The organism is Amycolatopsis sp. NPDC058986, from assembly GCF_042741125.1.
Classification (GTDB): Bacteria; Actinomycetota; Actinomycetes; order Mycobacteriales; family Pseudonocardiaceae; genus Amycolatopsis.
Genome location: NZ_JBHYJW010000031.1, coordinates 1 through 55,534, shown reverse-complemented (window position 1 = coordinate 55,534; position 55,534 = coordinate 1). Strand labels below are relative to the sequence as shown.

Below are 55,534 nucleotides of genomic sequence, written 5' to 3'. Positions count from 1 at the left end.
GGCCTCGGCCGAGGTCTCCACCCCGATCGCGCTCAGGCAGGCGTCGGCCATCCCGCGCAGGGCCTTGCCGCCGATGATCGGGGAGACCCCGACGACCCCGGCGGACGTCTTGCGCAGTGCCTCGCGCACGCCGGGTACGCCCAGCACCGTGCCGACCGACACCACCGGGTTGGACGGCGCGAAGAGCACCGCGTCGGCCCCGGCGATCGCGTCGAGCACGCCGGGCGCCGGTTTCGCCTCGTCGGCGCCGACCGCGACGATCGAATGCGCGGGCGGCTCGGCCCGGTAGCGGACCCACCACTCCTGGAAGTGCACGGCCTTGCGCTGGTCGGGCTGCTCAGGGTCGTCGATCACGACGTGCGTCTCGACCCGGTCGTCGGACATCGGCAGCAGCCGCACGCCCGGCTTCCACCGGTCGCACAGGGCCTCGGTGACCTGCGACAGCGGGTATCCCGCACGCAACATCCGGCTGCGGATCAGGTGGGTCGCGATGTCCTTGTCGCCGAGCCCGAACCAGGTCGGCTCGGCGCCGTACGCGGCGAGCTCCTCCTTGACCGTCCAGGTCTCGCCCGCATGCCCCCAGCCGCGTTCGGTGTCGATCCCGCCGCCCAGGGTGTACATGCAGGTGTCCAGGTCGGGGCAGATGCGCAGGCCGTGCATCCACACGTCGTCCCCGGTGTTCACCAGCGCGGTGATCTCGTGCGGTGACTCCGATTCGGCTGCTCCGGTCGCCGGCAGCCCCAGCGCGTGCTTGACGCCCAGCAGGAAGCGGGCCCCGCCCACTCCGCCGACCAATACGACGATCCTCACGACTTCGAATCCTTTCACGTGCGTCTCGCCGGTTCCCGGCGCCCAGCCGTGGGCGACGTCACATCCGCCACGGGCGAAAATGCGGACCTGGGCGCTCGTGCGGGTTCGACTGGAGCTTTTCGTCGGTGAACGCGGTTAGATTGGGGCGTAGGAAGCGGCGGGGCGGAATTCCAGGAGTACCGATGAGCATCGCGCGCAAGGACGACCGGCACAACGAGGACCTGGTCAGCGAGATCGCCGACAGCTTCAACCGCGCGGTCGGCGAGAAGAAGGCCGAGGACGAAACCGCCGAGGCGAAGCCGAAGTTCGTCATCACCGGGGACAGCCGCGCCACGCCGCCCCCGCGCAGGCGGGAGCGCTGAGGCACCCGCCCTAAGGGTTGCCTCACCAACGGACGGGGTGCGGGACGCGCGTAATGTCCGCATCGATTGGGTAAGTGAGAGAAAAGCAGGAGTGCGCAGTGACCTACGTGATCGCCGAGCCCTGCGTCGACGTGCTCGACAAGGCGTGTATCGACGAGTGCCCCGTGGACTGCATCTACGAGGGTGACCGGATGCTGTACATCCACCCGGACGAGTGTGTCGACTGCGGCGCCTGCGAACCGGTCTGCCCGGTCGAAGCGATCTACTACGAGGACGACGTGCCGGACGACTGGTCCGACTACACCAAGGCGAACGTCGACTTCTTCGACGAGCTGGGCTCGCCGGGCGGCGCCTCCAAGGTGGGCAAGACCAGCCACGACCCCGCCTTCATCAAGGCGCTGCCCCCGCAGGGCGAATGAGCCGGATTTCGCTGCCCGATTTCCCGTGGGACTCGCTGGCCGGCGCCAAGACGCTGGCCGGTGCGCACCCGGACGGGATCGTCGACCTTTCGGTCGGCACCCCGGTGGACCCGGTGCCCGAGGGGGTCCGTGCCGCGCTCGCTTCGGTTTCGGACATTCCGGGCTATCCGACCACCCACGGCACGCCCGCGCTGCGTGAGGCGGCGGTCGCCGCGCTCGCGCGGCGGCACGGCGTCGAGGGCATCGAACCCGACGCCATCCTGCCGACGATCGGCTCGAAGGAGGCCGTCGCCTGGCTGCCCCGGTTGCTGGGCTTCGGCCCCGGTGACCTCGTCGTCATCCCCGAGCTGGCGTATCCGACCTACGAGGTCGGTGTGCTGCTCGCGGGCGCTTCGCTGGCCCGCGCGGACGGGCTCACCCAGCTCGGCCCGCAGCGCCCGGCGATGCTCTGGCTGAACTCGCCGTCCAACCCGACCGGCCGCGTGCTCGGCGTCGACCATCTGCGCAAGGTGGTCGAGTGGGCCCGTGAACGCGACGTCGTCGTGGTGTCCGACGAGTGCTATCTGGCGCTGGGCTGGGAATCCGAGCCGGTGTCCATCCTGCATCCGTCCGTCCACGGTGGACGGACCGACGGCCTGCTCGCGCTGCATTCGCTGTCGAAGTCGGCGAACCTCGCCAGCTACCGCGCGGGATTCGTCACCGGTGACCCGAAGCTGGTCGCCGGCCTGCTCGAGGTCCGCAAGCACGCGGGCATGATCGTCCCGCGTCCCGTCCAGGAGGCGATGACCGCCGCGCTGGCCGACGACGAGGCGCTCGCCGTGCAGCGCGACCGTTACGCGCGCCGCCGTCTCGTCCTGCGGAAAGCCTTGCAGGACAACGGTTTCGAGATCGAGCACTCCGAGGCGGGGCTCTACCTGTGGGCGACCCGCGGCGAGTCCGCCATGGACACCGTGTCCTGGCTGGCGGGACGCGGCATCCTGGTCGCGCCCGGCACGTTCTACGGCCCGGCGGGCCGCGACCACGTCCGGATCGGGCTGACCGCGGCCGACGAGCGCGTCGAGGCGGCCGCAGAGCGCCTTGCTCAGTAGTCCTTGCCGGTGAGCCCGCGGTAGACGAACCGGGTCAGCCCTTCGACCGCTTCCTCGTCGGTCGGCGGTGTCCATCCCTCGGGCGCCGGGCCGAGCAACCACATCTGCGCGAAGCTGTCGACCAGCTGGTACAGCATCACGATGCTCAGCTCGGGCCGGGCGGGCAGCCGCCAGCCCGCGGCCGGGATGTGCGCGAGGTGGCCGGTCAGATCGCTTTGCTGCTCCGCTCCGAAGCGGGCCAGCGTGCGCGCGAACTCGTCGCTGACCATCGCGGCCTGGCGCAGTGCCTGCATGGTCGACGCGTTTTCCCGGTAGAACCGCCAGTACACCGACACGTGCCAGCGCACCGCGTCCGGGTCGGTGAAGTCGCTCTTGTGCCCGTCGGCTTCGGCCGACTCGTCGCTGTACGCGGCCAGGTCGGCCAGTAGTGCTTCGAGCAGTTCTTCCTTGCCCGCGAAGTGGTTGTAGAACGACCCCGCGGCGCGGCCCGCCTCGGCGGTGATGTCGGTGATCTTGGTGTTCAGGTAGCCCTTCCTGGCGAACACCCGCTTGGCCGCCGCCTTCAGCGCGGCCTCGGTCTCCGCGGCCTTCTCCTTGCGGCTCGTCGCCGTCATCACGCACCTCCCTTGACAGCGAAACCTAGCAGCGGTCATTCTGAATATAGATTCACTGAATCAAAATTCACTCACTGGGAGGGGTCATGGACATCGAGGTGCTGATCGCGGGGGCGGGCCCGACCGGGCTCACGCTGGCCATCGAGCTGGCGCGGCGCGATGTCGGCGTGCGGGTCGTCGAGAAGGTGGAGAGCCACTTCGCCGGGTCGCGCGGGGACGGGCTGCAGCCCCGCACGCTGGAGGTTTTCGAGGATCTGGGCGTGCTCGACGCCGTGCTGGCGGCCGGGGCGCCGCCGTTCGCGACGAAGATCTACGTCGGCGGGCAGCTCGTCGGCGAGCGGAGGATGGCCGAACCCGTCGAGCCGACGCCGTCGGTGCCGTACCCGAACGCCTGGGTTCTCGGCCAGTCGCAGACCGAGGGCATCCTGCGTGACCGGCTCGCCGAACTCGGCGTGCGTGTCGAGCTGGGCGCCGGGCTCGTCGGCTTCGAGCAGGACGACGAGGGGGTGACGGCGACGCTGGCCACCGGCGAGGTCGTCCGCGCGGAATACCTCGTCGGCGCGGACGGTGGGAAGAGCCTCGTGCGCAAGTCGCTCGGCGTCGCGTTCGAGGGCACCACCGACGAGTCGATCCGGATGCTCCTCGGCGACGTCCAGGTCGAGGGGCTGGACCGGACGTACGGCCATTGGTTCGGCGCGGCGGAGAACCCGATGCACGGGGTCGTGTTCACGCCGTTGCCGGGTATGCCGCACTTCCAGTTCGGCGCGCCGCTCGGCGATGGGGAGATCGACGTCGAAACGGCGCTGCCCGCGTTGCAGGCGAGGGTCGACGAGTTCTCCGGCGAGCAGCGCGTCCGGCTGCACGATCTGATCTGGTCGACGGTGTGGCGGCCGAACGTCCGGCTCGCCGCGCGGTTCCGCGAAGGCCGCGTGTTCCTCGCGGGCGACGCGGCGCATGTGCACCCGCCGACTGGTGGCCAGGGGCTCAACACCGGGGTCCAGGACGCGTACAACCTGGGCTGGAAGCTCGCCGACGGCTCACCGGGACTGCTGGACAGTTACGAGGCCGAGCGGCGCGCGGTGGCGGCTCGTGTGCTGGGCGTCAGCTCGGAACTGCTGCAGAAGTACGCGGACGGCGACGAGGACGCGCACAAGCGTGGCGAGGAGACGCAGCAGCTCGACATCACCTACCGGGGCGGGCCGCTGGCGCCCGCGGCTCTTGGTGCGTTGCGGCCGGGTGACCGCGCGCCGGACGCCCCGCTGGCGGACGCGAACGGCAAGCGCGTACGGCTGTTCGAGCTGTTCGCGGGTCCACACGCGACGCTGCTCGTCTTCGGCGACGGACCGCTCGACGTGCCGGTGGGCGCGGTCGCCTACCGCGTCCTGCCCGCGGGATCGACGGCCTCGGGCGACGAGCTGGTCGACGTCGACGGGCACGCTTTCGCCGCGTACTCGGCGTCCCGGGTGCTGGTGCGTCCGGACGGCTACGTCTGGACGATCACCGCGGGATGACGGCGCGGGCGGCGGTGTCGACGGCGGCCCAACGGTCCCGCCATGCCGCCCGCGCCTCGGCCTTGCGCTGGAGCTCCCGCTCGGCGATGCGGCCAGCGACGAACCCGACGTGGCCGTCGACGGCCTCCAGCACCGCGCGCATCCGCTCGGCCGCGACCACCGCGTCCTGATGATCGCCGAGGACGGTCTGGAACTTCTTGGTCGCGGAGATGAGTTCCTTGAGCCGCGCGGCCTGCTTCTTCTTCGCCGAGGTCTGGGCCAGTTCGGCGGCGTAGCGGAGTTTCTTGCCGTGGATGCGCAGCGCGTGCAGGTCGTCGTCGGGCGGGTCGGCCGGGAGCTCCCCGACGGCCTTGGCGAGCTTGCGATGCGGTTTGCGCAGCCCGGCGACGAGGTCGTGCTTTTGCTCCACTGTGGACTCTTCGGCGGACTCTTCGGCGGGTTCACTCCTGGTCAGCTCGCTGACGTTTTCGAGCATCGTGGTGTAGCGCTCGCTGGAGAGCGCGCGATTGAGACGGCGGCGGGCGACGCCGCGCTCGGTCACGAACTTCGACACGAGCCGACGGCCGGCGGCCTGGTCACGGACCTCGAAATCGGCGATGACCTCGCGCAGATGCTCGATGAGGACGTCGTAGTCGCGGACCTCGCCCAGCGACTGCCCGAGCCACCCCAGCTCGGCCCGGACCGCCTCGGCGCCGGGCCCGACGAGGGCGCCGGACAGCTTCAGCACGCTGCGCATCCGGCGCAGCGCGACCCGCATCTGGTGCAGGTCCTCGGGATCAGTGCCGGAACGCGTGCCTTCCTCGCGTTCGAGCAGTGCCCGGATCTCCCGGTCGAGCTTGGCGCGGACGTGGGTGGCCGCCGGATCGCCGGGACCGGCTTTCGCCGGTTTCTCGCCGAGGCCGAGCTCGGCGGGCGTGATCGTCGGGCGTCGGATGTGGGCGGCGCGAGACAACGATTCGGTGGTCACACCGTGAATGGTAGGTGAACACTCCGCTTGTGCCAGCCCCTGACCAGGGTAGTTGCCGAGCGGGAGCAAAGGTCCCTCGCTCCCGCTCCGGGGCGGTGCCCGGGCGAGGCGCGGCGGATGCTCGGGCGAGGCGCGGCGGATGCTCGGAGTGGTGGCGATGCCGCGAACGACGCGTTGCGGACGTTGATCGTCCCGAACGACGCGCTCGGGACATGCACACACCGGGCGGGCCACAGCGCGACGCCGTGAAGGACCCCTTCACGGCGCTCAGTGCCGGTAAGGGGTCCTTCACGGCGCTGCTGACTGTGGGTGGGCGTGTTGTCCACACCCGGCCTCGCATGTGGACAACTCCCGCTCGCCGACCACTCGGAGCGCGGTTTCTGTCGTACCCCGCCGGTAGCGTTGTTATTGGGGCCGCCTCCCTGGGAGGGCGGGGGGCTGCTCCCAGGTAGGAGAACGCAGGGGTCAGTCGTTGGCGTGCAGGGCGGCGTTCAGTTCGATGCCGGCGCCGGTGCGGGCCACGACCTCGACGGCGCCGGTGGCGGAGTTGCGCCGGAAGACCGCGCCGGAGATCCCGGAGAGTTCCCGCGCCTTGACGGTCTTGCCCTCGAAGACGACCTTGGTACCCGCGGTGACGTAGAGGCCCGCCTCGACCACCGAGTCGTCGCCCAGCGAGATCCCGACACCGCCGTTCGCGCCGATCAGGCAGCGCTCGCCGATCGAGATGACTTCCTTGCCACCGCCCGAAAGCGTGCCCATGATCGACGCGCCGCCGCCGACGTCGCTGCCGTCGCCGACCACGACCCCGGCCGAGATGCGGCCCTCGACCATGGACGCGCCGAGCGTCCCGGCGTTGAAGTTGATGAAGCCCTCGTGCATGACCGTCGTGCCGCTCGCCAGGTGCGCGCCGAGCCGCGCGCGGTCGGCGTCGGCGATACGGACGCCCGTCGGCAGCACGTAGTCGACCATGCGCGGGAACTTGTCGACGCCGTACACGGTGACCGGGCCCCGCGAGCGCAGCCGCAGCCGGGTCGCCTCGAAGTTCTCCACCGGGCACGGGCCGTGGTTGGTCCACACGACGTTCGCGAGCAGCCCGAACATTCCGTCCAGGTTCTGCCCGTGCGGCCGGACCAGCCGGTGCGAGAGCAGGTGCAGGCGGAGATACAGGTCGTGGGTGTCGGAGGGCGCGTCGGCCAGCTTGCCGATCGTGACGCGCACGGCGACCACCTCGACGCCGCGGGCGGTGTCCTGGCCGAGCAGCGCTGTCGCGTCCTCGCCGAGCAGCTCGGCCGCCTCGCCGTCGGACAGCCGCTCGGTGCCCGGCGTACCGGGCGCGGTCAGCTTCGGATGCGGGTACCAGGTGTCCAGCACCGTGCCGTCGTCGGCGATGGTGGCCAGCCCGACGCCGACGGCGCCGGTCGTTTCCGGGTTCGTGCTCTGCTCACTCACGCCCAGAACGGTAGCCGAAACACGCCGGTCAGCCAGTCGTGGCCTGCTGCGCCACCAGATCCTTGAGCTTCGTCACGGTCGCGGCGATGTCGGTGAGCGCCGCGGTGCACGCACCGCCCGGCGTGGCCACGGTCGTGCAGCCCGCCGACCGGAACGCGGTGACCTCGCGGGCCAGCGCGTCCGCCTGGGCGACCAGCTGCTGGTCGGTGCCCGCCTGCTGGTGGGCGACCCGGCCGGTGCCGTCGATCTGGGTGACGTACTTCTCACAGCCGCTCGGCACCTGCGTGGCCGGGTTGAGGTAGCACTGGTCGGCGCTGAGCGCGTCGAGCTTGACCGGGAGCGCCTCGATGCCCGCCTGCTGTCCGCCCCGCTTGGGCGCGGGACCCGCCTCACGGGAACAACCGCCGAGCACGAGCAGCAGCGCGGCGGCCGCCACGACCAAGATCTTTCGCTTGCGCACGCCTCCACGGTAGCCCTCGGCCGGACAGCCCCCACCGGCACCGCACGCACGCCCGGTAGCGTGCCTGACATGACGTCGCTTGACCTGCAGCAGGACCCGGTCGCGCTCACGGCCGCACTGGTCGACATCTTCAGCGTTTCCGGCGAGGAGGCCGTCATCGCGGACGCGGTCCAGGCCGCGCTGGAAAAGCAGGCGCCGCACCTGGAGGTGGTCCGCAACGGCGACGCCGTACTGGCGCGGACGCACCTCGGGCGTGGTTCGCGGGTCGTGCTCGCCGGTCACCTCGACACCGTGCCGGTCAACGACAACCTGCCTTCGCGCCGGGAAGGCGGCGGGGACACCGAAATCCTGCACGGGCTGGGCTCGGTCGACATGAAGGGCGGCGACGCCGTCTTCCTGCACCTGGCCGCGACGCTGCCGGAGCCGAAGCACGACGTCACGTTCGTCTTCTACGACAACGAAGAGGTCGAGGCCGTGCGCAACGGGCTCGGCCGCATCGAACGGGAGCTGCCGGAGTGGCTGGCCGGGGACCTCGCCATCGTCGGCGAGCCGTCCAACGCCGTCATCGAGGCGGGCTGCCAGGGCACCATGCGCGTCGAACTGCGTTGCACGGGCGCCCGCGCGCACACCGCGCGGGCGTGGATGGGGGAGAACGCGATCCACAAGGTCGGCGAGCCGCTGCGGAGGCTCGCCGCGTACGAGCCGAGGATCGTCGACATCGACGGCCTGACCTACCGCGAAGGCCTGCAGGCGACCAAGATCACCGGCGGGGTGGCGGGCAACGTCGTCCCCGACGAGGCCGTGCTCACGGTCAACCACCGCTTCGCCCCCGACCGCACGCCCGAACAGGCCGAGAAGCACCTGCGCGAGGTCTTCGACGGTTACGAACTGTCCGTTGTGGACCTTTCGCCCGGTGCGCTGCCAGGGCTGGGCGCACCGGCGGCGGCCGAACTGGTCGCCGCCGCCGGTGGCAGGGCCTCCGCGAAGCTGGGCTGGACCGATGTCGCCCGCTTCGCCGCGCTCGGCATGCCCGCGGTCAACTTCGGCCCCGGCGACCCGACGCTGGCGCACACGCGTCAGGAGCACGTGCACACCGCCGAGATCCGCCGGGTCGCCGAGGTACTGCGGAACTTCCTGTCCTGAGGCGGTTACCTCAGACGGTGATCGACCAGCTGGACAGCTTGCCGGTGTCGTAGTAGTACGCGTCGTAGATCACGAGCGTCCACGTCCCATTGGCGTTCTCCGAGGTGACCGGGACCGAGAAGTCCTTGGTACCGAACGAAGTGCAGCTGCCCGAGCTTTCGGACTTCAGCGGATAGCTGCGGCCGCCGGGGCCGGTCAGGCTGATCCGGAGGTCTTCCGAGCAGGTGTGCGTGGCGGTGATCGACACCTTCACCGGGGTCACGGCCGCGCCGCTCGCGGTCGAGCTGATCGGGCTCGACACGGTCGCGAGGTCGTTGATCGGGTATTCGGTGTTGTTGGTGAACGTCCGCAGGGTGGGCGTGCCGACGGTGAGCGTGTACTGCGCCGTGTGGTCGGCGTCGGGACCGTCGCCGACCACCGTGACCTGGTAGGTGCCGTTCGGCGTGTTCGCCCCGGCGGCGATGGTCAGCGTCGACGTCCCTCCTGATTGGACGGTGGAGGGGCTGAACGTCGCGGTGGCGCCGGTGGGCAGCCCCGACGCGCTGAGCGCGACCTGCTGTGCCGAGCCGGACGTGATCGCCGTGCTCACGGTGACCTGAGTGGACTGTCCCGCTTGGACGGTCCCGGACGTCGGGTTCAGGCTGAGCGAGTAGTCGTTCTTCTGCGTGGCGGCGACGGCGAGCTTCCAGACCGCGTACCCGATGGCGTCGCTGTTCTTCTCCAGCGGCGTGTCCGGGATGTTCGACGTCGTGTCGCACGCGCGGTGGTAGCAGTTGTCGAACGGCTGACCCGCTGTGCCGCCCCACTTCTGTGCCTGCGCGGAACTCTTGATGTCGCCTGCGCCGGTGGCGAGCCCGCCGACCGGGATGCCCGCGCTCTTGAACGACGCGTGGTCGGACCGGCCGTCCCCTTCGCTGTCGCCCTCGGTCTGGATACCGATCGAGGCGAAGTACTCGTCGAAGATGGCCTTGATCGAGGCGACGTCGTCGTACACGAAGTAGCCCCAGTTCTTCGACCCGATCATGTCGAAGTTCAGGTAGGTCTTGATCTTCGACCGCTCGGCCGCCGGGAGGTTGCTGACGTAGAACCGCGAGCCGCGCAGCCCGGACTCCTCGTCGGCCCACCAGGCGAACCGGACGCGCTTGGTCATCTCCGGGTTCGTCTTGGCCAGCGTCAGCGCGGTCTCCAGGATCGACGCGCTGCCCGAGCCGTTGTCGTTGATGCCGGGGCCCGCGGTGACGCTGTCGAGGTGCGCGCCCAGCATGAGCACCTGGTTCGCGTCGCCCTTCGGCCATTCCGCGATCAGGTTCTGCGACTGCCCGGCACAGCTCGTGCAGGTCTGCCGGGTCGTGGTGAACCCGGCGGCCTTCAGCTTTCCTTCCACATAGGACACCGAGGCGTTGTACCCGCCGCCCGCCGCGCGGTTCCCGCCGTTCTGCTGCGCGATCGTCTGCAGCTGGTTCAGGTGTGTCTTGATGTTGGCGAGCGAAATGTCCGGTGGCGCCAACGCCGTGGCGGCCGCTGTGGCTGCCTGTGCCGGAACCGCGGCGATCCCCAGCGCGAGCGTCAGCCCGGCGAACGCCGCCCCCGCTCTCCGCTTCCAGTTCATACTCTGCTCCTTCGGGGAGGGACGGTCCGTGGGGGCCTCCCCGAAGGACTTGTGGTCCCTCAAGGAGGCCCCCACGGACCTCTACGGAGCTAGACCGTGATGGTCCAGCTGGTGAGCTTGCCGGTGTCGTAGTAGTAGGCGTCGTAGATCACGAGCGTCCACGTGCCGCTGGCGTTCTCCGAGGTGACCGGGACCGAGAAGTCCTTGGTACCGAACGGAGTGCAGCTGCCCGAGCTCTCGCTCTTCAGGGAGTAGCTGCGCCCGCTCGGGCCGGTCAGGCTGATCCGGAGGTCCTCCGAGCAGGTGTGCGCCGCGGTGATCGACACCTTCACTGGGGACGCGGCCGCGTCGGTCGCGGTCGAGGTGATCGGGCTCGAAACCGTGGCGTAGTCGTTGATCGGGTACTCGGTCGTGTTGCTGAACGTCCGGACGCTGGACGTGCCGACGGTCAACGTGTACTGCGCGCTGTGATCGGCGTTCGCCCCCTTGGCGGCGACGGTGATCTGGCTGGTGCCGTTGGGGGTGTTCGCCGCGGTGGTGATCGTCAGCGTCGACGAGCCGCCCGACTGGAGCGAAGCCGGGTTGAACGTCGCGGTGGCGCCAGCCGGAAGGCCGGACGCGCTCAACGTGATGGCCTGCGCCGAACCCGTGGTGATGGCGGTGTTCACCTTCACGGTCGCCGACTGTCCCGCTTGGACGGTGCCGGACGACGGGCTCAGCGTGAGCGAGTAGTCGTTCTGCCCGGGATTGCCGGTGCAGGACGGCTCACCGGAAACCGCGCCGACGCTGACGGCGTTCCACGCGGCCTTGACCGTGTCGTACTCGGCGCAGCTGCCGGGGTACAGCGCGACCGCGGCTTCCAGCGTCGCCTTGCGGGCGGCCTTGTGGTTCCACGACGAGGTCTTCTTCAACAGGCCGTTGTAGAAGATCTTGGCCGCCTTCTGGATGCCGATGCCGGTGACCGAGCTGCTGTTGCAGGTCGGGCTGGACGGCTTGCCACCGCCGGGGTTGCTGCCCTCGGCGAGCAGGTAGAACCAGTGGTTCTGCGGCCCGGCCGCGGCGTGCACCTCGGTGTTCGGGATCGAGGAGGAGTAGCAGTTCGGGTCGCCGACCTTCGACGGGTCGTACATGTAGCGGATCGGGCCCTGCCCGACCAGGTTCACGCCCTCGCCGACCTCGTAGTCCGGGGTGTCCTTGGCGTTGTTGGCGTAATGCTCGGTGATTGCGCCGAAGATGTCACCGGTGGACTCGTTGAGCCCGCCGTTCTCGTTGCCGGAACCCGCGCCGCCGGGGGTGAACTGGAAGATGCCGTGACCGAACTCGTGGCCGACGACGTCCATCGAGGTGGCCTGGCGCCGGTTGTCCTGCGAGTGCCCGAAGTGGGTCGACGAGCCGTTCCAGTAGGCGTTGACCTGGTTGAGGCCGACCGACGCCGGGAAGCCGCGCCCGTTGCCGTCGATACCGTTGCGGCCCAGCCAATCGCGCAGCATGTTCCACTCCTGCTGCACGGAGTAGAGCGTGTCGACGCACCCGGTCTCCAGGTCGGTGCCCGACCCGTTGCCCCAGTTGTCGCTCGACTTGGTGAAGACGGAACCACCCTCGCGACCGCAGCTGATCCCGTTGCGGTTGGGGTCGCGCATGGAGTAGCTGCCGCCGGAGCCCGTCGTGTCGATGGTGACGTTGCCGACGTAGTAGCTGTTCCCCGCGCCCAGCTGCGTCGCGGGCTGCTGCGGCGCGGCCGCGCGCGGCGCGACGGGTGCGTCGGCCTTGACGTCGTCGCGCTGGTCCAGCACGGCGCCGGTCGCGGCGTCCACGAACACGTGCAGGTTGCTCGGCGCCGTCGCGGTCTTGCCCGCGACCACCACTTCGTAGGCGAGCTTCGGGGCGTTTCCGGCCAGTACCACGAGGTTGGGAGCGCTTACACTGTCCACAGTGGGCAATTGAGCGCTGGCGATCGACGCGGCTTTCGCGGAGTCGAGCGACGCCTTCGTGCCGACGGTGATCGGCGCGCTCTCCGCGGCGCTGGTGCCGCGGACCCGGCCGTTGCCGTCGGCGACCACTACCGCGTCCCCGCCGACGACCCGCAGGCCGCGGTAGGTCCGCTCGTAGGCGCTGTAGAACAGCCCGGACGCACCGGAAGTCACGCCGACCCGCTGGAACGCCTCGTCGGCGCCCTTGCGCAGCTGGTCGACGCCACTCGCGGCGGCGCGGTCGGCCGCGCTCACCGCGGCGGCTTCCGGGCTCGACGGCTGCGCGGCGGGAGCCGCGGTGGCCGGGAGGACCGGGAGCGCGAACGTCAGGGCTAGACCGGCCGCGGCCGCCAACCCTGTTCTGAGCCCTCGCTGAACTGTCATGGACAACCCTTTCTCCTTCATGGAGATCTCGCCCGGACGGCTTGGGAGCGCAGGAATCATCGACCGGGCAACGGATTCACGGGGGTGGATGGAGAGGTGCCCGAGTGCGCCACCGGGTAACGTGCTCGGACACCCCGAGTAAAGAATTCGTCACCTGCACCGTCAATGCGCCGGATGGGCTAGCGACCTGCGGGAACGCGAACCATCAACGTATGCAAACCCTTGAATTCCAAGGGTTTTGCCGTTCTTCGAGGTCAAACCCGACTTTCGTAGGATTTTCCGGCAAACAAGCCGATCGTCTCGACCATCGGCGCGGTGAACCGGACATATTGACGCCGTCCCGGGTGGACGGTAACTTGCGCGCCCCGGCTTCCCGCCGGGTTGTCCATTGTGGACGCAGAGGACGTGTCCGGCGGATTAATCGCGTTCAGCGCCCGGTCACGAGCCGGTCATCGGGTCTGGCCGCCGTGGTGCCGCTCGCGTTCTCACTGGACGTGACGCCGTAGTCTTGTCGGGGTGAGCGAACAGTCTGAATTCCCGGACGGCCAGTACCCCGAACGGCCGCCGGAGCGGCACAAGGGCCCGGTGGTCCTGCGCCGCGAACGCCGTGAACAGCCCGGTGGCACCACCGACCAGCGGTTGCTCGACGCGCGTGGGCCGAGCGACTGGGTGCACACCGACCCCTGGCGGGTGCTGCGCATCCAGGCCGAGTTCGTCGAGGGCTTCGGCGCGCTGGCCGAGGTCCCGCGCGCGGTGACCGTGTTCGGCTCGGCGCGCACGAAACGCGACCACCCCGAGTACGAGCTGGGCCGCAAGATCGGCGGGGCGCTGGCCGACGCCGGGTTCGCGGTGATCACCGGCGGCGGGCCGGGCGCGATGGAGGCGGTCAACCGCGGCGCCGCCGAGGCCGGCGGGTTCTCGGTCGGGCTGGGCATCGAGCTGCCGTTCGAGCAGGGCCTGAACCCGTGGGTCGATCTGGGCGTCAATTTCCGCTACTTCTTCGCCCGCAAGACGATGTTCATCAAGTATTCGCAGGCCTTCATCTGCCTGCCCGGCGGGTTCGGCACGCTCGACGAGCTGTTCGAGGCGCTGACGCTGGTGCAGACCAAGAAGGTCACCAAGTTCCCGGTGGTGCTCTTCGGCAGCGACTACTGGGGCGGGCTGTACGACTGGATCGCCAAGACCGTGCTCGCCGAGGGCAAGATCGGCGAGAAGGACCTCGAGCTGCTGCACGTCACCGACGACATCGACGACGCCGTGCGGGTCGTGCAGGAGTCTTACCAGGCATGGGAGGACACCCACTGATGGCCGGGCTGCGTCGGGTGTGCGTGTTCTGCGGTTCCGCGATGGGTGGCTCCCCGGTGTACGCGGAGGCCGCCGCCGCGCTCGGGAAGCTGCTCGCCCAGCGGGGCATCGGGCTGGTCTACGGCGGCGCGAGCGTCGGCACGATGGGTGTCGTCGCGGACGCGGCGATGGCCGCGGGCGGCGAGGTGATCGGCGTCATCCCGCAGGCGCTGCGCAAGGTCGAGATCACCCACGAGGGGCTCACCGAGCTGCACGTCGTCGCGGACATGCACGAGCGCAAGGCGAAGATGGCCGAGCTGTCCGACGGTTTCCTCGCGCTGCCGGGCGGTGCCGGCACGCTGGAGGAGCTGTTCGAGGTCTGGACGTGGGCGCAGCTGGGCCTGCACGGGAAGCCGATCGGGCTGGTGGACGTCGCGGGCTACTACGCGCCGCTGATCGGCTTCGCCGACCACATGGTCACCGAGGGCTTCCTGCGCGAGGGCTTCCGGGACCTGCTCGCCATCGACGCCGATCCGGCCGTGCTCCTCGACCGCTTCGCCGCCTACGAACCGCCCCCGAAACCCAAGTGGGCCGAGTAGCTGAAGGACGCCATCAGTGCGTTGGGCGCGCTGAAGGACGCTTTCAGTGCAGTGAGTGCACTGAAAGCGTCCTTCAGCTCACGCGGCGTCCTGGTCGGGGCGTTTGTGGTACTTGTCGACGTACTCCTGGCCCGACAGCTCGAGAATCGTGTACATGATCTCGTCGGTGACCGAGCGCCGGATCGCCGACGAGGAGTCCTGGCCCTCGTAGCGCGAGAAGTCCAGCGGTTCGCCGAAGGTGACGCTGATCTTCGTCAGGCGCGGAATGCGCTTCCCCTTCGGCTGGAGGTTTTCGGTGCCGCTGAGCGCGACCGGGACGACCTTCGCGCCGGTGGCCAGCGCCAGCGCGGCGACGCCGGTGTGCCCGCGGTGCAGCTTGCCGTCGAGCGAACGGGTGCCTTCGGGGTAGATGGCGAACACGCCGTCGGCGTCGAGCACCTTGCGGGCGGCGCCGAGCGCGGCGAGGCCGGCCTGCGCGTTGCCGCGTTCGACCGGGACGTAGCCGAGGCCGCCGAGGAACCCGGCCATCAGCCTGCCCTTGAGGCCCTTGCCGGTGAAGTACTCCGCCTTGCCGAGGAACTTGACCTGCCGCGGCGAGGCGAACGTGATCACCCCGGTGTCGAGCGCGGCCCGGTGGTTGGCGGCCAGGATCACCGGCCCCGTCGCCGGGATGTTGCCCGCCCCGCGGATCTCGGGACGGTAGATCGCGCGGACCAGCGGGCCCAGCACGAAACGGACGAGCAGCGGCAGCAAGGTTCCTCCACAGGACTGGTGATGCCTCCAGCATGGCACGATAGTTACTCGTGAGTTGGTTCGAGCGTCGTACCTGGCAGAACCCGGCCTGGACGCCTGAGGACATCCTGGCCGCGAAGCGTGACCGGACGGTTTCGGTCGTGCTACCGGCGCTGGACGAGGAACAGACCGTCGGCGCCGTCGTCGACTCCGTCCGCCCGCTGCTCGGGACGGTCGTGGACGAGCTGATCGTCGTCGACTCGGGCTCGTCGGACGCCACCGCCGACGTCGCCGCCGCGGCGGGCGCGCGAGTCGTGCACCGCGAAGACGTCCTGCCCGAGCTGCTGCCGCGGCCGGGCAAGGGCGAGGTGCTGTGGCGCTCGCTGGCCGCGACGAGCGGAGACTTCGTCGTGTTCCTCGATTCGGACCTGGTCGATCCGGACCCCGGATTCGTGCCCGCGCTGCTCGGTCCGCTGCTCGTCGAAACCGGCGTCCACCTGGTGAAAGGCTTCTACCGGCGACCGCTGCGGCTGGAGAGCACCGGCGGCGGCCGGGTCACCGAACTGCTGGCGCGGCCGGTGCTCTCGGCGCTGCGCCCGGCGTTGTCCGGCCTGATCCAGCCGCTCGGCGGCGAGTACGCGGGCTCACGGGAGTTCCTCGCGTCCGTGCCCTTCGCCGCGGGATACGGCGTCGAGATCGGGCTTCTGCTCGACGCCGAGGCGCGGTACGGAATGGACGGGCTCGCCCAGGTCAACCTCGGTGTCCGCAAGCACCGGAACCGGTCGTTGCTGCAACTCGGCGTGATGGCGCGGCAGATCCTCGGGACGGCCCTCGACCGCTGCGGGATCTCGCCGGGCGAGGCGGAGTTCACGCAGTTCGTGCAGGTCGCCGACGAGTGGCTCCCCGACGTCACCGAGGTCGCGCTCACCGACCGCCCACCGATGCGGGACGTCCTGGCTCGCCGCTGACCTTGCCCTGACGGCATCTCGGCGCACCACGCGGCCGGAGTCGAGGTGCAGGACCTCGTCGAAGCCCGCGACGTGTTCGGGGCGGTGGGTGACGAGGACGACGGTGCCCGGAGCGGCGGCCAGCACGCGTGAGAGGACTTCGTCGCCGTGCGCGGTGTCGAGGCCTTCGACCGGTTCGTCCAGCACGAGTACCGGCGGCGCCGCCAGCACGGCGCGCGCCAGCACCAGCCGCTGACGTTGCCCGCCCGACAACGCGTCGCCGTCGGCGCCCACCAAGCGGTCCAGTTCGAGGTCGAACCCGGCGACGTCGCACGCCGCGCGCAGTTCGTCGTCCAAGGCGTCAGGCCTGGCCAGGAGCAGATTCTCCCGCACGGTCGCGTGGAACACGTGCGCGTCGGCGAGCGCCCCCGAGACGACCGACGGCAGCCGCACGGGGTCGTACCCGTCCAGCGCGCGGCCGTCCATGGTGACCCGCCCCGAGGTCGGCTCGACGGCGCCGAGCAGCAGCCGCAGCAGCGTCGTCTTCCCCGACCCGCTCGGCCCCAGGACGCCGACCCGCTTGCCGGGCGGCAGGTCGAGGTCGATCCCGGACACCGCGGGCGCCCGGCCCGGATACCGCACCCCGGCGCCGGAAAGCCGGAAATGCCCGGCGCCCGGCGGCATGGTGCCCGGCAGGGGCGCCGGTTCGGTGAGCACCGCGCGCACCCGCGCCGAAGACGCCCGTACTTCCGGCCGGCGCCGTGCGGCGTCGATCAACGGCAGGACCACCTCGAACGTCGTCAGCGTGCCCAAGGTCAGCGCGGCGGTGAACGGCAGCGAAACCCCGTCACACAGAACGAGTACGGCCGACGTCGTCAGCAACTGGACGAGGACACCGAGCGCGGTCAGCAGCCCGAGTCGCGCCGAGGTGCTCCGGTCCCGCCTGGCGAGTGCGCCGATCACGGCGTGCGCGGTGTCCACTGTGGATCGATACGCTCCGCTCGCGATCAGTTCACGACGTCCGGTGACCACCTCGACGGCGCGCTCGGCCAGTTCCGCCCGCGCCGGTGCGGCCGACTCCGCGGCCCGCGCGGTGACCCGGATCGTCAGCCACGGCAGCAGAATCCCGGCCACAGCCAGCCCGGCGGCCAGCGCGAGGGCCGCGCCGATGCTCGCGGTCGCGACCACCACCGTGGTGGTCAGGCCGGCGAACGCCGCGACCGACGCGGGCAGCACGCAGCGCAGCAGCCCGTCCTGCAAAGCGTCCACATCGGACACCAGCCGGGTCACCATGTCCCCGCCGGAGAACCGCGCGCTCCGATGCGGCAGCAGCGCCCGGTACACGCGGGCGCGTACGTCCGCCAGGTAGCGCAGGACGACCTCGTGCCCGGTCAGGCGTTCGGCGTAGCGCAGCCCGCCGCGCGCCAGTGCCAGCACGCGGACGGTGACGATCGCGACGGTCAGTGCTTCCAGCGGCGGCCGCTCGGCGGCTCGCAGGAGCAGCCACGCCGCGGTTGCCATCAGTCCCAGTCCCGCGAGTTCGGCGCCGGCCGCGACGAGTCCGGCGCGCGCGAGCCGCAGTTTGTCCTTTATGGACATCGTGAAGACGTTCACGCCAGCTCCCTTGCGCGCAGCCTGCCCGCGCGCACCTCGACAACGCGCGTCGCGAGTTCTGCCATGGCGGGCCGATGGGCGACCAGTACGGCGGTCCGGCCGTCGAGCATCCGGCGGGTCGCGCTCAGCACCGCGGCCTCGGTCCGGTGGTCGAGCCGGGCGGTGGGCTCGTCGAGCAGCAGCAGTCCGGTCTCGGTCCGTGCCAGCGCGCGGGCGAGCCCGATGCGCTGTCGCTGCCCGGACGACAGCCCTTCGCCCAGCTCGCCGATCCGGGTTCGGTAGCCCTCGGGCAACCCCGCGACGACCTGGTCCAGCGCCGCCGCCTTGGCCGCCGCGGCGACATCGGCCGGGCGGCCGAGCGCGATGTTCTCTTCGACGCTGCCCCGGAACAACGTCGGCCGCTGCGGGACCCAGGCGACGTCGGCCAGCCAGTCCTCCTGGTCCAGCTCCCGCAGATCGACGCCGTCGATCAGGACCCGCCCGCTCGTCGGGGTGACGAACCCGAGCAGCACCGCCAGCAGCGTGCTCTTCCCCGCACCGCTCGGTCCGAGCACCGCGACGTGTTCGCCCGCAGGTACCGAGAGATCCACTTCGGACAGTGCGCGGTGCTCTCCATAGTGGACACTGACGCGCTCGAGGACGATCTCCGGCGCACCGCGCCGTCGCGTCCGCGCTCCGGCCCGAGGCGTGCGCAGTGGCACCGCGAGCGTGTCGCGCAGCGCGGCCAGTCCTTCCGCGGCGGCGTGGAACTTCGCCCCGGCCGCCCGCAGCGGCAGATACGCCTCGGGCGCGAGGACAAGCACCAGCATGGCCGTATGCGCGGTCATTCCGCCTTCCAGCAACCGGAATCCGATCGGCACTGCCACCAGGGCGACCGACAGCGTCGCGACGAGTTCGAGCACGAGCGCGGACAGGAACGCCACCCGCAGCGTCCGCAGGGTCGCGTCGGTGTGCGCGACGGCCATCTCCCGGACGGTCCGTTCCTGCGCGCCGGCCCTGCCGAACACCTTCAGCGTCCCGAGGCCGCGGACGACGTCGAGGAAATGCCCGCCCAGCCGGGAAAGCAGGTCCCACTGCCGCTCGGTGCGGGATTTCGTGTGCAGGCCGATCAGCGCGGCGAACACCGGGACGAGCGGCACGGTCACGGTCACGATCAGCGCCGAGGCGAGGTCGGTCGTGAACAGCCGGACGAGCACCGCGAGCGGCACGAGCACCGATGTCACCAGCGCCGGGAGGTATCCGGTCAGATACGACTCGGTGGCGTCGACACCCTTGGTGATCCGTGTCGCGACCGCGCCGGCCTGCTCGGCGTCCGAGCCGAGCAGACGACGGCGCAGCCCGGCCTTGACCGACGCGGTGAACCGGCCGGTGAACATGCCCTGCCCGCCGACGAGCAGCACCCGCGCGGCGATCGCGACGACGAGCGGGACGCCGATGCCGCCGCCGGTGAGCAGCGTCGCCAGGCCCTCGGCCTGGACGAGGACCACGGCCGCCGTCAGCGAACCGAGGCAGGTCAAGGAGATCAGGTACCGGCGCAGGCCGGGCAGCGGTGGCATGTCGTCTCCTAGAAGTGCAGCAGCGAACGGTCGTCGACCGGGTCGCGGTGGGCTCGCCAGGTCAGCCACTGCACGACGAGCAGCACGACGACCGCCGCCGGCCCGGCGTAGCTGAGCACCGTGAACGTCTCCGGTGCCGTGGCCGCGGCCTCGACGGAGAGCGCGTATCCCTTGTCCACAGAGGACACCAGCGCGGCCGGGAGCCGGATCGTGCCAACGGCGATCGCGGGCGCCGCGGACAGTGCCATCGCGCCGAGCAACGCCAGGCGATGGCGCTTGAATCGCAGTGCCACGGCCGTGACCGCGAACGCCACGAGCGCGATCAGCGGCGCGATGAACGCGAAGCGCGAGGTGCCGTCGATCGCGAAGGCGCCCCAGGCGATCGCGACGACGAGGAACGCCAGCACGGGCGCGAGGAACGCCGTCGCGAGCCGCCGTGCGCGTCCGGTCAGCTCGGCCGGGCCGCGCACGGTCAGGAACACCGCGCCCTGCAGGCAGAACAGCGCGACGAAACCGAGGCCCCACACCAGCGCGTACGGGTGGAACAGGGCGAGCAGGTCACCGGTCGGCCTGCCCTCGGCGTCCAGCGGCAGCCCACGGACGAGGTTGCCGAGGAACAGGCCCCAGGACACCGCGGTCAGCGCCGCGCCGGCGACGATCCCGAACGTCCACGTCCCGCGCCGCGCGTCCGGGCGCCGCGAGCGGAGCTGGACCGACGCGGTGAACGTGACCAGTCCTAAGAGGAGCGTCACGACGAGGACGTACGCGCCGGAGAACAGCCGCTCCTCCAGATGCGGGAAGGCGCCGAACAGGACGCCGACGGCGGCGATCAGCCACACCTCGTTGGCCAGGAAGAACGGTCCGAGCGCGCCCAGTACCCGGCGTCGTCGCGGCTCGTCGCCGCCGAACGCGGGCAGCAGCATGCCGACGCCGTAGTCGTAGCCGGCCAGCGCGAAGTAGCCGCAGGTCAGCAGGCCGAACAGACACCACCAGAAGGTCACCACGACTCACACTCCACTGAGGACGGCCGGCAGCGAGGCCGCCGGGGTTTCTTCTTCACGCTCCGGACCGCGGCGCGCGACGCGGGACATCAGTACCCAGTCGGCGATCGCGAGCACGGCGAACAGGAGCGTGAAAGCGATGAAGGAGAACAGGATCTGGCCTGCGGGGATCCCGGCGACGGCGTCCGCGGTGCGGAGTTTCCCGTACACCAGCCACGGCTGGCGGCCGATCTCCCGGACCAGCCAGCCGAGGATCGCGGCGACGAACGGAAGCATGATGCCGTGCGTCATCAGGCGCAGCACGATCCGCGACTTCGCGAACCAGTCGCGGTACAGCAGCACGAGGCCGAGGCTCGAGCAGAGGAACGCGATGAACCCGAGATCGATCATGAAGCCGAGCGGCACGTCCACCGCCGCGTTGCCACTGGTCAGCTTGTCCGGCTGGTAGCTCTTCAGCCCGGGGAACTGGCCGAATCCGGCGCCGATGGTGAGCAGGCTGCCAAGGAACGAGGCCACCATGCCGATCCGCATCGACCGGCGGAAGAACTCGATTTCGGTGGTGCGCTTGCGGAAGTGATAGGCGCTGACGCCGACGACGAAGAAGCCGCCGGTCAGCAAAGCCGCCGAGAGCACGTGCGGCAGCGACGCGGTGAGTGCCGGGTTCGTCAGCAGCGCGCCGAAGTCCGCCAAGCGCAGCACGCCGTTCTCCGCCCGGGTGCCGACGGGGTTCTGCAGGAACGAGTTGGCCACCATGATGAACAACGCCGAGGCGTACGCGGTCAGCGTGACCAGCCAGATCAGCGTCAGGTGCAGCCACTTCGGCAGCCGTCCCCAGCCGAAGATCCAGAGCCCGAGGAACGTCGATTCGGCGAAGAACGCGACCAGCGTTTCGATCGCGAGCGGCGCGCCGAAGACGTCTCCCGCGATCCGGGAAAGCCCGGTCCAGGTCAGTCCGAACTGGAATTCCATCACGATCCCGGTGGCGATACCGAGTGCGTAGTTGATCACGTAGAGCTTTCCCCAGAACCGGGTCATGCGCAGCAGCCCGGGTTTGCCGCTGATGCTCGCCCAGGTCTGCATCAGTGCGACCAGGGTCACCAGGCCCAAGGTGAGCAGCACGAACAGGAAGTGGAAGGAGGTCGTCGTCGCGAACTGGAGTCTCGCGATCGGGAGTGCGTCCATGCCGCCGGACTATATACGTAGTGCGGCTACATGTAGCGGGCAAATGCATGATCCAGGGTCGATATGGGGGATTTTCCCTGGTGTCCCGGGGAAGTCCGGCGAATACGCTCTCCGGGTCGGTATGAGTAGACTGCCTAGGTATGAAGGCGGATAGCTTGCGAGGTCACCTCGACGCACTGCTGCTGGCCGTGCTCGACGGCCGGAAGCTGCACGGGTACGCGATCATCGAGGCCCTCCAGCTGCGCAGCGAAGGTGCGCTCGATCTGCCCACCGGCACCGTGTACCCGGCGCTGCGGCGGCTGGAGCGGGCCGGCTATCTGGCCAGCGAGTGGGACGTCGTGTCCGGCCGCAAGCGCCGCACCTACCGCCTCACCCGCTCCGGGCAGCAGGCATTGGCCGCCGAACGTGCCGAATGGCACGAGTTCACGACGGTCATCGGGGGAGTGCTGGGAGGCGGCGCATGGGCGTGACGGAGGCTGGCACGAGCCATAATCGCGAAGCTGCTGGTGGCAGCCGACCGGGTGCGGGTGTCCCGCATGGCACGGAGGCTGGCGTGAGCCACAATGTCCCGCAGGGCATCGAGGGGTACCTCACGGAGCTGGACCGGACGCTGTCCGGGCCCGCTTCGGCGAAGGCGGATCTGCTGGCGGAGGCGCGCGACGGGCTGCACGACGCCGCCGAGGCCTACCGCGACGGTGGCTGGGAGGCCGCCGAGGCCGAGCATCGCGCCGTCGCCGAGTTCGGCCCTGTCCGCGTCGTCGCCCGCGAGTACCAGGCCGAGCTCGGGATGCAGATGGGCATCCGCACGCTGTGGCAGCTCATCATCGGCGTCCCGCTCATGCAGCTGGCCTGGGACATGGCCCGCATTCTGACGTTCGGCGACTGGACGAAGCTGGATACGCCGACGCCGTCCTGGTACGGCTTCGTCGCCCACTTCACGCACGGCGCGGTGTTCGTCGTGCCGGTGCTCGGGCTCGGGCTGCTGGCCGGGATGCGGTGGCATTCCCGGAAGATGGACGGCAGCAGGCTCGTGCGGATGTCGGCGCGATTGATCGTCGTGGCCGTCGAGTTCAACATGCTCTCGGTCGCGTTGCTGATCATCGCGACCGGCATCGTGGACGCCGGCAGGCTGTTCCTGACCGTGCCGTGCGGGTTGCTGATGCTGGCCTGGGTGGCACTGAGCGCGCGTCTTGTCGTGCTCGCGCGACGTTCCTGGGGTGGGTGTGCCACGATCGTGGCGTGACGACCGCGCTGATCTACCTCGTAGTCATGCTGCTGGTGGCTGCCGTGGTGTTCCTGCTCGCCGCCGTCGTGTTCGGACGGGGTGAGGAGCTGGCGCCGCTGCCGCCCGGCAGCTCGCCGACCCGGCTGCCCGCCGAGGACATCACCGGCGCCGACGTCGGGGACGTGCGCTTCCAGCTCGTGCTGCGCGGCTACAAGATGTCCGAAGTGGACTGGGTGATGCGCAGACTCGGCACCGAACTGGACGAGCTGCGGGCGCGGGTGGCACAGCTCGAGGCCGCGCGGGAGGAGTCGGCGCCCGCGGTGTCTTCCCCGCACGAGGGCGCTCAGTGACCGACCTGGTGCTGTCGGTCGACGTCGGCGCGTCCGCGGGCACCACCTGGCTCGCGCTCACCGACTGGGCCCGCCAGGGCGAATGGATGCTGGGCACGAGCGTCAAGGTCGTCGAGGGCAACGGCCGCAGTGTCGGGACGAAGCTGGCGGCGTTCACCGGGATCGCCGGGATCGGCTTCACCGACACCATGGAGATCACCGGCTGGGAGCCGCCGGTACGGTGTTCGGTGCGGCATCTGGGGTCGCTGGTGCAGGGCACCGGCGTGTTCCAGGTGGTCGCGAAGGGCGCGAACCGCTCGGCGTTCGTCTGGGCCGAGCACCTGCGGCTGCCGTTCGGGCTGGTGGGCAGGCTCGGCTGGCCGGTGGTGCGCCCGGCTTTCGCGCTGGGGGTGCAGCAGTCGCTGCGCCGGTTCGCGCGGTTCGCGGAGGATTATTCGGTGGGGGATCGATGAGTTCGCTGGTGGGTACCGACGGCGTCGCGCGGTGTTCGTGGGGGAATTCGGCGCCGGACTACGCCGAGTACCACGACACCGAGTGGGGCGTGCCGTTGCGCGGGCAGGACGCGCTGTACGAGCGGCTGTGCCTCGAATCGTTCCAGTCGGGGCTTTCGTGGATCACGATCCTGCGCAAGCGGGAGGCGTTCCGGAAGGCGTTCAGGCGGTTCAAGCCGTCGGCGGTGGCCCGCTTCACCGATGACGACGTCGAGCGGCTGATGCAGGACGCGTCGATCGTGCGGAACCGGGCCAAGATCCAGGCCGCGATCACGAACGCGCGGGCGATCGCCGCGCTCGATAGGCCGTTGGACGATCTGCTGTGGTCGTTCGCGCCCACGAAGCACCGGCGTCCACGCACGATGGCGGACGTCCCGGCCATCACCGAGGAGTCGAAGGCGATGGCGAAGGAGCTGAAGAAGCGCGGCTTCGCCTTCCTCGGCCCGACGACCTGCTACGCGCTGATGCAGGCCACCGGCATGGTCGACGACCACGTCAAAGGCTGCTTCCGTGCGTGCTGAAGTGCCGTAAGGCCACCTTACGGGCGTCTGACGCCCGTAAGGTGGCCTTAACGGCACTCGCGCTACTTGCCCTGGAAGTTGGGTCGGCGCTTGGCGACGAAGGCCTCGACGGCTTCGGTGTGGTCGGCGGTGGAGCCGAGCGCGGCCTGCGCGGCGTCCTCGGCGGCCAGCGCTTCGTCGAGAGTGGACTCCGCGGCGACGGTGAGCACGTGCTTGATCTTCGCGTAGGCCACGGTCGGCCCACCGGCCAGCTTCGCGGCGACGGCCTGGGCCCGCGCGGCCAGTTCGTCGTCCGGGACGACCTCGCCGACCAGGCCGAGGCTCAGCGCTTCGGCGGCGTCGACGGTGCGCGCGAGGAGCATCAGCTCGGCGGCGCGGCCGTAGCCGATGAGCCGCTGCAGCGTCCACGACGCGCCCGAGTCCGGGCCGAGGCCGACGTTGGCGAAGGCCATCAGGAACGACGACGACGCGGCGGCGATCCGGAGGTCCGCGGCGTAGGCGAACGCGGCGCCCGCACCCGCGGCCGTGCCGTTGACCGCGGCGATGACCGGCTTCGGCATGTCGACGATCGCGCGGACGATCGGGTTGTAGTGGTCCTTCACGGTCCGTAACGGGGCGGGGTCGCCCGCTTGGAGCAGCCCGACGTGCTCCTTCAGGTCCTGCCCGGCACAGAACGCCTTGCCCGAGCCGGTGAGCACGACGGCGCGGACGGCCGGGTCCGCCGCGGCCTCGCGCAGGGCGGCGAGCAGCGTCTCCTTGAGCTCGACGGTCAGCGAGTTGTACGCCTGCGGCCGGTTCAGGGTCAGGGTCCGCACGCCGTCGGCGTCGGCGGTCAGCAGAACCTCGGATGTGGTCACGGAAACTCCTTCGGCGAAAGCGGTCAGGGGGAGTCTTTCAGTCCCGTGGGCGGCATACCAGCACCGATGCTCCCCGCAAAAGATCGGTCCGCGTTCGCGCCCGCCCGCTGATGAGGGACAATGGACAACAGACCCGGCTGGCTTTCACGAGCGCGACCCGGGCGCGCCGGTTGAGACGGAGGGAGCACGCTATGGCGGCCATGAAGCCCCGGACCGGAGATGGTCCCCTCGAAGTGACTAAGGAGGGGCGGGGCCTCGTGATGCGCGTACCGCTCGAGGGTGGTGGGCGCCTCGTCGTCGAACTCTCCGCGGAGGAAGCGAAGGACCTCGGCGCCGCATTGCAGGAGGTCACTGGCTAGTTCGCTCCGAAATCCCGTCCGTCCGACGTACCCCGGTCTCCCTCGGAGGCCGGGGTCGTGGTTCCTCTGCACCCGGAGGTTGCTCACTGTGCGTAACCCGCTACCCCCTGTTCCGACTAAGCTGCCCGAGATCGAGGTCTCGGATGGCCCCCGGCGCGGTGCCCCGACGGTGCTGCTGATCACGGCGCCGGGGGAGGAGGATCAGACGCCGGAGTTCGGCGGCCTGCGGGTCACCGGCAAGGCGGGCGAGGTGCGGGAACTGCCCGGTTCCGGCCCGCGCTGGGTCGCCGGGGTCGGTGACGGTTCGCCGAAGCAGTACCGCAAGGCGGGCGCCGTGCTGGTACGTGCCGTCGACGCCGCGCTGGCCGCGGACGTCGAGAGCGGTGAGAAAGCGTTTCGCGCGGTGCAGGTCGAGCTGCCCGAGGAGGCGTCGGGCGAGCACGTCGAAGCGCTGGCGATGGGCCTGCTGCTCGGGGGCTACCGGTTCTCCGTGACGTCCGATGACCCGAAGCCGTCGGTGCGTTCTTTCCGCATCCTCACCCGACACGAGCGGGCTGTCCCGGCGTACACGGAACTGGTGGAGCGCGTACGCGATCTCGCTGCCGCGTCGGCGCTCGCGCGGGATCTGGCGAACACGCCGTCGAACGTGAAGAACCCGGCTTGGCTGGCCGACACCGCGGCCAAGGTCGCCGGCGCGGAGCAGGGGCTCACGGTCGTGGTCCGCGACGAGAAGTGGCTGGCGGAACAGGGCTTCGGCGGAGTGCTCGCGGTCGGCGGCGGGTCGGCGAGCCCGCCGCGGCTGATCGAGCTGGAGTACCGGCCGCGCGGCGCGTCCGCCCATCTGCTGCTGGTCGGGAAGGGCATCACGTTCGACACCGGCGGGCTGTCGATCAAGCCGGCGGACGGGATGCACCTGATGCGCACCGATATGGCGGGCGGCGGCGCGGTCATCGCCGCGGTGCGGGCGATCGCGGCGCGGCGCCTTCCGGTCCGGGTCACCGCGCTGGTGCCGTCCGCGGAGAACCACGTCTCGGGTTCGTCGTACCGGCCGGGCGACATCGTCCGGCACTACGGCGGGAAGACGACCGAGGTCGGCAACACCGACGCCGAGGGGCGGATGGTGCTGGCCGACGCGCTGGCGTACGGGATCAAGCGCTTCAAACCGGACGCCGTCGTCGACGTCGCGACGCTGACCGGCGCGATGAAGGTGTCGCTCGGCCTGCGGACGGGCGGGCTGTTCTCGTCGTCCGACGAGCTGGCTTCGCGGGTCGTTTCGGCCGGTGAGCGGGTCGGCGAGGCGTGGTGGCGAATGCCGCTGACCGAGGACTACGCCGAGCTGATCCGCGGCGAGCTGGGCGACGTGCGCCAGGCGCCGGGCGGCCCGGGCGGGATCACCGCGGCGCTATTCCTGCGCGAGTTCACCGCCGGCCTGCCGTGGGCGCACCTGGACATCGCGGGCCCCGCGCGAGCGGACAAGACCTACGACGACGTCGTCCCCGGCGCCACCGGCTTCGCCGCCCGCACCCTGGTCGAACTCGCCGCCTCCTACACGTGAGCCAAAGTCCGTGAAGGCCTCTTACCGGCGTTGAGCGCCGGTAAGGAGGCCTTCACGGCCCGGCGCTGGGAGGCGGCGGGAGCAAGGGACCTTTGCTATCGTTTGGCGACGAAACCGCAGGTCAGAACAGGGGTGCGGCGGTCAGGACGTGATCGCGGAAGCCGGCGACGGCGGGTGGCAGCTGCTCGTGCGCCCGCCACGCGAGCCCGACGGTCCGGCGCACCGGCGGGACCAGCGGCACCTCCGCGACCCCGGCGGGCGTGCCCGGTTCGAACCGGGGCAGCAGCGCGACGCCGAGCCCGGCCGCGACGAGCCCGCGCACGGTGTCGGACTCCTGCCCCTCGAACGCGATCCGCGGGGTGAACCCGGCGGCCGCGCTCAGCTCGTCGGTCATGCGGCGCAGGCCGTAGCCGTGTTCGAGGAGCACGAACTGTTCGTCGGCCAGTTCCGCCATGCGCACGCTCGACCGCCGCGCGAGCCGGTGCGTGGCGGGGACGGTCAGCAGGATCTCCTGTTCGGCGAGCAGCACCGAGGCCAGCGTGGGGTCGTCCGGCAGCGGGGCGATCAGCGCGAGGTCGAGTTCGCCGTCGATGAGCCGGTCGAGCATGTCCTGCCGCGAGCCCTGGACCAGGGTGAACCGGACGCGCGGATGCCGGGCCCGGTGGTCGCGCAGCATCGTGGGCACGATCGACCGGCCCATCAGGTGCAGGAACCCGAGGACGACGTGCCCGGTCTCGGGGTCGATCTCCTCGCGTGCCCGCCGCGCTCCCGCTTCGACGTCGGCCAGTGCGCGTTCGGCGGCCTCGGCCAGCAGCTCGGCGGCCCGGGTGAGGCGGATCCCGCGTCCGTCGTGGACGGTCAGCGGCGTGCCCAGCGACTCGCCGAGCGCGGCGACGCGCCTGCTGACCGTCGGCTGCGGGACGCCGAGCAGCTCCGCCGCGCGTGTGATGTTCCTCGTCTTCCGGAGCGTGGTGAGCAGGAGCAGCTGCGGCGCGAGCTGGGCAGTCAGGCTTTCATACTCCATCGCATGGATTATGGGCCATGGACGTATTGGACGTATTGATTAGCCGGGCTTACTTTCCGGGGTGTGACCACCGCAGCGCGCTCCGCAGTGTCTTCCGCCAAGACGTCCCGGCGGGTCAAGATCGCCGTCGCCGCGGCGGGGATCTCCTCGTTCGCCCTGCTCTACGCGCCGCAGCCGGTGCTGCCGCAGCTCGCCGTGGAGTACCACCTCGATCCGGGAAGCGCGTCGCTCGCGGTCAGTGTCGCGACGGGCGCGCTCGCGATCGCGGTGCTGCCGATCGCGGTGCTGTCCGAGGTGATCGGCCGCCGCCCGATGATCCTCGGCTCGGTGATCCTTTCCGTGGTCTTCGGTCTGCTGGTACCGCTCGCGCCGTCGTACCCGGCGATGCTGGTCGTACGTGCCCTGCAGGGTGTGGCGATCGCGGGCTTCCCCGGTGTCGCTGCCGCTTACCTGGCCGAACGGCTCGGCAAGGCGGGCGTCGCCGCCGCTGTCGGCGCGATGATCGCGGGGAACACCATCGGCGGCATGCTCGGCAGGCTGGCCAGCGGTTTCACGGCCGACGCGCTGGGCTGGCGCGGCGCGATGTATGTCGTCGCCGGGGTCAGCCTGCTGTGCTCGGCCGTCACGGTGGTCACCCTGCCCCGGACGTCACACCGGGTGTCAGGGGAGCAAGGGACCTTTGCTATCGCTTCGCGGGGCCTCGGGAACCAGCTGCGGCAGGTCGCTTCGGGGCTCGCGACGGCGGTGCGGCGTCCGGTCCTGCTCGCGCAGTACGCGGTCGCGTTGCTCGCGATGGGCGCGTTCGTGGCGCTGTACAACGCGGCCGGCTTCCGTCTCACCGGCGAGCCGCTGGACCTTTCGCCCGCGATCGCGTCGCTGGTGTTCCTGGCCTACGCGCTGGGCTCGGTGTCCTCGGCTGCCGCCGGGCGTCTGATCGCCCGCGTCGGCCGGACTCGCGCGCTGATCGGTTCGTTGCTGCTGACGCTCGTCGGGGCCGCCCTCACCCTGCCGGACTGGCTACCGCTGGTCGTGCTGGGCTTCGTCGTCCTGACGGCCGCCTTCTTCTCCGCGCACGCCGTCGCGAACGGCTGGGCCGCGGCCGAGGCGCCCGACGGCTCGCGCGGGCAGGTGTCCGGGCTGTACACGCTGTCGTACTACCTGGGCAGCAGCGTCGGCGGCGCTGTCGGCGGGTACGTCTACGGGCATGCCGGCTGGTCGTGGCTGATCGGCGCGGTCGCCGTCTGGCTGCTGCTGGCGGTGCTCGCGGTCGCCACCGGAGCCACCCGGACCTCGCGCGCGACGGCCGGACAGGAGCAAGGGACCTTCGCTCACGTTCGTTAGTGCACTAATGGTTGGCAGGCCAAGGGACGATAGCAAAGGTCCCTTGCTCCCTTTTCGCAGGTCAGACGCACCGCTCAGCTGGCGGCGGCCACCAAGAGCCCCCCGCCGACCGGGAGCAACGCGGGCACCAGCCGCTCGTCCTCCCGGATCGCCCGCGCGACCTCCCGCAGGCCCATCGTCTCGGGATCCCGCCGCGCCGGGTCGAACATGCGCCCGTCCGCCAGCACGTTGTGGAACGCGATGATCCCGCCCCGCCGGAGCAGCGCGACGCCCTTTTCGTAGTAGCCCGGGTACTCCATTCTCGCGGCGTCGACGAACACCAGGTCGTAGCCGCCGGGGGTCAGCCGGGACAGGACGTCGAGCGCGCGGCCGATGATCAGCCGGGAGCGGCCCGGCGGCAGCCCGGCCTCGGTGAACGTCCGCCGGGCGGCGCGCTGGTACTCGGGTTCGATGTCGATCGAGGTGAGGACGCCGTCCGCGGCCATCCCGCGGAGCAGGCAGAGGCCGCTCACGCCGGTACCGGTGCCCACCTCCACCACGGCCCTCGCGCACAGGGTCGCGGCCAGGAAACCCAAGGTCGCGCCCGCCGCCGGGCTCAGCGGCTCGCAACCGAGCTCGTCCGCGCGCGCCCGCGCGGCGGCCAGTACCTCGTCATCGGGCAGGTACCCATCGACGTACTCGGTCTCGGCGGGACCGGTCGCCGAGGCCGCATGCGTCCCGGAGTTCACGCAGGGAGGTTAGCGTTGCTTGTCGATAAATCAGCGCAGACTCCCTGGTAAGCCCGCTGGCGACTTCTCAGATAGTTCTCAGTCTCGTCTCACTAGAACCATAAGGAGACACGACAGACTCAGTCTCGTAGATACGGGAACACCGTGCCGATGGCCCGCGTTGGGTGGAGTAGTTGGGAGACACGCTGATGGAGGTGCCTGCTCCGCCGATGCAGAACGCCGTTTCGGACATGCCGGAGGTCAAGCCGGTGACAGTCGGTTCGCCGGACCAGGGGGAGGCGGCATGGACGCCCCCGTCCTGGGACGAGGTCGTGCGCGAACACGCCGACCGCGTCTACCGGCTCGCGTACCGGCTCACCGGGAACACGCACGACGCCGAGGACCTCACGCAGGAGACCTTCATCCGGGTCTTCCGGTCGCTGGCCTCCTACAAGCCGGGGACGTTCGAGGGCTGGCTGCACCGCATCACCACGAACCTCTTCCTCGACATGGCGCGCCGCCGCTCGCGAGTGCGCATGGAGGGGCTGCCGGAGGACACCGACCGGATCGTCGGCGACGACCCGAGCCCGGAGCAGGTGTACTCGAACACGCACCTCGACCCGGACCTGCAGGCCGCGCTCGACGAGCTGCCGCCGGAGTTCCGTGCCGCGGTCGTGCTGTGTGACGTCGAAGGCCTGTCGTACGAGGAGATCGGCGCGACGCTCGGTGTCAAGCTGGGCACCGTGCGCAGCCGGATCCACCGCGGCCGCCAGGCGCTGCGCGCGTCGCTGGAGCGTCGTCGCGCGGTGGCCCAGGAATCTGCGAAGGTGTCGGTATGACCGCACCGCGCTGGGGCCTGCCCGAGTCGCATCTCCTGCCCGACGCCGTAGTCGCGTTCGTCGACGGTGAACTGTCGCTCGGGGCGATGGACAGGGCGGCCGCCCATATCGCGCGGTGCGCGAGCTGCGCGGCGGACGTCACGGCGCAGCGGCAGGTGGTCGCCGCGGTCAAACGCGCCGGGGAACCCTCGATGTCGGCCGGATTCCTGGCCAGCCTCCGAGCCATCCCGGAGCAGACCGAGCTGCCCAGCGCCCCGGACAACCTGGCGGTCACGGCCGACGGCCAGCTCGTCGCGATCCAGCGTCCGGACAGGGTCGCCGGGCTACGGGAGACCGGTGTGCTCGGCGGGACGGCGCCGATCGGTTCGGCGGCACCGCTGGGCCAGTCCCCGAACGTCCTGGGTGGCGGCCGCATGGGCGGCGCGCGGAAGCGGGCGGCACAGGGGGCCGGTGTGGTCGTCTCCGGTCTGGTGCTGAGCGCGCTCGCGCTGGTCGGGACCTCCGGGGACAGCGGGAGCGACGCGGGCACGGATCCGGCGAGCAAGGCGCCGCAGAACGCGAACCTGCTGCCCGCGCGGATGGCGGTGGCCCCGTCGTCGCAGTTGCCGACCCCGGCGCCGACCTCGGTGACCCCGGTCGCACCGGCTGCGCACGCGCCCGCCGCGGCACGCTGACGGCGTTGACGATGAGGCGCTGACAGGCATTTCACTGCCGTTTCGGCAGACTCGGTGCCCGAGGCTTGGGTATCGTCACGCCCAGCCACCGATCTTGAGCCCCGGGGAATGATGACCGAGCAGCAGCCGAACACGCACCCGCCCCAGTCCGGTACGGCTGGCGAGGATCGGCTGGCCCCGCGCCCGCTGGACCGCCCGGCGGTCGATCCGGCGCAGGCGGCCACGTTCGGGCGGCCGCACGGCGTCGACGGCGCCTTCGACAAGCTGTACACGCCCGGCACCACGAACGGCAGGACCACGCCGCCGCTGGATCTCGCCCCGCCCACGCCGGAATCCCTCGCCGAGGCATTCCGGCGTCCGCCGGGTGCCGAAGGCGTGGTCCTGGAACGGCCTCGTGAGGCCCCGGCGGGCTCCGACGGTGGCACCGAACCTCCACTGTGGACGGAAACGTCCGATCCGTGGCGTGATCCCGCCGCGGGCGCGGTGCTGGCCGGTCCGGCGGAGCAGGCCGAGGCGGAGGACAAGCCGGGGCGTCGTCCCGCGGGTGCGTTGCTGAGCCTGCCCGAGGTGTTGTTCGGCAGGCGTGTCCAGCCGAAGGCACTGGCGCTGCTGGGTGTGGTGGCGCTGCTCGTCGGCGCGGTCGGCGGGCTGATCGGCTGGTGGATCGCCGACACCGGGAGCGAGCTCACCGGTACGGCGACGATTTCCGAGGCCGAGGCGGCGAAGGAGCGGCCGGCGGGCTCGGTCGCGAACATCGCCAAGCGGGTATCCCCGGCCGTGGTCTCGCTGGAGGTGTTCAAACCCGGCGGCAATTCCGGCGAAGAGGGCTCCGGCGTCGTGATCGACCCGCAGGGCTACGTGCTCACCAACGAACACGTGATCTCCTCCGCGGTCGCGGACCAGGCCGTGAAGATCACCGCGGTGTTCGTCGACGGCACCCGCACCGAGGCCAAGGTCGTCGGCGCGGACCAGAAGACCGACCTCGCGGTGGTGAAGGTCAGTGTGACCAATCCGACCGTGCTGCAGATCGGCAAGTCCGCCGACCTGCAGGTGGGCGACTCGGTGATCGCCGTCGGCTCCCCGCTGGCGCTGCAGAACTCGGTGACCGCCGGGATCGTGAGCGCGCTGAACCGCCCCATCACCGCGGGCGGCGACAATGGCGCGCCGCCGGTCACCTACGAAGCGATCCAGACCGACGCCGCCATCAACCACGGCAACTCCGGCGGCGCGCTCGTCGACTCGACCGGTGCGCTGGTCGGGATCAACTCGTCGATCCGGTCGTCGGGCCAGGACGGCGGCAGCATCGGCATCGGCTTCGCGATCCCGAGCGACTACGCGATCAAGATCGCCAAGGCGCTCATCAAGGACGGCAAGGTCGCGCACGCCGACATCGGGATCAACGCGTCCTCGACGGTGGCCGGGTCCAAGACGATGGGTGCCCAGGTCAAGAACGTGGCGCCGGGCGGGCCCGCGGCGAACGCGGGCATCAAGGAAGGCGACGTTGTCACCAAGATCGGCGGCAAGCTGGTCCGCGACTCCGCCGAACTGATCGTCGCGGTCCGCGCGCACAACGTTGGCGAGGTCGTGCCCGTGCAGGTAGTGCGTGACGGGGCGTCACTGGTCGTCGACGTGACGCTGGTTTCGGACTGACAGAGGACTCGTCCGCGGGCTGCCGGAGCGGGGTTCCGCGCAGGTACGCTGGGCGGGTAGTCACCGACGCCGGAGGTTCACGGGTGTTCGAAAGTGTCGGCTGGGGCGAGATCCTCGTGATCATCATCGCCGGCCTCTTCATCCTCGGCCCCGAACGGTTGCCGGGAGCCGCCTCCTGGCTGGCCAAGAGCGTCCGCAAGGTCCGTGAGTTCGCCAGTGGCGCGCGGGAACAGCTCCGGGAGGAGATGGGCCCCGAGTTCGAGCAGCTGCGCAAACCCCTGGAAGATCTGCGCGGCCTGCGCAACTTCGACCCGAAGCGCGTGGTCACCCAGCACCTGTTCGACGGCGACAGCGACCCGCTCGGCATCACCGGCTTCAAGAACGACATCAACGGGACGAATGGCGTGAACGGGACCAACGGTGTGAACGGCACCAACGGCTCCGCGAAGCCGAACGGCTTTCCCGCCGCGAGCACTCCGCAGGCCGAGCCCCTCAAACCCGGCGAACGTCCCCCAGTCGACCCCGACGCCACCTGATTCCGCCTCAGTTCTTGCGAAGGCCACTTTCAGGGACCTGAGATCCCTGAAGGCGGCCTTCAGTGCGTCCTGACCCGCCCGAGGGGAGCAGGGGACCTTTACTCACGCTTGTGTGCTGAGCACAACTAACGATAGTAAAGGTCCCCTGCTCCGCCCCGGCGATAGCAAAGGTCCCCCGCTCCCGTTCCCGGGGCGGCTCATGCACCGCGGTCGCACCGTGCACGTCGGAGAGAGCTCAGCGGCGCCCGGTGGGGGTGACGTTGAGCATCATCCCGGCCAGCCCACGCGCCCGGACGGTCAGCTTCGACGCCGCCTCGCGCAGCACGGCCGACGCCGGGGCATCGGGCGCGGCGAGCACCAGGGGAGTCCCGGCGTCGCCCTGTTCGCGCAGCCGTGGGTCGAGCGGGACCTGGCCGAGCAGCGGCACCTCGGAGCCGACCGACTTCGACAGCGAGTCCGCCACCGTCTGCCCGCCGCCCGAGCCGAACACCTCCATGCGTTCCCCGGACGGCGTTTCCAGCCACGACATGTTCTCGATGACCCCGGCCACCCGCTGACGCGTCTGCAGCGCGATCGCCCCGGCGCGCTCGGCGACCTCGGCGGCGGCCTGCTGCGGGGTGGTGACCACCAGGATCTCCGCGTTCGGGATCAGCTGCGCCACCGAGATCGCGATGTCGCCGGTGCCCGGCGGCAGGTCCAGCAGCAGGATGTCGAGGTCGCCCCAGAACACGTCCGCGAGGAACTGCTGCAGCGCGCGGTGCAGCATCGGGCCGCGCCACACGACCGGCGTGTTGCCCGGGGTGAACATGCCGATCGAGATGACCTTCACGCCGTGGGCCTGCGGCGGCATGATCATCGTGTCGACCTTGGTCGGCTTCTCCCGCGCGCCCAGCATGCGCGGGATCGAGTGGCCGTAGATGTCCGCGTCGACCACGCCGACGGACAGCCCGCGCTCGGCCATCGCGGCGGCCAGGTTCACCGTCACCGACGACTTGCCGACGCCGCCCTTGCCGGACGCGACGCAGTACACCCTGGTCAGCGAGCCCGGCTGGGCGAACGGGATGACCGGCTCGGCGGCGTCGCCGCGCAGCGATTTCCGCAGCTCGGCGCGTTGCTCGTCGCTCATCACGTCGAGTTCGACGCGGACGTCACGCACTCCGGGGAGCTTCGCCACCGCTTCGGTGGTGTCCTTGGTCAGCGTCGCCTTCAGCGGACAGCCCGCGACGGTCAGGTAGATGCCGACCTTGACGACCCCGTCGTCACCCACCTCGACGTCCTTGACCATGCCGAGGTCGGTGATGGGTTTCTTGATCTCCGGGTCGTACACGTCCTTCAGCGCGTTGCGGACGTCGTCGACGCTGGGGAGCTGCTGTGTACTGGTCACCCAGCCCATGTTACGTACCGGTAGGGCTGCTCTGTTTGTCCCGGTTGGATTTCGGCTTGCGCGGCTTGTCGAGGTCCTCACGCAGCCGGTCCAGTTCGCTACGCAGGTAGTCGCGCGTGGCGACCTCGCCGACGGCCAGCCGCAGCGCGGCCAGCTCCCGCGCGAGGTACTCGGTGTCGGCCTTCGTCTGAGCGGCCCGGTTTCGGTCCTCCTCCAGCGAGACGCGGTCGCGGTCGTCCTGGCGGTTCTGCGCCAGCAGGATCAGCGGCGCCGCGTAGGCGGCCTGCGTCGAGAACGCCAGGTTCAGCAGGATGAACGGATACGGATCCCACTGCAGCGAGACGGCCGCCAGGTTCAGCGTGATCCAGACGATGACGATCAGCGTCTGCCAGAAAAGGTACTTCCCGGTCCCGAGAAACCGCGCGATCTTCTCGGTGAAGCGCCCGAACGAGTCCGGGTCGATGTTCAGCCGGAACCGCGTCTGGCTGCGCGGCTGGTCCAGCCGCCGCCTGCCGGTCAGTTCAGGCACGGTCCGCCTCCTCGTGCTCATGGTCGTCGTCCTCCGCGGCACTGTCGCCGGTGACATCGTGCAGGCCGGTTTCGCGCCAGTCCTCGGGCAGCAGATGGTCGAGGACGTCGTCGACGGTGACGGCGCCGAGCAGGTGGTCCTCGGCGTCCACGACCGGCGCGCACGCCAGGTTGTACGCCGCGAAGTAGCGGGTCACCTCGGCCAGCGGGGCGGTCGGGCGCAGCGCCGTCAGCCCGGTGTCGACGGCGCTCGCGACCAGTTCGGCCGGGGGCTCGCGCAGCAATCGCTGGAAGTGCACGACACCGACGAAGCGCCCAGTCGGAGTGGCCGAGGGCGGGCGGCAGACGAACACCATCGTCGCGAGCGCCGAGGGCAGTTCGGCGTTGCGGATGTGCGCGAGCGCTTCGGCGATCGTGGAATCCGGGGCCAGCACCACCGGCTCGGGCGTCATCAGCCCGCCCGCGGTGTCGGACGAGTACGCCAGCAGCCGTTTCACCGGCGCGGACTCTTCCGGCTCCATCAGTTCCAGCAGCCTGTTCTGCTCGGCGGGGGCGAGCTCGGCCAGCAGGTCGGCCGCGTCGTCCGGGCTCATCGCCTCGAGGATGTCGGCCGCGCGTTCCTCGGCCAGGTACGACAGCAGCTCCTTCTGGTCGTCCTCCGGCAGTTCCTCGATCACGTCGGCGAGCTTCTCGTCGTCCATCGCGTCGGCGACTTCGTGACGGCGTTTCAGCGGCAGGTCCCGCACGGTGGCGGCGACGTCGACCGCGCGCATGGTGTCGAACAGCATGAGCAGCTGCCCCGCGCCCTGTGGCTGGCCGGACAGGTCGGTCAGCCCGAGCCCGGCCACCTCCGACCACGGCAGCACCTGCATCGCCGACCGCCGCCTGCCGAGGCCGAGCCTGCTGGAGCGCTCCCGGATCGCCAGCTTCGCCAGCACCCAGTCGCGGGTGCGGGTGGGCTCCATCGCCGCGTCGACGACGGTGATCCTGGTCTGCGACCCCGGCAGCGTCGCGTGCGCGTCGAGCAGCTGGCCGAGCACCAGGACCTCGTTGGGGCGCTGGTGGAAATGCCGCATGTTGACCGATCCGGTGGCCAGCGTCACCGCGGTCGGCTCGATCGCGGTCACCCGCAGCATCGGCACGAAGACCCGGCGGCGGGTCGCGAGCTCCACGACCAGGCCGAGGATGCGCGGCGGCTGCTGGTCCAGGCGCAGGCCGGCGACCAGGTCACGGACCTTGCCGATCGACTCGCCGTCGGGCCCGAAAACCGGCAGACCAGCCAACTGAGCCGCGAAAACCCTGTTCACTGGGGCCATGGGGCAAAGGCTAGCGGGTCATCCGGCGGTTCGCGCGAGAGCCCATCGCGTGATCATCGGCGCGGGCGCGGTGGGGGAATCGTCGTCTTCGTCCTCGATCAGCCAAAGCCAGTTCTGGACGCCGCGTACGAGCGTCCACGCCCGCGCGCGCTCGGCGTCGAGGTCGGCGGCCGCGACGATCGCCGCCAGCCGATCGTCCAGAGTGGACTCCTTGAACCGGTTCCACAGCAAGGGAATCACGCCGTACTCCAGATCGCCCGCGAGCGGCTTCGGGTCGATGACCAGCCATGGCTCCCGCTGTCCGGCCAGCACGTTCTCGAAGTGCAGGTCCTCGTTCACCAGCAAGTTCGCCGAAGAAGGCCCGAGCGAACGACAGACCTCGACGGCGGCGTCGACGAACTCGCGCGGGAACGGTCTCCCCAGCTCTTCCCACTCCTCCGGCAGATCCTCCGCCAGCCGCCCCGCTTCGTCGCGCAGGTTCCGGGTCAGCCGGGGCGGCGCCGGAACGGCCAGCCGCCGGGCCAGCCCGCCGATGATCCCGACGGCTTCGTCCAGTGGCTCGCCGTCGAGCGTCCGGGTGGCGTCCAGCCGTTCGAGAAGCAGCGCGCCGTCGTCGGATGCGTTGTCCAGCAACAGAACCGCGCCTCGACCGGCCCATGTGGACAGTGCGAGCGGCTCGTCGGCGGTGTCCTCGTCCTGGAAGCCCAGCTTCAGCACCACCGGTGTCCCGTCGGGCAGCCGGGCGGGCTGGACGACGCCGACGTAGCCGTGCATCGCGGCGCCCTCGAACGTCAGGTCCCACTTCCGGGCGTACCGCGCGGCCAGCTCGGGCACCGTGGCCAGCCAGGCGACACCCTCGTCCCCGAGGACGGACGGCACCTGAGCGGCGAATTCCGGCGGGATCTCGATCACGCGTCCAGCCTGCCAGCCGGGGGCAAGAGCATTTCCCCCATCGGCGCCCGGGCGTACTCTCGGGGAGGGGGAGCGACCCAACGGAGCTGCCATGTTGATGGGAATCCTCAGCGCGGTCGTGCTCGCCGGTGGTGCCTGGCTCGCGGCGAGCGTGCGCGTGGTCAAACAGTACGAACGCGGCCTGATCTACCGCTTCGGCCGCGTCCGGGCGAGCGTCCGTGAGCCGGGACTCACGCTGCTCGTGCCGTTCGTGGATCACCTGCAGAAGGTCAACATGCAGATCGTGACCATGCCGGTGCCGGGGCAGGACGGCATCACCCGCGACAACGTCACCGTCCGGGTCGACGCTGTCGTGTACTTCAAGGTCATCGATCCGGTGGTCGCGGCCGTAAACGTACAGGACTACCGCTCCGCGGTCGGCCAGGTCGCGCAGACCTCGCTGCGCTCGATCATCGGCAAGAGCGACCTCGACGATCTGCTGTCCAACCGGGAACGTCTCAACCAGGGCCTCGAGCTGATGATCGACAGCCCCGCGCTGGGCTGGGGCATCCACATCGACCGGGTCGAGATCAAGGACGTGGCGTTGCCGGAGGCGATGAAGCGCTCGATGTCGCGGCAAGCCGAGGCGGAGCGGGAACGGCGCGCACGCGTCATCTCCGCCGACGGTGAACTGCAGGCCTCGCACAAGCTGGCGCAGGCCGCGGCGACGATGGCCGACACGCCCTCGGCGTTGCAGCTGCGGCTGCTGGAGACCGTGGTGCAGGTGTCCTCGGAGAAGAACTCGACGCTGGTGCTGCCCTTCCCGGTGGAACTGCTGCGTTTCCTCGACGCGCAGACCCTGAAGGCGACCGAGCCCGCGAAGGAGGCGCCCGCACCGGAACCGCCCGCGGCGGAAGCGAACGGCCACGGTGCCCCGGCGCCGAGACTGCCCCAGGAATCCGACGTCGTGACCCCGCGGCCCGCGGACTAGTTGTCGAGCTTTCCGTTGACGCCCAGGATGATGATCGTGGTGAGGAAGCCGATGTAGAGCGCCACGATGACGTAGCCGACGACGACCGCGGCCAGCGCGATGCTGCGCCCGCCCGCTTCGCCGCGGTTGGCCTTGGCCAGCGCGATGTGTCCCATGATCAGCCCGGGCAGCGCGGTGACGCACGAGCAGAACCCGAGGATCGAGCACACCAGCGCGCCGATCGCGAGGCCGTTGTCCTGCGATTGCGCCGAACCCATCGGCGGGACGCCGAACGGCGCGGGCGGGCCGTAGGCGGGTTGGCCGTACGGCGTTCCGTATGGCGGGGGAGGCGGCGGGTAGGCCGCGCCCGGATACGGCGTCGCCTGTGGCGGCGTGGTGTCCGCGGCGGGTGGGGCGAACGGGTCCGCCGGGGGAGCGTCCGCGGCGGGCGGCGGGCTCGCCGGTGGCTCGGCGCCCGGGATGTTCGCGACCGGGATGTCGAGCGGGACGACCGGTTCGAACGGTGCGGGGTCGGCCGTCGCGGGTGGCTCGTAGGAGCTGGGCTCGGCGGTGGACGGCGCTTCGTACGGCGCGGGATCAGCGGTCGCCGGCGGCTCGTAGGACGGCTTCGCCTGTTCGGGCCGGTCCTGCGGGTCGGGTGTGGTGCTCATGGGCTGTCCCCTTGGTGTTGATTCGCCGGGCCCTAACGGTAACGCCCGTGCCGGTGCGGGCTCAGCGCGTCCCGGCGACCCCGCCGAGGAAGGCGATGCCGAAGATGATCCAGAGCACGAACGGGATCAGCCAGAGCCCGACCGTGACGTAGCCGATGATCATCCCGGCCTGCGCCATGCCCTGGCCGCCCGCTTCGCCGCGTTTGGCCTTGCTGTAGGCGACGTGGCCGAAGATGATGCCGAGGATCGACGTCAGTCCGCAAAGGACGATCCCGATGAGGGAGCACACCAGCGACGCGATCGCCATGCCCTGCTCCTGCTGCGGCATCGGGCCGTAGCCGTAGTAGCCGTAGGGGACGGGCGGCCCGTAAGCCGGGGGATACGGCTGGCCGTAGGTCGGCGGCTGCTGTCCCGGCGGCAACTGCGGCTGCTGGCTCCCGTACGGGTCCTGCGGATAGGTCATCGTTCCCTCACCCTCTCGCGACCCGTCAGCGTAGCTCCCGGCCGGGTGAGCGTGAGCACCCTCATAGCAGGGTGCCGGGTTTCGCGTCATACTCACCGGTAACCCAGCGCCGGGAGCCGGCGTCCCCCTCCTGTCGGAGAAAGAGAGCTGCGATGGCCCGCCTCGCCCAGACCGCCGGTTTGACCGATGTGCAGTCGGAGATCCTTGCCACGGTTCGTTCGTTCGTGGACAAGGAGGTCATTCCGCACGCGCAGGAGCTGGAGCATTCCGACACCTATCCCGCCGACATCGTCGAGGGGATGAAGGAGATGGGGCTGTTCGGGCTCACCATTCCGGAGGAGTACGGCGGGCTCGGCGAGTCGCTGCTGACGTATGCGTTGGTGGTCGAGGAGATCGCGCGCGGCTGGATGAGCGTGTCCGGCGTGATCAACACGCACTTCATCGTGGCGCACATGATCAAGCAACACGGGACGCCGGAGCAGAAGCAGCATTTCCTGCCGCGGATGGCGACCGGTGAGGTGCGGGGCTCGTTCTCGATGTCGGAGCCGGATCTGGGCTCGGATGTCGCGGCGATCAAGACCAGGGCGCGGCGAGACGGGGACGACTACGTCATCGACGGCTCGAAGATGTGGCTCACGAACGGTGGCTCGTCGAACCTGATCGCGCTGCTGGTGAAGACCGACGAGGGCGCGGAAAAAGCGCATCAGAACCTCACGACGTTCCTGGTGGAGAAGCCGGAGGGGTTCGGCGAGGTGGCGCCGGGGCTGACGATCCCGGGCAAGATCGACAAGATGGGCTACAAGGGCGTGGACACCACCGAGGCGGTGTTCGACGGCTTCCGCATCGGCGCGGACAAGGTGCTCGGCGCCGCGCCGGGCAAGGGGTTCGCGTTCATGATGGACGGGGTCGAGGTCGGCCGCGTCAACGTCGCCGCCCGCGCGTGCGGGATCGCGATCCGCGCGTTCGAGCTCGCGGTCGAGTACGCCCAGCAGCGCAAGACGTTCGGCAAGGCCATCGCCGAGCACCAGGCGGTGGCGTTCAAGCTGGCCGAGATGGCGACCAAGGTCGAGGCCGCGCATTTGATGATGGTCAACGCCGCGCGGCTGAAGGACTCCGGTGAACGCAACGACGTCGAGGCCGGGATGGCCAAGCTGATCGCGAGCGAGTACTGCGCCGAAGTCACCCAGGACGCCTTCCGCATCCACGGCGGTTACGGCTACTCCAAGGAATACGAGATCGAACGCCTCATGCGCGAGGCCCCGTTCCTGCTCATCGGCGAAGGCACCAGCGAAATCCAGAAAACCATCATCAGCCGCGGCCTCCTGCGCGAATACAAGTCCCGCGGCTGACCGGGGCGTGGTGCTGAAGGACGCCATCAGTGCACTCAACGCACTGAAAGCGTCCTTCAGCACCCCCAACGCACCGAAGGCGTCCTTCAGCACGCACCCGGGATATCTCACACTCCGGTACCCCCGTCCGTACGTCGGGTAGGCACGGTTCGCACCTCCTTGACAAGATGGGGGACCTACCGAGCGCGGACGAGCGGGTGATGATGGTGACTGGACCTTTCGGCGGTGGCGGGCGGCAGGCAGGCGGCATGCCCCGGCTGCCGACGCCGCCGACCGGCTGGCCCATCGGGTCGTACGCGACCTACGGCGAGGCCCAGCAGGCGGTGGACTTCCTCGCCGAGAGCGAGTTCTCGGTCGGCGATGTCACGATCGTCGGGGTCGACCTGATGCTCGTCGAGCGCGTCATCGGCAGGCTCACCTGGGGCCGCGTGCTCGGCACCGGCGCGGTGTCCGGCGCCTGGTTCGGGCTCTTCGCCGGGCTGCTGCTCGGCCTGTTCGTCAACCAGGGGTTCGCGCTGCAGCTGCTCACCGGGCTGGTGCTCGGGGTGCTGTCCGGGCTGATGTTCGCCGCGATCGGGTACAGCATGTCGCGCGGGCGCCGGGACTTCTCCTCGGCCAGCCAGCTCGTCGCGGGCCGGTACGACGTCCTCTGCCAGCCGAGGACCGCCGAACGCGGCCGCGAACTGCTGGCCAAGCTCGCCCTCGGCTCCCAGAAGTAACGCCGTTACCCCATTCGGCGCCGGACCGGCAACCCCTCTTCCGAGCGGGATTCCAGGGGTTGCCCGGCGTTTCACGCCGCGGTGGGCTGAATCGTTACCGATACTGCTTGCGAGCACTGATCGCCGGGCATAAGTTGTCCGACACCAGTCGGGCGGCGGTGGAACTCCACCATCGTCGCCCGAGTACTAGCACGTCGGTGTGCTGGCACGGGTCTGCCTCAGCTCGTCGCGGTGCCTGCCACGCGTCGCGGCCTCCGGCGTGCGCGGGGCGAGGAGGCCTTTCATGGGGAAAAGGATCACCGCGCGTATCCGGGGACGGTCCCCCGGACGCCGCACCACCGCCCTGCTGGGCGCCGGCACCCTGACCGCGGGGCTGCTCGCGGGCTGCGGTGGCGGCGGGGGCGTCACGATCAACGTCTACCAAGCACCCGAGGACCACTTCCAGCAGGTCGTGGACAACTGCAACGCCAAGGCCGCGGGCCGCTACAACATCGTCTACAACAAGCTCCCGCGTGGTTCGGACGGCCAGCGCGAGCAGATGGTGCGCAGGCTCGCCGCCGGGGACAGCTCGCTCGACGTCCTCGGCCTCGACATCACCTGGGTGCCGGAGTTCGCCGAGGCGGGCTGGGTCGAGGAGTGGACCGGCGAGCACAAGGCGCAGGCGACCGAAGGCGTGCTGTCGGCGCCGCTGGAAACCGCCACATGGCACGGAAAGCTCTACGGGGCGACGAAGAACACCAACGTGCAGCTGCTCTGGTACGACGACCGCGTCACGCCGAACCCGCCGAAGACGTGGGACGAGATGATCGCCCAGGCCGAACAGCTCAAGGCGCAGGGCAAACCGCACAACATCGTGTTCACCGGCGCGCAGTACGAAGGCCTCGTGGTCATCTACAACACGCTCGTCGAGTCGATGGGCGGGCACCTCCTGTCCGACGACGGGAAGTCCGTGGTCATGGACGCCGGCGCGGTCAAGGCGCTCGAACTGCTGAAGCGGGTCACCTCCTCGGGGATCACCGACCCGTCGCTGACGAACTCCAAAGAGGACGATGTCCGGCAGGCCTTCCAGCGCGGGACCGCGGCGTTCGAGCTGAACTGGCCGTTCGTCTACGCCTCCTACGCCAAGGAGAAGCCGCAGGACGTCAGCCACTTCAAGTGGGCGGTCTACCCGCAGGCCGATCCGAACACGCCCGCGAAGACGACGATCGGTGGCGTCGACTTCGCCGTCAGCGCGTATTCGCAGCACAAGCCGGAGGCCTTCGAGGCGGCGTTGTGCTTGCGCAGCCCCGAAAGCCAGAAGTTCTCGGCGATCAACGACGGCGTCCCGCCGACGATCGAGTCGGTCTACCACGACGATGCCCCGGTCGATCCGAGCAAGCCCGTCAGCGGCGACAACCCGAACATGGCGGCGAAGTACCCGATGCGGGACAGCATTCTCACGGCGTTGAAGAACGCGGCGCTGCGCCCGCTCACCCCGGCGTACCAGAACGCCTCGACCGTCATGTCGAAGATCCTTTCCCCGCCCTCGGCGATCGACCCGCAGAAGACCGCGGACAAGTTGCGGGAGCAACTCGACGACGCCCTCCAGTCGAAGGGAGTGATCCCGTGACCGTGCAAGAAACATCCACTGTGGACACCGCGGCGCCCAGGAAGGGCAAGCCCGTCCTGTCCGAAGGCAAGAAGGCCGAGCGCAAGCTGGGCCTGCTGCTGTGCGCGCCCGCGGCCTTGGTGATGATCGCCGTCACCGGCTATCCGATCGTGTACTCGCTGTGGCTCTCCCTGCAGCGTTACGACCTGCGTTTCCCGGCGCAGAAGGAGTTCGTCGGCCTCGCGAACTACGCGGCCGTACTGTCCAATTCGTACTGGTGGACGGCGTTCGGCACCACGATGGTGCTGACGGTCGTCTCGGTCGCGATCGAGTTCGTGCTCGGGATGGCGCTCGCGCTGATCATGCACCGCACGCTCGTCGGCCGGGGCCTGATCCGGACCGTCGCGCTCATCCCGTACGGCATCGTCACCGTGGTCGCCGCGTTCTCGTGGTACTTCGCGTGGACGCCGAAGACGGGGTACCTCGCGAACCTCATCGCGCCGGATTCGGCTCTGCTGACCGAAAAGGTCCCGTCGCTGCTGATCATCATCGGCGCCGAGGTGTGGAAGACGACGCCGTTCATGGCGCTGCTGCTGATGGCGGGTCTCGCGCTCGTGCCGGACGATCTGCTCAAGGCCGCCGCGATGGACGGTGCGACGGCGTGGCAGCGGTTCACCAAGGTGATGCTGCCGGTGATGAAACCGGCGATCCTGGTCGCGCTGCTGTTCCGCACGCTCGACGCGTTCCGCATCTTCGACAACATCTTCGTGCTGACCAACGGCGCGCAGGACACGTCGTCGGTGTCGATGCAGACCTACAACAACCTGGTCAAGGGGCTCAACCTCGGGATCGGGTCCACGATGGCCGTGCTGATCTTCCTGACCGTGGCGATCATCGCGTTCATCTTCATCAAGGTGTTCGGCACAGCGGCGCCGGGTTCGGATACTGGGGGGAGGCGCTGATGGCCATCGGAGGTGCGGTCACGACCGGCCGCAAGGTGAAATGGGGACTCGTCGACATCCTGGTGCTGGTGTTCGCGCTGGTACCGGTGCTGTGGGTGGTGTCGCTGTCGTTCAAGACGAAGGACACGATCACCGACGGGAGCTTCATCCCGAATTCGTGGACCTGGCAGAACTACGCGGACATCTTCCAGACGACGGAGTTCATCCGGGCGCTGGTCAACTCGATCGGCATCGCGATCATCGCCACCGTGATCGCGGTGGCGCTGGGCACGATGGCGGCGTACGCGATCGCCCGGCTCGACTTCCCCGGCAAGCAGCTGCTGGTCGGGATGTCGTTGCTGATCGCGATGTTCCCGCAGGTGTCGCTGGTGACCCCGTTGTTCAACATCGAGCGGAGCCTCGGCCTGTTCGACACCTGGCCAGGCCTGATCCTGCCGTACATCACGTTCGCGCTGCCGCTGTCGATCTACACGCTTTCGGCGTTCTTCCGGGAGATCCCGTGGGAACTGGAGAAGGCGGCCAAAATGGACGGTGCCACGCCGGCGCAGGCGTTCCGGAAGGTCATCGCGCCGCTGGCCGCGCCGGGCGTGTTCACCACGGCGATCCTGGTGTTCATCTTCTGCTGGAACGACTTCCTGTTCGCCATCTCGCTGACGTCGACCACGGCGTCGCGCACGGTGCCGGCGGCGCTGTCGTTCTTCACCGGGTCCTCGCAGTTCGAGGACCCGACGGGGCAGGTGAGCGCGGCCGCGGTCGTGATCACCATTCCGATCATCCTGTTCGTGTTGTTCTTCCAGCGTCGCATCGTGGCGGGGCTGACGTCCGGTGCGGTGAAGGGGTAAGGCCATGGCGGAAATCGTTCTGGACAAGGTGTCCAAGAAGTACCCTGACGGCGCGCTCGCCGTGTCCGAAGTGGACCTGACGATCGCCGACGGCGAGTTCATCATCCTGGTCGGGCCGTCCGGCTGCGGGAAGTCGACCACGCTGAACATGGTGGCCGGGCTGGAGGACATCTCCTCCGGCGAGCTGCGCATCGACGGTCAGCGGGTCAACGAGAAGGCCCCGAAGGACCGCGACATCGCGATGGTGTTCCAGTCCTATGCGCTCTATCCGCACATGAGCGTGCGGGAGAATATGGCCTTCCCGCTGCGACTGGCCAAAGTGGACGACAAGACCGTGCGGGCGAAGGTCGACGAGGCCGCGAAGATCCTCGACCTGACCCAGCACCTCGACCGCAAACCCGCGAACCTCTCCGGTGGTCAGCGGCAGCGCGTCGCCATGGGGCGGGCGATCGTCCGTAATCCCAAGGCGTTCCTGATGGACGAGCCACTGTCCAATCTGGACGCCAAGCTCCGTGGTCAGATGCGGACCTCGGTGTCGAAGATCCAGAAACAGCTCGGCACCACGACGCTGTACGTCACGCACGACCAGACCGAGGCCATGACGCTGGGCGACCGCGTCGTGGTGCTGCGGGCGGGCTACGTGCAGCAGATCGGCTCGCCGCAGTTCCTCTACGACAACCCGGCGAACCTGTTCGTGGCGGGGTTCATCGGCTCGCCGTCGATGAACTTCGTCCCCGCGACGCTGGAGAACGGGGCCGCGCGCAGCGCGCTCGGCGACATCCCGCTGACCGACCGCGTGCGGCGGCTGGTCGAGGGCGCCGACGCGCCGCGCGAGGTCATCGTCGGCATCCGGCCGGAGTACTTCGAGGACGCGACGCTGCTCGACGCGGCGCAGAAGTCCTCGGGCGCGTCGTTCACCGCGCACGTCGATGTCCTGGAGTCGATGGGCTCGGAGAAGTTCGCGCACTTCACCGTCGAGGGCGAGCTGGCGACCACCTCGGAACTGGCCGAGCTGGCCGAGGACAGCGGCTCCGCCGACGTCCCGGGTGGCGGCGCGCAGATTGTCGCGCGGCTCTCGGCGGCGTCGGCCGCGGCGGAGAACGCGGACCTCGAAGTCTGGTACGACGCCGACAAGATCAAGCTGTTCGACCCCTCCTCCGGCAAGAACCTCACCTATTCGGAGTAGTCCGTCGCGGCTGTCCGTGAATGCCACATTGAGGGACTCAGAGTCCCTCAATGTGGCACTCACGGACCTTTTCCGGAGGTGCCCGGCTGGGTATCATCGGCGGGGATGGCGACTTTATGGGGAATTTCTTTCGACGCCGCGCCGATCTCCGGTCTTGTCGTGGAGTTCGTCAAGACCGCCCGGATATTCCGGGATCGTGGTTTCCGTATCTGTCTCGACCTCGGCTATGACGTCAAGGCCGACAAGAACGCGTTTTTCCGGCCGTACCGGGACGAACAGCGGCAACTGCCCGAATGGGTCGAACTGAGCCGGGTACCCGGAATCGAGCGGCTGCCAGGCTACGGTCCGGACCTCGTCACCGAGCTGATGACCGGCCTCGGTTGCCGGGACGAGCGTGTGGACTTCCTGGCGGACCAGCTAAGACGCCTGATCCTCGATGAATGGGCACGGCTGGATGTGTCCTTCGTGATCGTGGAGAACGGAACGCTGCCGGAGAACGTCGTCTACACCGAGGCGTTGTATCGGGCCATCGAGGAATACGGTGCGAGCAGAAGACTCGGCCGGTTCGTGGTGTGGCGGGACCACGATCTGATGTGGCAGAGTGAACCGGGAACGGGAAAATACGGCGAGTTCCCGTATCCGGGCACGGTCGCGCCCCGGAATTCACCGTTCGTTCAGTATGTCGTCCTGCACGCCAGGGCACGCGATCAGATGCTCGACTGGGTGCCGGGCCTGCGCGATATCACCGTGTTACCCAATACGTTCACCCACGCGACGGCGGAAATCACGTCACGCAACGCCGGATTCCGGGCCGAGTTCGGGATTCCCGGGCACGTTCCGCTGATCGCCCGATGCACCCGGATCATCCGGCAGAAACGCATCGACCGCGACCTGCGTCTGCTCGCCGCGCTGGGAAGCCGCGTCGAGGCATGGCTCTTCGTCGCCGGAGATACCGGCGAATCGCCGGAGGAGTACGCGCGGCTCACGGCACTGGCCGAAGAACTGGGAGTGCGGGGCAGAGTGGTGTTCGGCGGACGGCTGGCGCCTCGGGAAAGCCCGTCGGCAGAGGGGTATTCCGTCCGCGACCTGCTCGCGCACGCGACCGTCATGTCCTTCCTGACCTCCTACGACTACGAGAGCTACGGGAACCCGATCGGCGAGGCCATCGCGTCCCGCGTTCCGTACCTGAGTACGCGTTACGAGCTGTACGAAACGGTGTACGGATCGCACGGCTTCCGCGCGCCGGTACTGGACATCACCGCACACGACCTGCCCGCCGAGTCCTTTGTGGACGAAGTGGCGGAACTCCTGACCGACGAGCGAAAGCGAGCGGAGATGGCGGAGCACAACTTCCGGCTGGGCGAACGCCGGATCGGCCGGGACCGTGCCGAGGAACTGGTGGATCGCCTGCTTCCCGCACCGATGGGCGATCGGGTCCGGATGAGCGTGGTCGTCCCGGTGTTCAACGAGGCCGCGAACCTGCCGTCGGCGCTGGACTCGCTCTACGACCAGCGCGACGCCGACGGCGCGCTCCTCGATCGTTCGCTGTACGAGATCGTGCTGGTGGACAACAACTCCACCGACGACACCGCCGAAGTCGTCGCCCGGTTCACCGCCGGGCATCCGGACCTGGCGATCCACCTCGTCCCCGAACCGGAACAGGGCCCGGCGTGTGCCCGCCGCACCGGAATGGACTTCGCCGCCGCTCGCAGCAGGCGCCGGGCCGCCGCCGACGAAGGCCGGTTCTATCTGGTCGGTGCCGACGCGGACTGCCGAGTCGCACCGGACTGGCTGTGGCAGCTCTTCGTCGCGATGGAGTCGGACAAGAAAGCCATCGGGGTCTGCAACTACTACTACGAACCGGAGCATTTCACGCACCGGCCGCGCCTGTGGCACGCGATCGACCGGACGCTGCGCTGCCGCGAGGTCACCTTCTCGCTGTTCGGCGGTTTCCCCGACGGCAAGGGATTCGCGGTGGATCGCGACGTCTACGAGGCCGTCGGCGGCGTCGAGATCTTCTACCAGCTGCGCGACGGGAAGTTCGTCAACCACCTCTCCGACGACTGGGACTTCGGGATCAAGGTCCGTGCTTCGGGTGAGGACATCGGCTACGCGCCGCTCTCCCGCGTCGAGATCAACCCGCGCCGGGTCAACCACGCGATCGAGGAGGTCATCACCGGCACGGCGTACGGTTCGGGCGGCACCATCGTGATGCGCGACATCCGCGTCGACGACCCGGTGGTGGATCGCGAGGTCGACCTCACCGCGGAGGAAGCGCAGCAAGCGTGGGAGTTCTCCATCAAGGACTTCACGCCCAAGAACACCATTCTGCCGGTGCTGCTCACACCGTCCCTTTTGGACGACGCGAGGGTGGTCGAGTTCTTCGGTGCCGACCTGGCGCGGCGCCTGCGGCGGCGGATCGCCGAGATCACCGACGAGACGCGGCTGCGGGACTTCACCCCGATCCACTCGTACAAGACGCCGTCGTTCCGGCTGTATTTCGAATTCCGGGAGGAGATCTTCGCCCGTTTGCGTGCCACGGTCGGCGAGGACATCGGGTACCCGCCGCCCCTTCCGCCGTGCCTCGCCGAGGTCCCGGAGGAACGGTTCGCCGAATTCGTGCGCTACTACTGCGAGGACCGGGAATCCGGCGACGCGCACGACTATTTCGGCAACGGCGGGGTGTTCTGATGGACGCGCTGGAATCCCTGCTGGCGATCGACCCGTCGGCGCCCGTGCCCGCGGTCCAGAAGGCGTTGGCCGATCCCGTCAACCGGCATCTACTCGACTATGTCACCGAGGACCCGTTCGGCGCACATGTCTTCCCTGGCAACGAAATCGGTTACGCTCCGGAGAAGTTCCTGGCCGACCTCGACGCCCAACTGGCGGACACCGCGCCGATCCATCTGTGGTCGTACATCCCGACCTGTGCCTACCGTTGCCGCTTCTGCCAGTACCCGGTGGTGCTCGTCAAGGGCGAGCCCGAAGTCGCCGACACGAAGGCCTCGCAGTGGGTCGACTGGAACATCCGCGAGGCCCGGCTGTGGCTGGCGAAGGTGCCGAACCTGGCGAAGGCGCCGATCGGCGAGTTCAACGTTTTCGGTGGTACGCCGTCATTGCTGTCCGCCGACGCGATCCGGCGGCTGCTGGACTTCTACCGCGAGAACTTCGTGTTCGGCCCGGACACGACGATCCGGTTCGAGGGCGACCCGAGCACGTTCACGCGAGAGAAGCTGGAACTGCTGGCCGAACTGGGCTGCACGAAGCTGTCGAGTGGGGTGCAGTCGTTCGACGACCACGTCCTGGAGTTGTGCGGACGCGAGCACACGTCGGCGATGTGCGCCGATTTCGTCCGCAACGCGCAGAAGCTCGGGTTCGAGTGGGTGAGCATCGATCTGATGTACGGCCTGCTCGATCAGAGTGTCGACAGCGTCCGGCGCGATCTGGACGTCGTGCTGGAGCTGGCGCCGACCGCGGTGGTCTGCACGAAGCTGCACCTGAAGTCCTATTCGGACACTCGAACCGGCGTCGCCGGGGTCCAGCCCGCGGCGTGGCAGCTGCCGGACTACCGCGACCGGATGGCCGGGCGCGGGCATCACTGGCCGACGCTGGGGGAGCAGTACCAGATGCGCGAGATCCTCACGGAAGGCTTGCGCGGCAACGGGTACACCGAGTGGCCGACCATGTATTTCGCCCGCGGCGGGCAGCCGGAGAAGTGGAAGGCCATCATGGTCGACCAGGACAAACAGGAGGCCGAGGTCGCGATCGGGCTCGGTGGCAGCTCCAGCTGCCGCGCGTCGGAGGCGATCACAGATGTGCACTGGCAGCGGTACTCGGAGGCAGTGGAGGCAGGCCGGATCCCGCTCGGCTCGGCGACGCGGTTCAGCGAACGGGCGCAGGAGGCGCGCGCGGTGAAGATGGCGCTCACGACGTTGCGCCCGCTGGACGACGCGCTGCATCGCCGCCGCTTCGGGCGTTCGCTGTTCGACGAGCCGTGGCTTTCACGATTCTCGGCGCTGGCCTCGCGCGGCCTCGCCGACGTCGACCCCGGCCGGGGCACGATCACACTGACCCCGGACGGCGAGGTCCTCGTCGAAGCGATCATCAACACCGAACTCGCCTGACACGAGGTCAGGGGAGTTTCGGGAACACGACGGCGGCGGCGGAGCGGGCGGCGGCACACGTGGCGTCGTTCGCGTCGCCCGCGGTCTCGACGACGATGAGTTCGGCCTTCTCGCTGCGCCCCGGTGGTCCTTGCGCGGTGTCGACCGTGCAGAACGCTCCGGACGTGCTCACCCGAGCCTCGCGCCCGCCGAGCGCTTCGGTCGGGCCCTGCGCGGCGGCCTGGTCGACCGAGAGCCGCAGGCTCACCTTGCCGCGGATGCAGCTGTGCCCGGACAGCGCCGGCGCCAGTTTGGTTTCCGGCCCGCTCGCGGCGTCGAGGTCGTGCGTTTCGATCAGCGGGCACGGGTCGACCCGGCCCCACGACTTGTCCGGGAACGCGAGCCTGCCCACCTTGCCCGCCGTGATCGCGGCGAGCGCGCCGCCGACCGCGGCGTCCGCCTTGGCGCAGCGCGCGTCGGCGGGGCCGGGCGTGGTGACGTCGGTCACTGACAGGTTGAGGCGGATCCCGTCGGCGAAGGTGATCACTCGGGTGCAGGTGGTGTCGGTGTTGAAGGCGGACTGCTGGACGCTCACCCCGGACGGCGTCGATCCGATGTAGGAGTCGTACGGCTTGAGGTTCGGGTCGACGTCGGTGGACAGCGGGCCGATCATCACCACGCGGTGGACGTTGTTCTCGGTCAGCTGGGCGCGGCACCACTCGAAGGACGGGCCGGGCGGCTGCGCGACCTGTCCCGCGCCGGTCACTCTCGGCAGGTCGAGCAGGCTGCAGTAGTCGATGGTGCCGAAATCGCCGAGAGCGTTGACCGCGGTCAACGGCGCTGTCGTCGGGGGCTCCGGCGATGCCTGGGGTCTCGCGCATCCGGCGACGAGAACGGTACCGCTCAGGGCAAGGGCCAGTAGTCGGCTGATCCAAGGCACCGGGAGTGAGTATCACTTGTGGTGCGGGAAAAGCCACCCCATGTGCGCAATTACCCGCGGCGAAGTGGACGAGCGGTACGGCCGGCCCCCTAAGGGATGAGTCCGTCTCTTGCCTGATGCGAACGCGGCTTCACGCTGGTGAACTGGTGTTGTACGGCGGAAGTGCCGCCGACGACGAAGGATGTGACGACGTGAGTACTCCCGTGCCGCAGAAGCTGACCCGGCCGCGCCGTGGCCGCATGATCGCGGGGGTGTGCGCCGGGATCGCGCAACGGTTCGGCATCTCGCCGGGCGTCGTCCGGCTGCTCGCCGTGCTGTCGTGCATCCTGCCGGGGCCGCAGTTCCTGATCTACCTCGTGATGTGGGCCGTCATCCCCAGCGAGTGAGGGCTGTGCTCAGAGACCTTTCACCGAGGTCACGAAGGGGCGCCACGAGCCGGTGGACAGTGTGAGCGCGGGGCCGTCCGGGTCCTTGGAATCACGGACCGCGACCGCTCCCGAGGCGATGGCCACTTCGACGCAGGCGGTGTTTTCGCCCTGGCTACGGCTGCTCTTGAACCAGTTTGCCCGACTCAGGTCCACCGCTTCACCTCATGTGCTCACGTGGTCGGCGAGCTTCAAGAGGAGTTCGCGTGACTCCTGCTCGCCGAGTGCGATCTTACTCAGATTGGCGAATCGCCGTGCCAGCTCTGCGACCTGCGGAGCTTTGACCAACTGCAGGTTGCCTCCCGCATGGTCGACGTAGCCGAGATCATCGATCGTGTCCGGGGGAAAGGTCAGAATCGAGAAGGCCCCGCGCAGCCCCTCATGTGCGCCCGCAGCATCTGGGATCACCTGCACGGTGACATTGTCCAGCTCGGAGATCTCGATGATGTGCAGCAACTGCGCGACAACCACGCTGCTTTTGGCGATCTTCCTGGTGAGGGCGGTTTCGTCAATGAGAACGTAAAGGACGAGGGGATCTTCCTCACGGAGTCGTTTCGTGCGGTGCACGCGCACGTTGAGGTTGCGATTGCGTTCCCGAGTGCCGCTCTTCGCGAAGAATGCGGCAGCGTAGTCTTCGGTCTGCAACAAACGAGGAACCGAGGTCACCTCGAAGTTGCGACTGAGACCGCTTCCACTTCCAGAGCCGGGCAGCTGTCCGCGGCCACGCCTTCGATCCTGTTCTGTCCCTTTTTCATCCGCGACAACGTGCTCGTCGACAAATCGAGGTCGGCACTGGCCTGTTCGAGCGTCAGCCCCGCCCGTTCCCGCCATGCTCGCAGCTCTTTGCCGAGCTGCAGCCGTTTGATCGCCGGAACGCTGTAGGACGCCACCCGCGTACCTCCCCTGTACCCCGTCTCATGACCACGCGGGCAGCAGTGTCCGTGCGGGAGGCGGACGTCGGGATCCCGGCTTGTTCACCGGATCGGGGAATCAGCCGTGGCGAGGAGGACGCCATGCGCAGGCGGCGGCGTCGAGGTCGTCGATGCACATCGGGCCGTGCGGCAGGTCGGTGGCGCGGCCCGGCTCGGCGCGGAGACCGTCGAGGATCAGCGCGAAGTAGCGCCGCCAGACGCCGGGCTGGATCGCGTGGGTGTACTCGATGACCTCGCCGATCATCTGGTGGAGCATCGGCATGTCGGTCGGGGAGAAGTCGGCACGCAGCTGACCCGACTCCTGCGCCCGTTCGATGAGCCGTGTGACCAAGGGCACCAGGCGGCTTTTCACTTCGGCGACGCGCTCGCGGCCGAACGCCTTGGACAGCATGACCTCGCGCAGGCCGCGGTCGCTCGAATGCAGTTCGACCGTTTTCCAGGCGAAGTCGAGGAAGCCTTCCCAGGGGTCCTCGAAGGCCAAAGCGGCCTCGGCCATCGTGCCGACCTCTTCGAGCCGATCGACGAACATGGCCTCGACCAGGTGTTCCTTGTTGGGGAACCGGCGATACACCGTGCCGACGCCGACTCCGGCGTGATGCGCGATGTCGTCGAGGGTGGCTTCGAGCCCGCGCTGGGAGAAGACCTCGCGCGCGGATTCGAGAATGCGCCGTCGATTGAGCTCAGCGTCACGCCGCAGCGGCCGCGCCGGTGCGGCGGGAGCAGCGTCCCGTGCCATGTGTCCCATCTTAACACTTAAGTTGAGGCAGTCCCTCCGGTTCTTGTGTACCGTGATCGGCGTAAGGGGAGACGGTTACTCCACATAGCTTCGTTGCTCACTATTCGTAAGGGACCTTTCGATGACTCAGTCATCCGTCGCTGTCGCCGCGCCACCGGGGGACGTCCACAGCGCCAACCCGCATCACGCCAGACGCTGGCTGATCCTCGCGGTGATCGGCATCGCACAGCTGATGGTGGTGCTCGACGCGACCGTCGTGAACATCGCGCTGCCCTCGGCGCAGCACGCACTCGGCTTCTCCGACGACGCCCGCCAGTGGGTCGTCACCGCGTACGCGCTCGCGTTCGGCAGTCTGCTGCTGCTCGGCGGACGCCTGGCGGACCTGTTCGGCCGCAAGAACGCACTCCTCGTCGGCCTGGCGGGGTTCGCGGCGGTGTCGGCGCTCGGGGGAGCGGCGTCCAGCATCGAACTGCTGCTGGTCGCGCGGGCCGCGCAGGGTGTCTTCGGCGCGCTGCTGGCGCCGGCGGCATTGTCGTTGCTGACGACGACGTTCACCGACCCGAAGGAACGCGGACGCGCCTTCGGGGTGTACGGCGCGATCGGCGGTGGGGGTGCCGCGGTCGGGCTGCTGCTCGGGGGTGTGCTGACGCAGTACCTCGACTGGCGCTGGTGCATGTTCGTCAACATCATCTTCGCGGTCGTCGCGTTCGTCGGTGGTTTGCTGTTGCTGCGCAAGCAGGAATCCGACGGTCCGCGGCCGAAGCTGGACCTGCCCGGCACCATCACCGCGACCGCGGGTCTGTTCGCCGTCGTCTACGGTTTCTCCAACGCGGAGCACAACTCGTGGTCTTCGGCGTCGGTGTGGGGCTTCCTGGCCGCCGGTGTCGCGCTGCTCGCCGTGTTCACCTGGCTCCAGACGCGCGTCGCGCATCCGCTGCTGCCGCTGCGCGTGCTGCTCGACCGCGACCGCGGCGCCTCGTACATCGCGATGTTCCTGCTCGCCATCGGGATGTTCGCGATCTTCCTGTTCCTGACGTTCTACGTGCAGCTGAACCTCAAGTTCACCCCGATCCAGAGCGGTGTCGGCTTCCTGCCGATGGTGGCCTCGCTGATGTTCGCCGCGACGACCGCGACGAGTGTCCTGCTGCCGCGCATCGGTGCGAAGCCGTTGGTGCCGACCGGCATGGTGATCGCGGCGCTCGGGCTGTTCTGGCTCAGTGCCATCGATCTGCAGAGCACCTACGCCAACGGTGTCCTCGGCCCGCTCATCGTGATGGGCCTCGGGATCGGCCTGTCGATGGCGCCCGCGATGAGCGTCGCGACTTTCGGCGTCGACCCGCACGACGCCGGTGTCGGCTCCGCCGCGGTCAACACGATGCAGCAGGTCGGCGGTTCCATCGGCACCGCGCTGCTGAGCACGCTGGCCAGCAACGCCGCGACGTCGTTCATCGCGGGTAAGCAGCCGACGCAGCAGCTCGCGGCCGAAGCCGCCGTGCACAGCTACACGACGGCGTTCACCTGGGCCGCGGTGATCTTCCTCGCGGGCGGTGTCATCACCGGCCTGATGCTGCGGCCGGGCAAGCCCGCCGCCGCCCCGGAAGGCGCCCCGGCAGCCGTCCACATGTGACACTGCGGCTCATGCGCCCGAATGTGGCGGGGGGGGGGGGAGGGGGGCCGCTCACCCCCAAAGAGGGCGGGG

Annotated in this window: 56 protein-coding genes and 1 pseudogene (1 of these 57 cut by a window edge); 31 read left to right on the top strand and 26 right to left on the bottom strand. The window is 69.5% G+C overall.

Annotated features, from left to right (window positions below):
• A protein-coding gene (gene cofD, locus ACFW0G_RS25855) for a 2-phospho-L-lactate transferase (RefSeq protein WP_378327969.1) crosses the window boundary here: on the bottom strand, positions 1-810 show its 5' portion. It extends 186 nt beyond the left edge of the window; 810 of the gene's 996 nt are visible here — the first part of the coding sequence; it begins with the start codon at positions 808-810; its stop codon lies off the left edge, out of view.
• 182 nt (positions 811-992) lie between these two features.
• On the opposite strand from cofD, the gene ACFW0G_RS25850 reads away from it, so the two are divergent.
• From ACFW0G_RS25850 to dapC, 3 genes are all read left to right on the top strand, one after another.
• On the top strand, positions 993-1,172 hold the full coding sequence (locus ACFW0G_RS25850) for a hypothetical protein (protein WP_378327968.1): 180 nt from the start codon (positions 993-995) through the stop codon (positions 1,170-1,172).
• 98 nt (positions 1,173-1,270) lie between these two features.
• Positions 1,271-1,591: a ferredoxin gene (gene fdxA, locus ACFW0G_RS25845; RefSeq protein WP_378327967.1), complete on the top strand. Its 321-nt coding sequence runs from the start codon at positions 1,271-1,273 to the stop codon at positions 1,589-1,591.
• Entirely contained in the window at positions 1,588-2,679 is a 1,092-nt protein-coding gene (gene dapC, locus ACFW0G_RS25840; RefSeq protein ID WP_378327966.1) for a succinyldiaminopimelate transaminase, read from the top strand. The genes fdxA and dapC overlap by 4 nt, the downstream gene beginning before the upstream one ends.
• On the opposite strand, the gene ACFW0G_RS25835 is transcribed toward dapC, so the two are convergent.
• Positions 2,673-3,293: a TetR/AcrR family transcriptional regulator gene (locus tag ACFW0G_RS25835; RefSeq protein ID WP_378327965.1), complete on the bottom strand. Its 621-nt coding sequence runs from the start codon at positions 3,291-3,293 to the stop codon at positions 2,673-2,675. The genes dapC and ACFW0G_RS25835 overlap by 7 nt on opposite strands.
• Before the next feature lie 86 nt (positions 3,294-3,379).
• Here ACFW0G_RS25835 and ACFW0G_RS25830 point away from each other — a divergent pair, with 86 nt between their 5' ends.
• Positions 3,380-4,804: an FAD-dependent monooxygenase gene (locus ACFW0G_RS25830; RefSeq protein ID WP_378327964.1), complete on the top strand. Its 1,425-nt coding sequence runs from the start codon at positions 3,380-3,382 to the stop codon at positions 4,802-4,804.
• Here ACFW0G_RS25830 and ACFW0G_RS25825 read toward each other — a convergent pair.
• From ACFW0G_RS25825 to ACFW0G_RS25815, 3 genes are all read right to left on the bottom strand, one after another.
• Positions 4,791-5,771, bottom strand: coding sequence for a CHAD domain-containing protein (locus tag ACFW0G_RS25825; protein WP_378327963.1), 981 nt, complete (start codon positions 5,769-5,771; stop codon positions 4,791-4,793). The two genes, ACFW0G_RS25830 and ACFW0G_RS25825, sit on opposite strands and share 14 nt — an antisense overlap.
• 465 nt (positions 5,772-6,236) lie before the next feature.
• A complete protein-coding gene (gene dapD / locus ACFW0G_RS25820; RefSeq protein ID WP_378327962.1) occupies positions 6,237-7,220 on the bottom strand; it encodes a 2,3,4,5-tetrahydropyridine-2,6-dicarboxylate N-succinyltransferase in 984 nt (327 codons plus the stop codon).
• 28 nt (positions 7,221-7,248) lie between these two features.
• Positions 7,249-7,680 carry a hypothetical protein gene (locus ACFW0G_RS25815; RefSeq protein WP_378327961.1) on the bottom strand — a complete coding sequence of 144 codons (432 nt, stop codon included), beginning with the start codon at positions 7,678-7,680 and terminating at the stop codon, positions 7,249-7,251.
• A gap of 69 nt (positions 7,681-7,749) precedes the next feature.
• Between ACFW0G_RS25815 and dapE the strand changes: the two genes are divergently transcribed.
• Positions 7,750-8,823, top strand: coding sequence for a succinyl-diaminopimelate desuccinylase (gene dapE / locus ACFW0G_RS25810; RefSeq protein WP_378327960.1), 1,074 nt, complete (start codon positions 7,750-7,752; stop codon positions 8,821-8,823).
• Positions 8,824-8,833: 10 nt separating this feature from the next.
• On the opposite strand, the gene ACFW0G_RS25805 is transcribed toward dapE, so the two are convergent.
• Entirely contained in the window at positions 8,834-10,432 is a 1,599-nt protein-coding gene (locus tag ACFW0G_RS25805) for a M28 family peptidase (RefSeq protein WP_378327959.1), read from the bottom strand.
• Between the two features lie 89 nt (positions 10,433-10,521).
• Positions 10,522-12,786, bottom strand: a complete 2,265-nt coding sequence (locus ACFW0G_RS25800) for a M4 family metallopeptidase (protein ID WP_378327958.1) — start codon at positions 12,784-12,786, stop codon at positions 10,522-10,524.
• A 516-nt stretch (positions 12,787-13,302) separates the two neighbouring features.
• Between ACFW0G_RS25800 and ACFW0G_RS25795 the strand changes: the two genes are divergently transcribed.
• Positions 13,303-14,091, top strand: coding sequence for a TIGR00730 family Rossman fold protein (locus ACFW0G_RS25795; protein WP_378327957.1), 789 nt, complete (start codon positions 13,303-13,305; stop codon positions 14,089-14,091).
• Positions 14,091-14,669 carry a TIGR00730 family Rossman fold protein gene (locus tag ACFW0G_RS25790; protein ID WP_378327956.1) on the top strand — a complete coding sequence of 193 codons (579 nt, stop codon included), beginning with the start codon at positions 14,091-14,093 and terminating at the stop codon, positions 14,667-14,669. Before ACFW0G_RS25795 ends, ACFW0G_RS25790 begins: the two co-directional genes overlap by 1 nt.
• A gap of 78 nt (positions 14,670-14,747) precedes the next feature.
• Here the strand turns inward: ACFW0G_RS25790 and ACFW0G_RS25785 are convergent, their stop codons facing one another.
• Positions 14,748-15,422, bottom strand: coding sequence for a lysophospholipid acyltransferase family protein (locus ACFW0G_RS25785; protein WP_378327955.1), 675 nt, complete (start codon positions 15,420-15,422; stop codon positions 14,748-14,750).
• A gap of 50 nt (positions 15,423-15,472) precedes the next feature.
• On the opposite strand from ACFW0G_RS25785, the gene ACFW0G_RS25780 reads away from it, so the two are divergent.
• Positions 15,473-16,369: a glucosyl-3-phosphoglycerate synthase gene (locus tag ACFW0G_RS25780; protein WP_378327954.1), complete on the top strand. Its 897-nt coding sequence runs from the start codon at positions 15,473-15,475 to the stop codon at positions 16,367-16,369.
• A gap of 36 nt (positions 16,370-16,405) precedes the next feature.
• On the opposite strand, the pseudogene cydC reads toward ACFW0G_RS25780, so the two are convergent.
• From cydC to ACFW0G_RS25760, 4 genes and pseudogenes are all read right to left on the bottom strand, one after another.
• Positions 16,406-17,962, bottom strand: a pseudogene (gene cydC / locus ACFW0G_RS25775) (thiol reductant ABC exporter subunit CydC); the annotation flags it as partial.
• Positions 17,959-19,518, bottom strand: a complete 1,560-nt coding sequence (cydD, locus tag ACFW0G_RS25770) for a thiol reductant ABC exporter subunit CydD (protein ID WP_378327953.1) — start codon at positions 19,516-19,518, stop codon at positions 17,959-17,961. The gene cydD and the pseudogene cydC, both read right to left, overlap by 4 nt.
• Positions 19,519-19,526: 8 nt before the next feature.
• A complete protein-coding gene (cydB, locus tag ACFW0G_RS25765) occupies positions 19,527-20,522 on the bottom strand; it encodes a cytochrome d ubiquinol oxidase subunit II (protein WP_378327952.1) in 996 nt (331 codons plus the stop codon).
• A 3-nt stretch (positions 20,523-20,525) separates the two neighbouring features.
• Positions 20,526-21,701 carry a cytochrome ubiquinol oxidase subunit I gene (locus ACFW0G_RS25760; RefSeq protein WP_378327951.1) on the bottom strand — a complete coding sequence of 392 codons (1,176 nt, stop codon included), beginning with the start codon at positions 21,699-21,701 and terminating at the stop codon, positions 20,526-20,528.
• Positions 21,702-21,841: 140 nt separating this feature from the next.
• On the opposite strand from ACFW0G_RS25760, the gene ACFW0G_RS25755 reads away from it, so the two are divergent.
• The 5 genes from ACFW0G_RS25755 to ACFW0G_RS25735 all read left to right on the top strand — a co-directional run bounded on the left by ACFW0G_RS25755 (position 21,842) and on the right by ACFW0G_RS25735 (position 24,288).
• Entirely contained in the window at positions 21,842-22,171 is a 330-nt protein-coding gene (locus ACFW0G_RS25755) for a helix-turn-helix transcriptional regulator (RefSeq protein WP_378327950.1), read from the top strand.
• 83 nt (positions 22,172-22,254) lie between these two features.
• Positions 22,255-22,944, top strand: a complete 690-nt coding sequence (locus tag ACFW0G_RS25750) for a permease prefix domain 1-containing protein (protein WP_378327949.1) — start codon at positions 22,255-22,257, stop codon at positions 22,942-22,944.
• Entirely contained in the window at positions 22,941-23,276 is a 336-nt protein-coding gene (locus ACFW0G_RS25745; RefSeq protein ID WP_378327948.1) for a DivIVA domain-containing protein, read from the top strand. Before ACFW0G_RS25750 ends, ACFW0G_RS25745 begins: the two co-directional genes overlap by 4 nt.
• Positions 23,273-23,728, top strand: coding sequence for an SRPBCC family protein (locus tag ACFW0G_RS25740; protein WP_378327947.1), 456 nt, complete (start codon positions 23,273-23,275; stop codon positions 23,726-23,728). The genes ACFW0G_RS25745 and ACFW0G_RS25740 overlap by 4 nt, the downstream gene beginning before the upstream one ends.
• On the top strand, positions 23,725-24,288 hold the full coding sequence (locus ACFW0G_RS25735; protein WP_378327946.1) for a DNA-3-methyladenine glycosylase I: 564 nt from the start codon (positions 23,725-23,727) through the stop codon (positions 24,286-24,288). The genes ACFW0G_RS25740 and ACFW0G_RS25735 overlap by 4 nt, the downstream gene beginning before the upstream one ends.
• Before the next feature lie 62 nt (positions 24,289-24,350).
• On the opposite strand, the gene ACFW0G_RS25730 is transcribed toward ACFW0G_RS25735, so the two are convergent.
• Positions 24,351-25,145, bottom strand: coding sequence for an enoyl-CoA hydratase-related protein (locus tag ACFW0G_RS25730; RefSeq protein WP_378327945.1), 795 nt, complete (start codon positions 25,143-25,145; stop codon positions 24,351-24,353).
• 191 nt (positions 25,146-25,336) lie between these two features.
• On the opposite strand from ACFW0G_RS25730, the gene ACFW0G_RS25725 reads away from it, so the two are divergent.
• Both ACFW0G_RS25725 and ACFW0G_RS25720 read left to right on the top strand, forming a co-directional pair.
• Positions 25,337-25,504, top strand: coding sequence for a DUF3117 domain-containing protein (locus tag ACFW0G_RS25725; RefSeq protein WP_005155393.1), 168 nt, complete (start codon positions 25,337-25,339; stop codon positions 25,502-25,504).
• Between the two features lie 88 nt (positions 25,505-25,592).
• Positions 25,593-27,059 (top strand): leucyl aminopeptidase family protein, encoded by a 1,467-nt coding sequence (locus ACFW0G_RS25720; protein ID WP_378327944.1) that lies wholly within the window; start codon positions 25,593-25,595, stop codon positions 27,057-27,059.
• Positions 27,060-27,180: 121 nt separating this feature from the next.
• On the opposite strand, the gene ACFW0G_RS25715 is transcribed toward ACFW0G_RS25720, so the two are convergent.
• On the bottom strand, positions 27,181-28,083 hold the full coding sequence (locus tag ACFW0G_RS25715) for a LysR family transcriptional regulator (RefSeq protein WP_378327943.1): 903 nt from the start codon (positions 28,081-28,083) through the stop codon (positions 27,181-27,183).
• A gap of 63 nt (positions 28,084-28,146) precedes the next feature.
• On the opposite strand from ACFW0G_RS25715, the gene ACFW0G_RS25710 reads away from it, so the two are divergent.
• Positions 28,147-29,424 (top strand): MFS transporter, encoded by a 1,278-nt coding sequence (locus ACFW0G_RS25710; RefSeq protein ID WP_378327942.1) that lies wholly within the window; start codon positions 28,147-28,149, stop codon positions 29,422-29,424.
• A gap of 74 nt (positions 29,425-29,498) precedes the next feature.
• Here the strand turns inward: ACFW0G_RS25710 and ACFW0G_RS25705 are convergent, their stop codons facing one another.
• Positions 29,499-30,152 carry an O-methyltransferase gene (locus ACFW0G_RS25705; RefSeq protein WP_378327941.1) on the bottom strand — a complete coding sequence of 218 codons (654 nt, stop codon included), beginning with the start codon at positions 30,150-30,152 and terminating at the stop codon, positions 29,499-29,501.
• 188 nt (positions 30,153-30,340) lie between these two features.
• Between ACFW0G_RS25705 and sigE the strand changes: the two genes are divergently transcribed.
• The 4 genes from sigE to tatB all read left to right on the top strand — a co-directional run bounded on the left by sigE (position 30,341) and on the right by tatB (position 33,830).
• Positions 30,341-30,970: an RNA polymerase sigma factor SigE gene (gene sigE, locus ACFW0G_RS25700; protein WP_378327940.1), complete on the top strand. Its 630-nt coding sequence runs from the start codon at positions 30,341-30,343 to the stop codon at positions 30,968-30,970.
• Positions 30,967-31,644 (top strand): anti-sigma factor family protein, encoded by a 678-nt coding sequence (locus ACFW0G_RS25695; protein ID WP_378327939.1) that lies wholly within the window; start codon positions 30,967-30,969, stop codon positions 31,642-31,644. The genes sigE and ACFW0G_RS25695 overlap by 4 nt, the downstream gene beginning before the upstream one ends.
• A gap of 111 nt (positions 31,645-31,755) precedes the next feature.
• Positions 31,756-33,294, top strand: coding sequence for a trypsin-like peptidase domain-containing protein (locus ACFW0G_RS25690; protein ID WP_378327938.1), 1,539 nt, complete (start codon positions 31,756-31,758; stop codon positions 33,292-33,294).
• An 83-nt stretch (positions 33,295-33,377) separates the two neighbouring features.
• Positions 33,378-33,830, top strand: coding sequence for a Sec-independent protein translocase protein TatB (gene tatB / locus ACFW0G_RS25685; protein WP_378327937.1), 453 nt, complete (start codon positions 33,378-33,380; stop codon positions 33,828-33,830).
• 235 nt (positions 33,831-34,065) lie between these two features.
• Here the strand turns inward: tatB and ACFW0G_RS25680 are convergent, their stop codons facing one another.
• Genes ACFW0G_RS25680 through ACFW0G_RS25665 form a run of 4 tightly spaced genes read right to left on the bottom strand, consistent with a single transcriptional unit; the run spans position 34,066 to position 37,970 of the window.
• A complete protein-coding gene (locus ACFW0G_RS25680) occupies positions 34,066-35,214 on the bottom strand; it encodes an Mrp/NBP35 family ATP-binding protein (RefSeq protein ID WP_378327936.1) in 1,149 nt (382 codons plus the stop codon).
• A 10-nt stretch (positions 35,215-35,224) separates the two neighbouring features.
• Entirely contained in the window at positions 35,225-35,743 is a 519-nt protein-coding gene (locus ACFW0G_RS25675; protein WP_378327935.1) for a DUF1003 domain-containing protein, read from the bottom strand.
• Positions 35,736-37,058 (bottom strand): magnesium transporter MgtE N-terminal domain-containing protein, encoded by a 1,323-nt coding sequence (locus tag ACFW0G_RS25670; protein ID WP_378327934.1) that lies wholly within the window; start codon positions 37,056-37,058, stop codon positions 35,736-35,738. Before ACFW0G_RS25670 ends, ACFW0G_RS25675 begins: the two co-directional genes overlap by 8 nt.
• Before the next feature lie 18 nt (positions 37,059-37,076).
• Positions 37,077-37,970, bottom strand: coding sequence for an aminoglycoside phosphotransferase family protein (locus ACFW0G_RS25665; protein ID WP_378327933.1), 894 nt, complete (start codon positions 37,968-37,970; stop codon positions 37,077-37,079).
• 91 nt (positions 37,971-38,061) lie between these two features.
• Here ACFW0G_RS25665 and ACFW0G_RS25660 point away from each other — a divergent pair, with 91 nt between their 5' ends.
• Entirely contained in the window at positions 38,062-38,940 is an 879-nt protein-coding gene (locus ACFW0G_RS25660; RefSeq protein WP_378327932.1) for a slipin family protein, read from the top strand.
• Here ACFW0G_RS25660 and ACFW0G_RS25655 read toward each other — a convergent pair.
• Positions 38,937-39,590 carry a DUF4190 domain-containing protein gene (locus ACFW0G_RS25655; RefSeq protein ID WP_378327931.1) on the bottom strand — a complete coding sequence of 218 codons (654 nt, stop codon included), beginning with the start codon at positions 39,588-39,590 and terminating at the stop codon, positions 38,937-38,939. The genes ACFW0G_RS25660 and ACFW0G_RS25655 overlap by 4 nt on opposite strands.
• Before the next feature lie 61 nt (positions 39,591-39,651).
• Entirely contained in the window at positions 39,652-40,053 is a 402-nt protein-coding gene (locus ACFW0G_RS25650) for a DUF4190 domain-containing protein (protein WP_378327930.1), read from the bottom strand.
• Between the two features lie 152 nt (positions 40,054-40,205).
• On the opposite strand from ACFW0G_RS25650, the gene ACFW0G_RS25645 reads away from it, so the two are divergent.
• The 8 genes from ACFW0G_RS25645 to ACFW0G_RS25610 all read left to right on the top strand — a co-directional run bounded on the left by ACFW0G_RS25645 (position 40,206) and on the right by ACFW0G_RS25610 (position 50,823).
• Positions 40,206-41,402: an acyl-CoA dehydrogenase family protein gene (locus ACFW0G_RS25645; protein ID WP_378327929.1), complete on the top strand. Its 1,197-nt coding sequence runs from the start codon at positions 40,206-40,208 to the stop codon at positions 41,400-41,402.
• Between the two features lie 200 nt (positions 41,403-41,602).
• Positions 41,603-42,121 (top strand): general stress protein, encoded by a 519-nt coding sequence (locus tag ACFW0G_RS25640; protein ID WP_378328020.1) that lies wholly within the window; start codon positions 41,603-41,605, stop codon positions 42,119-42,121.
• 283 nt (positions 42,122-42,404) lie between these two features.
• Positions 42,405-43,730: an ABC transporter substrate-binding protein gene (locus ACFW0G_RS25635; protein WP_378327928.1), complete on the top strand. Its 1,326-nt coding sequence runs from the start codon at positions 42,405-42,407 to the stop codon at positions 43,728-43,730.
• Complete coding sequence (locus ACFW0G_RS25630; RefSeq protein ID WP_378327927.1) at positions 43,727-44,671, top strand: carbohydrate ABC transporter permease; 945 nt, start codon at positions 43,727-43,729, stop codon at positions 44,669-44,671. Before ACFW0G_RS25635 ends, ACFW0G_RS25630 begins: the two co-directional genes overlap by 4 nt.
• Positions 44,671-45,513, top strand: coding sequence for a carbohydrate ABC transporter permease (locus tag ACFW0G_RS25625; protein WP_378327926.1), 843 nt, complete (start codon positions 44,671-44,673; stop codon positions 45,511-45,513). Before ACFW0G_RS25630 ends, ACFW0G_RS25625 begins: the two co-directional genes overlap by 1 nt.
• A 4-nt stretch (positions 45,514-45,517) precedes the next feature.
• The gene (locus tag ACFW0G_RS25620; protein WP_378327925.1) at positions 45,518-46,699 is read left to right on the top strand and encodes an ABC transporter ATP-binding protein; all 1,182 of its coding nucleotides are present in this window, start codon (positions 45,518-45,520) and stop codon (positions 46,697-46,699) included.
• Positions 46,700-46,804: 105 nt separating this feature from the next.
• Positions 46,805-49,390, top strand: a complete 2,586-nt coding sequence (locus ACFW0G_RS25615; protein WP_378327924.1) for a glycosyltransferase — start codon at positions 46,805-46,807, stop codon at positions 49,388-49,390.
• Positions 49,390-50,823 (top strand): radical SAM protein, encoded by a 1,434-nt coding sequence (locus tag ACFW0G_RS25610; protein ID WP_378327923.1) that lies wholly within the window; start codon positions 49,390-49,392, stop codon positions 50,821-50,823. The genes ACFW0G_RS25615 and ACFW0G_RS25610 overlap by 1 nt, the downstream gene beginning before the upstream one ends.
• 7 nt (positions 50,824-50,830) lie before the next feature.
• Here ACFW0G_RS25610 and ACFW0G_RS25605 read toward each other — a convergent pair whose 3' ends face one another.
• A complete protein-coding gene (locus ACFW0G_RS25605) occupies positions 50,831-51,742 on the bottom strand; it encodes a hypothetical protein (RefSeq protein ID WP_378327922.1) in 912 nt (303 codons plus the stop codon).
• A 191-nt stretch (positions 51,743-51,933) separates the two neighbouring features.
• Here ACFW0G_RS25605 and ACFW0G_RS25600 point away from each other — a divergent pair, with 191 nt between their 5' ends.
• Positions 51,934-52,128 carry a PspC domain-containing protein gene (locus ACFW0G_RS25600; RefSeq protein ID WP_378327921.1) on the top strand — a complete coding sequence of 65 codons (195 nt, stop codon included), beginning with the start codon at positions 51,934-51,936 and terminating at the stop codon, positions 52,126-52,128.
• Between the two features lie 9 nt (positions 52,129-52,137).
• Here ACFW0G_RS25600 and ACFW0G_RS25595 read toward each other — a convergent pair whose 3' ends face one another.
• The 4 genes from ACFW0G_RS25595 to ACFW0G_RS25580 all read right to left on the bottom strand — a co-directional run bounded on the left by ACFW0G_RS25595 (position 52,138) and on the right by ACFW0G_RS25580 (position 53,835).
• Positions 52,138-52,323, bottom strand: a complete 186-nt coding sequence (locus ACFW0G_RS25595) for a DUF397 domain-containing protein (protein WP_378327920.1) — start codon at positions 52,321-52,323, stop codon at positions 52,138-52,140.
• A gap of 9 nt (positions 52,324-52,332) precedes the next feature.
• Complete coding sequence (locus ACFW0G_RS25590) at positions 52,333-52,833, bottom strand: DUF5753 domain-containing protein (RefSeq protein WP_378327919.1); 501 nt, start codon at positions 52,831-52,833, stop codon at positions 52,333-52,335.
• Positions 52,830-53,057 carry a helix-turn-helix domain-containing protein gene (locus ACFW0G_RS25585; RefSeq protein ID WP_378327918.1) on the bottom strand — a complete coding sequence of 76 codons (228 nt, stop codon included), beginning with the start codon at positions 53,055-53,057 and terminating at the stop codon, positions 52,830-52,832. Before ACFW0G_RS25585 ends, ACFW0G_RS25590 begins: the two co-directional genes overlap by 4 nt.
• A gap of 100 nt (positions 53,058-53,157) precedes the next feature.
• Positions 53,158-53,835, bottom strand: a complete 678-nt coding sequence (locus tag ACFW0G_RS25580) for a TetR/AcrR family transcriptional regulator (RefSeq protein ID WP_378327917.1) — start codon at positions 53,833-53,835, stop codon at positions 53,158-53,160.
• A 121-nt stretch (positions 53,836-53,956) separates the two neighbouring features.
• Between ACFW0G_RS25580 and ACFW0G_RS25575 the strand changes: the two genes are divergently transcribed.
• Positions 53,957-55,462 carry an MFS transporter gene (locus ACFW0G_RS25575; RefSeq protein ID WP_378327916.1) on the top strand — a complete coding sequence of 502 codons (1,506 nt, stop codon included), beginning with the start codon at positions 53,957-53,959 and terminating at the stop codon, positions 55,460-55,462.
• Positions 55,463-55,534 lie beyond the last annotated feature (72 nt).

What these genes read in the sequence shown, in the direction of transcription:
- ACFW0G_RS25690 (WP_378327938.1), top strand. Translation starts at nt 31,756, where the DNA reads ATGACCGAGCAGCAGCCGAACACGCACCCGCCCCAGTCCGGTACGGCT.
- ACFW0G_RS25610 (WP_378327923.1), top strand. Translation starts at nt 49,390, where the DNA reads ATGGACGCGCTGGAATCCCTGCTGGCGATCGACCCGTCGGCGCCCGTG.
- ACFW0G_RS25805 (WP_378327959.1), bottom strand. Translation starts at nt 10,432, where the DNA reads ATGAACTGGAAGCGGAGAGCGGGGGCGGCGTTCGCCGGGCTGACGCTC.
- ACFW0G_RS25650 (WP_378327930.1), bottom strand. Translation starts at nt 40,053, where the DNA reads ATGACCTATCCGCAGGACCCGTACGGGAGCCAGCAGCCGCAGTTGCCG.
- ACFW0G_RS25620 (WP_378327925.1), top strand. Translation starts at nt 45,518, where the DNA reads ATGGCGGAAATCGTTCTGGACAAGGTGTCCAAGAAGTACCCTGACGGC.
- ACFW0G_RS25790 (WP_378327956.1), top strand. Translation starts at nt 14,091, where the DNA reads ATGGCCGGGCTGCGTCGGGTGTGCGTGTTCTGCGGTTCCGCGATGGGT.
- ACFW0G_RS25615 (WP_378327924.1), top strand. Translation starts at nt 46,805, where the DNA reads ATGGCGACTTTATGGGGAATTTCTTTCGACGCCGCGCCGATCTCCGGT.
- ACFW0G_RS25670 (WP_378327934.1), bottom strand. Translation starts at nt 37,058, where the DNA reads ATGGCCCCAGTGAACAGGGTTTTCGCGGCTCAGTTGGCTGGTCTGCCG.
- sigE (WP_378327940.1), top strand. Translation starts at nt 30,341, where the DNA reads ATGGAGGTGCCTGCTCCGCCGATGCAGAACGCCGTTTCGGACATGCCG.
- ACFW0G_RS25695 (WP_378327939.1), top strand. Translation starts at nt 30,967, where the DNA reads ATGACCGCACCGCGCTGGGGCCTGCCCGAGTCGCATCTCCTGCCCGAC.
- dapE (WP_378327960.1), top strand. Translation starts at nt 7,750, where the DNA reads ATGACGTCGCTTGACCTGCAGCAGGACCCGGTCGCGCTCACGGCCGCA.
- ACFW0G_RS25760 (WP_378327951.1), bottom strand. Translation starts at nt 21,701, where the DNA reads ATGGACGCACTCCCGATCGCGAGACTCCAGTTCGCGACGACGACCTCC.
- ACFW0G_RS25755 (WP_378327950.1), top strand. Translation starts at nt 21,842, where the DNA reads ATGAAGGCGGATAGCTTGCGAGGTCACCTCGACGCACTGCTGCTGGCC.
- ACFW0G_RS25655 (WP_378327931.1), bottom strand. Translation starts at nt 39,590, where the DNA reads ATGAGCACCACACCCGACCCGCAGGACCGGCCCGAACAGGCGAAGCCG.
- cydD (WP_378327953.1), bottom strand. Translation starts at nt 19,518, where the DNA reads ATGCCACCGCTGCCCGGCCTGCGCCGGTACCTGATCTCCTTGACCTGC.
- ACFW0G_RS25735 (WP_378327946.1), top strand. Translation starts at nt 23,725, where the DNA reads ATGAGTTCGCTGGTGGGTACCGACGGCGTCGCGCGGTGTTCGTGGGGG.
- ACFW0G_RS25715 (WP_378327943.1), bottom strand. Translation starts at nt 28,083, where the DNA reads ATGGAGTATGAAAGCCTGACTGCCCAGCTCGCGCCGCAGCTGCTCCTG.
- ACFW0G_RS25830 (WP_378327964.1), top strand. Translation starts at nt 3,380, where the DNA reads ATGGACATCGAGGTGCTGATCGCGGGGGCGGGCCCGACCGGGCTCACG.
- ACFW0G_RS25800 (WP_378327958.1), bottom strand. Translation starts at nt 12,786, where the DNA reads ATGACAGTTCAGCGAGGGCTCAGAACAGGGTTGGCGGCCGCGGCCGGT.
- ACFW0G_RS25635 (WP_378327928.1), top strand. Translation starts at nt 42,405, where the DNA reads ATGGGGAAAAGGATCACCGCGCGTATCCGGGGACGGTCCCCCGGACGC.
- ACFW0G_RS25850 (WP_378327968.1), top strand. Translation starts at nt 993, where the DNA reads ATGAGCATCGCGCGCAAGGACGACCGGCACAACGAGGACCTGGTCAGC.
- ACFW0G_RS25835 (WP_378327965.1), bottom strand. Translation starts at nt 3,293, where the DNA reads ATGACGGCGACGAGCCGCAAGGAGAAGGCCGCGGAGACCGAGGCCGCG.
- ACFW0G_RS25645 (WP_378327929.1), top strand. Translation starts at nt 40,206, where the DNA reads ATGGCCCGCCTCGCCCAGACCGCCGGTTTGACCGATGTGCAGTCGGAG.
- ACFW0G_RS25640 (WP_378328020.1), top strand. Translation starts at nt 41,603, where the DNA reads ATGATGGTGACTGGACCTTTCGGCGGTGGCGGGCGGCAGGCAGGCGGC.
- ACFW0G_RS25575 (WP_378327916.1), top strand. Translation starts at nt 53,957, where the DNA reads ATGACTCAGTCATCCGTCGCTGTCGCCGCGCCACCGGGGGACGTCCAC.
- ACFW0G_RS25625 (WP_378327926.1), top strand. Translation starts at nt 44,671, where the DNA reads ATGGCCATCGGAGGTGCGGTCACGACCGGCCGCAAGGTGAAATGGGGA.
- ACFW0G_RS25580 (WP_378327917.1), bottom strand. Translation starts at nt 53,835, where the DNA reads ATGGCACGGGACGCTGCTCCCGCCGCACCGGCGCGGCCGCTGCGGCGT.
- ACFW0G_RS25725 (WP_005155393.1), top strand. Translation starts at nt 25,337, where the DNA reads ATGGCGGCCATGAAGCCCCGGACCGGAGATGGTCCCCTCGAAGTGACT.
- dapC (WP_378327966.1), top strand. Translation starts at nt 1,588, where the DNA reads ATGAGCCGGATTTCGCTGCCCGATTTCCCGTGGGACTCGCTGGCCGGC.
- ACFW0G_RS25660 (WP_378327932.1), top strand. Translation starts at nt 38,062, where the DNA reads ATGTTGATGGGAATCCTCAGCGCGGTCGTGCTCGCCGGTGGTGCCTGG.